This is a genomic window from Synechococcus sp. PCC 6717, from assembly GCF_022698185.1.
In the GTDB taxonomy this organism is placed as follows: domain Bacteria; phylum Cyanobacteriota; class Cyanobacteriia; order Thermosynechococcales; family Thermosynechococcaceae; genus Thermosynechococcus; species Thermosynechococcus lividus.
Map to the genome: position 1 here is coordinate 113962 of NZ_JAKLTV010000002.1, position 57671 is coordinate 171632.

Consider the following 57671-nt stretch of genomic DNA (forward strand, 5'->3'; position numbering starts at 1 on the left):
AAAGGTGACGTTATACTTCAGCAGGTTGCAGTACAACTCGTGGAGAATGGCGTGGCCAGTTTTGTCAGCGGCATAGCAGGTGCGTTGATGGCTGTGGCCGCCAAAGGGGCGCTGGGCGATGCGACCATCCGGCAGCCGTGAAAAGAGCACCCCCAAGTGTTCTAGGTCAATCACCACATCGGGGGCATCTTGGGCTAGGATGGCGACAGCATCTTGATCCGCTAAAAAATCGGATCCTTTGACGGTATCAAAGGCATGGCTCTCCCAAGAGTCTTGATGATCGACGTTTTTGAGGGTGGCGGCAATTCCGCCTTGGGCAGCAACGGAGTGGGAGCGGATGGGATGGGTTTTAGCCACAAGGGCAATGGGTGTATGTGGGGCAAGGCGGCAGATTTCCAGTGCAGCTCGACAGCCGGCTAGGCCACCACCGACAATAACTACCGCAAAGTCTTGCATCCCCAGTTCCTTCAAGGCAGCTTATCTCTATCTATACTAGGTTGGTTTTTGGCGGGATGGGGGTAAAACTGTAGCAAAACCAACTTGCGAGCCTTGCGGCGAATCGTTAAACTTTCAACATTGAGCGGGAGGCAGCGTTCCTTGAGTCCGTTTTTTCTCGAGTATGGCAATGGCTGCAGGGTGCGGCACTGGCAGTCGGACGATCGCCCCGCGGTGATTCAATTAATCCAAAGCGTCCTCACAGAATTTGGCCTCACTTGGCAGCCGGAGGGTGCGGACTGTGATGTCATACATGTTGAAGACTACTACCAGCGTCGTGGGGGGCAGTTTTGGGTTGTGGAGCAGGCTCAGGAGATTGTGGGCACCATTGCCTTTTACCCTATTGAGCGCGGGGAGGCGGCGGTGGAAATTCGCAAAATGTATCTCCATCCACGGGTACGGGGTCAGGGGTTAGGCACGTTTTTGCTGCACCATATCGAGCAGGCCATTCTAGGGGCGGGATATCGCACCATTTGGATTGAAACCGCCTCTGTGATGACCACAGCAGTGCACCTTTACGAGAAAGCAGGCTACCAACCCACCAGTGGTGTTGAAACCCAACGCTGCGATCGCGTCTATGTCAAGGATGTGCGCTCCCATACCGTGGTGTCCATTGCACCGGTATCTTGCTAGGGGGCTAATTGCCGCGATCGCCCTGGGGCTAGGGTCTCCCGCTCTGGCGAGGGCGATCTGTCCTGCCGAGTTAGGGACTGCCATTGAGCGCCATCTGCAGCAGCCCCAGTGGCAACCCGGGCAGTGGGGGATTGCGGTGCAAGTGTTGGGGACAGGGGCAGTGCTCTACAGCCACCAAGCGGACAAGCTGTTTTTAGTGGCCTCGAACGTCAAACTGACAACGACTGCGGCGGCTCTTGCCTATTGGGGCGCAAATTATCGCCTAGAAACAGTGATCAGTGCCACGGGGCGATCGCCCCAGCTTGAGCGGTTGCGGGTTCAAGGGGGCTTTGACCCCAGCCTCAGTGACCAAGACCTACAGCAAATTGCCCGTACCTTAGCGCAGCAGGGGGTGCAACGCATTCAAACTCTAGAAATTGCCGGAGCACAGAAGACATGGATTGAGCCAACGTGGGCGCTGGAAGACCTGAAGATGGGCGACGCAGCAGCGGTCACCCGCTTGAGTGTGAATCAAAACGCCCTAGAGGTGGATGCGTTGCCCCAGCAGTTGGGGCAACCCCTGACCTTAGTATGGCGGCAACCTACTGCCGCCCGCTCGTGGCAGCTTGTGAATCAAACCCGCACCGTCGCCACCAGTGAGCCAGAGTTTCTTGAGGCGGAGGTGGGCGATCGCCAGATCACGATTCGCGGTCAACTGCATGTGGGCAGTGCCGCGGGCGATATTCGCGTGCCCCTCCCCCAGCCAGCTCCCTACATCCAAGGGCAAATTGAACAGGCACTTCAGGCGGCGGGCATCACCGTTGAGGGCACCACTCTCATTGAGGCCACGGATCATCTGCCAGAGGTATTGCTGCGCCATGGCTCACCTCCTATCGGCGAACTCATTGTCCCCATCAACCAAGATAGCGATAACTTCTATGCCGAGATGCTTTACGCTGCCCTTGAGCAGGCGCGTTCTGGGTATCGCCAACAGTATCTGGACCAACAGGGGCTTGGCACTGTGGTTTTAGTGGATGGCTCCGGGCTCTCGCGCCAAAACTGGCTGACCCCGCACGCCTTAACGACCCTTTTGCAAGGGGTCTATCGCAGGCCAGATTATCCCCTCTGGCGGCGATCGCTCCCCCTAGCCGCAACGTCAGGCACCCTACGCAATCGCTTTCAGGGTACCGCTGCCCAAGGACGAGTCTGGGCAAAAACCGGCACCCTGCGGGGCGTGGTGGCCTTGGCAGGTTATGCCGACCCTCCCCATCATCCGCCCTTGGCCTTTAGCATTGTTCTCAATCAAGCCGGAACCCCAACCCCTCAGCTGCGCAATGGCCTTGATGCCATTGTGTTGGAACTGATCAAACTGGTTAATTGTGCACCCCAATAGCAAGAGGGGACTCAAACTTGGGGGATGTCACCTAGGGGCATGGGGGGGTAGAAGGCGTAGCCTTGACCACAGCAGCACCCCAGAGCCAGCAGTTGTTCGGCTTGGGCGGGGGTTTCCACCCCTTCGGCAACGACTCTTAGGTTGAGGCTTTTCCCTAGAGCCACGACTGCGCCAATGATGTCGGCAGCGGCGGGGGTCTGTCCAAGACTCACGACAAAGGAGCGGTCAATTTTCAGGGCGTAAATAGGCAACTGGTGCAGCCGACTCAGGGATGAGTAACCGGTGCCAAAGTCATCAATGTTGAGCGCTACCCCTAACTGTTGGAGTTGCTCTGCCACCGCTAGGGTTGCTTCTAAATTGCGAATCATCGTCGTTTCGGTAATTTCTAGGTGCAACTGTTGCGGCGCTAAGTTCGCCTTGCTCAAGGCATGGGTAACATCCTTAACAAAGTCAGGATCAACCAGTTGCTGCGGCGAAAGATTGACCCCTAGGGTGAGTGCATGGCGCCGCGGGTCTGCCTGCTGCCACTGGCTAAATTCACTGATGGCGCGCTCGAGAATCTGACGGCCAAGGCCAACAATTAACCCCGCTTGCTCCGCTAAGGTAATGAACTCTGCCGCTGGAATTTCGCCTTTTTCGGGATCAAACCACCGACTGAGGGCTTCCAGCCCAATAATGTTGCCGGTGTCTAGGTGCACAATGGGCTGGAAATAGACCTGCAGTTCACTGTTGGCGATCGCCTGTTGGAGTTGACTTTCAAGGGTAAAGCAGCTTTGGGCTTGCAGATGCATTTCCGGCGCAAAGACCCGGTATTGACCTAGCCCCTGTTTTTTGGCGTGGTACATAGCGATATCGGCATCCCGCAGCAGCATGGCCGCGGAGGCATCGGCGCGATCGCTAAACGCTACACCAATACTGGCGCTGAGGCTCAGGACATGGCCATCAATCACCAACGGTTCTTGGATCACCCGCTCCAGAGCCAGCACCTGCTCGTTCACTTGGGTGTGCATTTGTTTAGGGTCAAGGTCTTCGCAGAGCACCACAAACTCGTCGCCACTTAGGTGTGCTAGGGTATTCTCTTGCGGCACGACGGCTTGCATGCGCTGGGCAAGGGTGATAAGTACCTGATCACCCGCCGCATGCCCTAGGCTATCGTTCACCCGCTTGAAGCGATCCACGTCGATGAAAATGACTGCAAAGGGGCGATCGCGATGGCGTTGGTACTGGCGACAGCAGTGCAATAGGCGATCGTTGAGTAGGGCGCGGTTCGGGAGTCCCGTAAGGCGATCGTGGAGGGCATCATGAATCAACCGCTCCTCCATTAACTTACGGCGACTAATATCTCGACCCACGCACTGATACTCTAAGCATTGACCATGGCTATCAAAAAACGCCCGAGTTGTCCACTCAAACCATTCCACCCCACCATCCGTGTGGTTGACAGCACACTCAAGGGTACTGATGGGCTGATCGGGCGTGAGTGCCTCAAGGTGGTGTTCAAAGCGCTGCTGAGTCTCTGGAGCAAATGGGTGGCGGAGCACGTCCCCCAAATCACAGCTCAGATCAAATCGAGCCAAGTAGCGGAAAAACGCAGGATTGGCAAAGGTGAGCCGCCCCGCCGGCGTACAGCGGTAGAGGAGTTCGGTTTGTGCCTCGAGCACCCGGCGGTAGCGATCTTTTTCCTGGTGCAGGGCGCTCACCAGTTCAGCACGATGGATCCCCAGCCCCAACTGTTCCCCCAACTGCCGAACCAGTTCTATTTCATCAAGTGCCCAAGGGCGGGTCTCCGAGCAATGGTGGCACAGCAGCAGCCCCCAAAGGGTCTCTTCCTGAATAATGGGCACTACTAAATTGGCCTGTACTGAGAGACTTTTCAGGAATTCATGGTGACAGGGGGTGAGGGTGGCGGTGTCGATGTCGGCGATCGCCAGTACACGTCCCTCTAGATACGCCTGGGCGTGGCTCTTGTGAAAACAGGGATCGTGAAAGGCGCAGTTGTGCAAAGAAAACTCTGGCTTGGCTACCGATTCGGCCACCACGGTGCCACTGCCATCAGCGTGAAACTGAAAGATCAGCGTGCGGTCAATGCGCAGTAATTCGCGGATTTCGGCCAGAGCAGTCGTGAGTACAGTGTCTAAATCAAGGGATTGGCGGATTTTCAGGGTGAGGCGGTGCAATAGCTCGGCTTGGGTTTGTCGCCGTTGTAGCGAGAGGCTGGAGGTCACTTGGGTTGTAATATCTTGAAGAAAGACGGCCAGACCCCGACGGGTAGGAAAGGCGCGCACCATATGCCACTGGTTCAGACTGCTGTAGAAGGCCTCAAACTGCACGGGGGTTTGCTGGCGCACAGCAGTACGATAGTGCTCTTCAACAAGTGTATTCAGGCAATCGGGACACACCTGCCACAGAGACTGCCCCAGAATCTCTGACGCTGACTTGGCCAGCAGACGGCAAAAGCGACCATTGACGTAGATGATGCGGAAGTCGTGATCCACCTCAAAAAAGTAATCCGACATACTTTCGAGAATATCGGTGAGTTGGTTATAGGCCGCTTGCAGGCGATCGTTAAACTGGCGTTCCTCCGTCACATCCCGCGCCGCAGCATAGAGGCGATGTTGCCCCAATACCCCTTCCCATTCATACCAGCGATATTCCCCCTGCTCGGTACGCAGGCGAATAAGATGCTTAGAAACAGACTCTCCCTGCAACAGTTGTGCCACGACAGCACGGTGCCTTGGGCGATCCGCGGGGTGAATAAACTGCTCAAAACTAGCTCCCAGCAGTGTATTCAAGCCATAGCCCAGATGCGTGTACCAGTGGTGATTGACTCGCCGCAATCGTCCCTCGGTATCAGCAATCATAAATAGTTCCAGCGACGAACTAAAGAAGTATTCCAGTTCCGCCGTTTTTTGAGCTAGCTCCGCCTGCATCCGGACGCGATCGCTAATGTCCCGCTGCACCGCAAAATGACCCGTAATTTCCTGCCGTTCGTTGTACAGACAGACATAATTCCCCTCAATCCAAAAGGATGAGCCATCCTGACGAAACAGCTCCAGCTCCGCGTGGAAGTTGCCCAAGTCAAACAAAGCACGCCACAGGCGTTTTCCCAGTTCCAGATCGTGGCCAAAGCAGTCACGGGGGGTCAAGCCAATCAGTTGGTCTTCAGAGCAGCGGTATTGCTGAGCCAGAGCAGCATTCACCTTCGTAATGCGTTGATGGTCAAAGACGTACTCAAGGATGGCCTCTTTGTCCACCGTGTCATCCCAGCGCACGGGCTGATCCAGCATCATAAAAAAGCAGGCTTCGAGGGATTGCTCAAAAAAGGTTTCAAGAAGTTCCTGATTCCTTTGCAGTTGGAGTTCCAGTTGCTTGCGGCGGCTCACATCTCGGGAGGTTGTCACCAAAAATAGGGGTGTTCCCTGTTCATCGCAGATGGGATGAGTCAGGGTTTCAAGCCAGATGTAGGAGCCATTTTTTTTGCGCATCCGGTAGGTCTCAACTAGCTCTGTTGTCCCCTGCAGCGCCAAGGCATGGGCACCACTGCGAATGCGCTCCACGTCATCGGGATGGAAAAACCGGTAAGGACTTTGACCAACGAGTTCATCGGGACGATACCCCAAGAGCCGTTCACTGGAGGGCGTAACGTAGAGATAGCAGCCGTTGGGTTCGTGCAGACAAATCAGATCATCTGTGTAGTTGACCAGTAGCTCTGTAAAATGTTCAAATTCGCCGATGAGCATGGCTTAGAGTCCGCACCGCTGTGCGGTCGGAGTCGGGAGTATGTCACTGCAGTACTGGAATATTTTCAAGGCTAGGACGTTTGCTATTGCGAATGCCGGCGATCGCCGCCGCATAATCTGGAGCATTAAACACGGCTGAACCTGCCACAATGGCATTGGCTCCCGCCTCTAGCACCTGCCATGTATTATCAACCTTCAGACCGCCATCGACCTCAATCCATGGATCTAAGCCCCGGTCTTCACACATTTGCCGCAACCGTTGAATTTTCGGCAGAACCGCTGGAATAAACTTCTGGCCGCCAAACCCTGGGTTCACACTCATAATCAAGATGAGATCGCACACCTCAAGGACATACTCAATGAGGTCTAGCGGGCTAGAGGGATTGAGAACCACCCCAGCTTGCTTACCTAATTCACGAATTTGGCACAGGGTGCGGTGCAAGTGGGGCGAAGCGTTGTGCTCTGCGTGCACAGAGATAATGTCAGCACCGGCCTTGGCAAAGTCAGCCACGTATTTTTCCGGCTCAACAATCATCAAGTGCACATCGAGGGGCTTCTGGGTGAGGGGACGAATTGCTTCGACAATTAACGGCCCAATGGTAATATTCGGAACAAAGCGACCGTCCATCACATCCACATGAATCCAGTCGGCACCCGCGCGATCGACGGCTTCAATTTCTTCGCCCAAACGGCTAAAGTCAGCAGATAGAATTGAGGGCGCAATCACAACGGGCTTAGCACTCATGGTAGGTCGGCGTCCGTAGATTTAAGGTAACAGTTGCTACTAGTTTAGCCCCCGATCGCCCCTAGGGCAACTCCTTTTGCGGCTAGTTCCCTATGACGGGTTTCAGTATATGCTTGATGCGTACCACACACTTCTAGCAAAAAACCTTGCTTAAAGTTGGTTTGTGGAGCCTTGCCTAGAGGCTTACCCTGAGGTGCGACCATTCGGCAGCACAGTACCTCGCAGGGTGGCGGTTAATAGGGAGGTATGGGTTAGGGTTGCCCCTCTGAAACTGGCACGGCTGAGGTTGGCTTGCCGCAATTGGACATTTGTTAGCTCAGCATTAATCAATTTTGCTTCAATGAGTTTTGCATCACTCAGGTCAACATTAGTCAAACTAGCAGTAGATAAATCTGCTCCGCTCAGATCAATCCCTGAAAGGTTGACATCCTCGAGGGTCACCCCCCGTAGATCGTAGCGGCGAAAGTCACGACGACCAGTAGCATACTCCTTGATCAGTTCCGCCGCTTTCTTTTGGTTAATAATTGCGGGGGCATAGCGGTTCAGAAAACCATGGGCATCTAAGGAATTAACAGGCCGCTCGGCAGAACCGGTCATTCTAAATTTGGTATTATAGTTATTCTTTAATTATAGCGCGACCTTTAGGCTATAGTCGATTCAGTCTTGTTACCTACCCTTGCCCAACTCTATGGCTTGATTTTCTTCTGCATGGGGGTGGGCTACATCGGTGTGCGGTTTATGCCTGCCACAACAACAGGTTGGCTGGCTCAAGGGTTGTTTTGGGTGGGTGCTCCCCTCTGTGCCTTAAGTTTCATTCTCACAACCCCATTGACCGGAAGTAGTAGCTTGGCTCCCTTAATGGCATGGGCAGGGATGGGTCTAGGTGTTGGGCTGGCGTGGCTATGGTTACGGTGGCACCCCTGCCACACTCGCCAAGGGTCAGGCAGTTTTCTGTTGGCAACGATGGTCGGTAATACCGGTTTTATTGGTTATCCAATTACATGGCAACTACTGGGGAGCAGTCATTTTAGTTGGGCTTTATTTTACGATCTGATGGGTTCTTTGCTAATTTCTTACAGTGCCGGTATTGGCTTGGCCGCTAGCTTTGGTCAAACGCATGTGTCCGTGCCGAAGCTGCTTTGGCATATTGGCCGCAATCCAACGCTTTGGTGTGTGGGGTTGGGGTTGGCGCTACGGGAGTATCCCTTACTGGCGATCGCCCATCAAGGACTGCTGGCCGTGGCGTGGCTCATGGTTTTGGCGGGACTGGTCTATATGGGAATGTGCCTTGGGGAAACAAACCTACACATGGACTGGCGGCGTATTATTCCCTGTTTAAGTATCAAGATGTTTCTGGTGCCCCTACTGTTAGGGATAGGGCTGACCCTTGTAGGGGTTAATGGTTTACCTCGTTTGGGGATCGTCTTGCAAGCGGGTATGCCCCCTGCCTTTATGACCCTTGTGCTGGCAGATGTCTATCGTTTAGACCGCCCGTTTGCCGCGAGTCTGATCATGGTGAGTCTGCTGGTGTTAGTGCCACTATTACCCCTATGGCTACTGCTATTTGGTTCCTAGGCAACTGACTGTGGCAGGAGACGTCCCTTGGTCGCATGAACTATCACTCGTATGACCCTTGCAAGGAAGTGAACTACCCAACGCTCATCCTTCAGATAGAGCGTGGGCTTCCCTTTTCACAGGCAACCGCCTCTGCCGTAGTGGACGTTCGCCCATACCGCTTTGGTCTTACATTGCCTCCAAGGGCAGCAGCACTGGTTCCCAATGCCAACATCCGCAAGCCTTCATTTTCAGCACCGCGGACTGGAGGCATTGCGAGTAGCATTCCTTGAGCCACGGGTGCTCCAACTTCCAGAGCGGAATCTGCTTTTTCATGTCGTAAGCAGAAAGACCTTTCCCTGTCTCGTTGTAGGTCTGAGAGAGTGTTGCAAGGGACTGATTCCAAACCCATCGCGCGCAACCGAACGCTTGAGCTAGATGCGTCTGCTGTTCAATCGCGGAATAGAGTCTAACCTTGACGCTCTTAACATGAACCTTTATCGCAGTAATACGACCATGATAAGACGGTTAGATGGTTTTGCCATGTCATCAATCAAATTGTTCGCCTACGGCTCACGCGACTCTCATCCCGACGCTGACCCTAGCACGTACAGCGCGGGGCTTCCCGTCTAGAACAGCTAATCGTCGGGGGTTAGGCGCAGTAGCAGGTAGCCCGCCCCTAGGCCGACAAGAACAAGGGTGAAGGAAATGACTGCGGTGTTAAAAATTTCTTCTGCCATAGGATTGCAAGGCTCTAGTGAACAAGAACCCATTGTAGCTAATTTGGGGACATTCTCGGTGTTCTAGTGGAGTGTTGCTGAATGTGGCTCGCAAAAGACTAAGACAGTCGGCCTCGCTGTCCGTGTACCATCAGGATTTTGACATACTCCCCAGCCTAAAGGCTGAGGATTCTTGTTCTTGGTTCCACGAGCGCACTTACTTCATCAGGTTGCCCCTCTAAAGCAGAGGTACATCTCTCCCCAACCGTTCCTCCTTTCGGAGCGGTTCCCTTATGCCCTAAGGTACCGTAGCCCACGTCGTGGGCTTCGTTGCAAACAAACACAAACCTATTGAGGTTGTATTCAGTCGTTTGACTGTTGGGTTTTTAGAGCGGTTGACTACCCTCCCGCTATAATGGCGGTGTACCACGATCTCGCTTTGCGTGCAAGTCTTTCATCAAAGCAAAAGCGCCTTATATCCCCGCCCTAAAGGGCAGGTCTTTACGGCGCTGCTTGGTAAAAATCGATGCCAAGGGAAGCAATATTTTGTTGAACTCTTCTGCTGTCCAGCGGCTTGCTGGGGTGCGCATTGTTCTTGTCGAACCCAACGGTGATATCAATATCGGCAGCGTAGCTCGGGTAATGAAAAATATGGGGTTACAGCAGTTATGGATTGTGAGTCCCCGCTGCTGCCCCCACAGTGAGCTGGCCTATCGCTGGGCAGTGCATGGAAAAGAGGTGCTCACCCAAGCTACGATTACCGATCGCCTAGACACTGCCTTAAAAGGGTGCCAGCGGATTTTTGCTACCGTTGGCCGTGATGTTGCCGATTTAGCCCTTCCCTGCTGGCCACCGCGCGAGGGCGCACCGCAACTGTTAGGTACCGGTACCGCTGCGCTCATCTTTGGTCGCGAGGATCGCGGCTTAACGAATCAGGAACTCGCCTTAGCCCAAGGACTCATTCGCATTCCCACAGCAACCCTCTACCCATCTTTGAATCTGGCCCAGGCTGTGGCCGTATGTTGCTATGAATTGTGGTGCGCTGCCAGCAACCCAGCGGGAACTTCCGATCAGGAGTCTGCCGTCACATTTGAGCGGTTGCAAGGGTTCTACGACCACTTAGAGCAGCTATTGCTCAGGGTTGGTTTTTTGTACCCCCATACGGCAGCCCGTCGCATGGAAAAGGTGCGATCGCTCCTGGGCCGTGCTTACCCAACAGAGGCAGAAGTGGCTCTGCTGCGGGGGATGGTACGGCAATTGGAATGGGCGATTGGTCAGCCTTCCCCCACAAAATCAGACACATTCCCTTTACAGTAGTGGCATGGTTGCACGGTATCGATCGATGGTTCAACAGTCTAACCTTTCCTCACTCCCCCGTTATACTTCTGCACCGTCGTCGCCACCCCATCCTCGCCCTAACCTATTGCTGATCAGCTTTCGCTTTGGGGTGAGCGTCGTTGCCCTTGCGGCTATTGTTGGCACGCTGCTGTCCATCCTGCAACCGCGGGAACTCTCCTTAGACACGGTTGCTGCGCAGGCGATCGCCCCCGATGTGACCAACGCTGATCTACCGCCGGAGCGCCCCTTAGGGAATTTGCAGCAAAAGATTCAGCAGTTAGTGACCCGTCAACCCAAACTCAGTGCTGGGTTGTACTTTTTCAACCTTGACTCCGGTGCAGCACTGAACGTCGGTGGTGACGATGTCTTTCCTGCCGCCTCAACCATTAAGATTCCAATTCTGGTGGCCTTTTTCAAAGCAGTGGATGAGAACCGCATTAGCCTGAGTGAGCGCCTGACCATGCGACCCGATTTAATTGCGCCGGAGGCAGGAACCTTACAGTACCAAAAACCCAACTCCCAGTATCCAGCCCTAGAAGTGGCCGACTTGATGATTACCATCAGTGACAACACCGCCACCAATATGCTGATCGATCGCCTAGGGGGTGCCGCCGTGCTCAACCAACAGTTTCAGGAGTGGGGCTTAAAGAATACAGTGATCAATAATCTGCTGCCGGATATGGAGGGCACCAACACCACCAGCCCTCGGGATTTAGCTACCCTAATGCTGAAGATTGGCCAAGGGGAACTGGTCTCTCCCCGCAGTCGCGATCGCCTCCTCGATATTATGCGCCGCACGGTTACCAACACGCTGCTACCGGCTGGCATTGGCCCAGGTGCCACCATTGCCCATAAAACAGGTGACATTGGCACCGTCGTGGGGGATGCTGGCATGGTGGATATGCCCAACGGTCAACGCTATGTTGCCGCCATGATGGTCAAGCGCCCCTACAATGACCCCCAAGGTAGTGAGCTGATCCGTCAAGTGTCGCGCTTAGCCTACCAAGCCTTTGAAAAAACACCGCCGCAGCCATGAGTGGGGCAGCCGTCCTGACCCTTAGAGAGGTCAGCCGTACCTTTGGTGGCCTGAAGGCCGTGGATCGGGTATCGCTGACGGTTGAAGAGGGGGAAATTTTTGGCATTATTGGCCCCAATGGTGCGGGCAAAACCACCCTCTTTAATCTGCTCACGGGGCTGATTCCCCTCACTAGTGGCGACATCTACTTTCAGCAGCAGCGGTTGACCCATGCGCCCCCCCACCAGATTGCCGCCTTGGGGATTGCCCGTACGTTTCAGAATATTCGCCTGTTTAAGGAGATGACGGTGTGGCAGAATGTGCGGCTGGGGCAGCATCGCCACGGCTCAACGCAGTTTTGGGCCAATCTGCTGAACACTCCTGCGGTGCAACAACAGCAGCGCCGCTTGGCCGATCGCGCCACTGAGCTTTTATACTGGCTGGGTCTCTACGATCGCCGCGATGAATTGGCCGGCAATTTACCCTACGGAGAGCAGCGCCGCCTTGAAATTGCTCGTGCTCTGGCCTTGCAACCGAAGGTACTGTTGCTGGATGAACCAGCGGCGGGGRTGAATCCGGCTGAAAAGCAAGCACTGTGCGAATTGATTGACCGTCTGCACGAGGCATTTCAGTTAACGGTGATCGTAATTGAGCACCATGTTCCCTTAGTGATGAATCTCTGCGATCGCATCGCCGTGCTGGATTTTGGTCAACTGATTGCCCTAGGTGACCCCCTCCGGGTTAAAAATGATCCCAAGGTCATTGAGGCGTACTTGGGTGGTGATGTTTAAGGACACAACCGCTTACTTTCACGGACGAACCGCCATTCTAGCCACAAAGCATGGCAAGGAGCAGGTGATTGCCCCAGCGCTTGCGGCACTGGGAATCCAAGTCGAGGTGGCAGCCGCCATTGATACGGATCAGTTTGGCACCTTTAGCCGCGATCGCCCCCGCTGCGGTACTCAAGAGGAGGCTGCTGAAGCAAAAGCCAACTTGGTGCTATCTGAAACGGGGGCTGATTTGGCGATCGCCAGTGAGGGGAGTTTTGGCCCCCATCCCCAGTGTCCCTTAGTCCCGGGCGATCGCGAGCTGGTGCTGCTTGTGGATCGTCTCCACGATCTAAAGTTGTGGGGGGAGGTCATCTCCCTAGACACTAACTTTAGCCATGCCACCATCCGCAGCCTGTCTGATGCCTTAACCTTTGCCAAAACGGTGGGGTTTCCCAGCCATGGCTTAATTGCCATGGTCAGCTCTGACCCAATACCGAATACGCCGATTTTTAAGGGCATTAAAACTGTGGAGGAACTTGAAGCAGCGATCGCGGCGCTACACCCGCATAGCCCGGATGGCCGCCTCCACCTAGAAACCGATATGCGCGCCCACATGAACCCAACCCGCATGGGCGTGATTGCCAGCGCCACCGCTGAACTGGTCAAGGCCATGCAACAGGGTTGCCCCCAGTGTGGTCTGCCCGGCTTTGTCGCAACAGAAACTATCCCCGGTCGCCCCTGCGCCCTGTGTGGTGCACCAACTAGCCAGACCAAAGCAGTCCGCTACCGCTGCCAACGCTGCGCTCACGTCCTCAGCGTCCCGACTCAAGAACCTCTGGCCGACCCAAGTCAGTGCTACTTTTGTAATCCCTAGGCCAAGAACTTGCTATAATTGCAGCATTTCTTCAGTGCCATCCTCAACAGCCCTTGGATGCGTTCTGGCACCTGAATGCTCTGCCCGTCGTCACCCGCTTACATGGATCGTGAGGAGTACTATACATGAAGCGTCACCTTTTTACCAGTTGCGCCCTTGCGTTGCTCAGCTTGAGTGTGTGTGGTGTTGTTATGGCTCAGATCCGGCCCACCAACAACCCCATGGACGGTTGGCAGCAAAATGACTCGGGGAGTGGAGACCTCAACTCTATCCTCAACCCCAGTCAAAACTCCAATTTTTCGGTGCCGGGCTTAATGAATCGGCTGCGGCTGCTCGATGGCCGCGATCCCAACGAAATTGCTGCAGATCAAATGGAAAATCTTAGCTCTGAAGCCGAAGCGTTTCGGCAGCGGCAGCGGGAGCAATTCCAAAACTCAACGGTGACTCCCTAAGGGACGACAACTGTTTTCATGCACCCCCATTCCTCTGTACTCATTCTTGGTTTAGGTAGTTGGGGACAAACACTCTCCTATCTGTTTAGACAACAGGGATGTGCTGTGCGCTTGTGGGGGCGATCGCAAGGAGCGCTAGGGAAAGACCTCCTAGACAATATAGACCTCCTTGTATCGGCGTTGCCCATCAAGGCAGTGCGCGACGTTGCCCAGCGGGTGGCGGCTCTACAGCCGAGTCCGGATGTTATTCTTGTCAGTGCCACCAAAGGACTGGAGGCAGAAACCGTTTCCACCGCAGCAGACATCTGGCAAACCTACTGCCCCAATCAAGCGCTGGTGGTGCTATCTGGGCCGAACTTAGCGGCAGAAATTCAACAGGGGTTACCGGCAGCAGCGGTGGTTGGCGGTCAAGCCACCGCTACCAAGCAGGTACAGGACTTGCTCGGCAGTGCCACGTTTCGGCTCTACAGCAATGAGGATCGGCGCGGGGTTGAAATGGGTGGCATTTTCAAAAATGTCATCGCGATCGCCTGCGGGGTCAACGATGGCTTAGGCTTAGGGGTTAATGCCCGCTCCGCCCTAATTACCCGTGGCCTAGTGGAAATGGTACGGGTTGGCTGTCACTGGGGAGGGGAAGCGGCAACATTTTATGGCCTATCTGGACTCGGGGATCTCTTGGCCACCTGTACCAGCTCCCTCAGCCGCAATTATCAGGTGGGGTGGCACCTCGGCCAAGGAAAATCCCTGCCCCAAGCCTTAGAGCTAACCCATGGCACCGCAGAAGGGGTCAATACCGCGCTTGTGTTGTATCGGTACGCTCAGCACCACGGCCTAGAGATACCCATTACCGCAATGGTGGCAGCAGTGCTCCAAGAGCAACTCACCCCCCAAGCGGCTCTCACCCATCTCCTAGAGCGACCCTTCAAGCCTGAAACTACCCCCTGCTAGATCAGCGCTTCCCAAGAAGTTGCGCCACCGTTTCGAGCATGGCTTGGGGCTGGAAGGGTTTTGTAATATAACCATTGGCACCCAATTGCAGTGCTTTCTGGCGATGGCGATCGCCCCCCCGCGAGGTTAACATCGTTACGGGCAGGTGTTGCAGCGGTGCTGCGGTGCGAATTGCCTCGAGTAAGCCATAACCATCTAAGCGCGGCATTTCTACATCGGTAATGACCAAGTCAACCTCTTGCCCTTGCCCCAGCAACGTCTCTAGGGCTTCTTTGCCATCGCGACATTGCACGACTTCGTAGCCAGCTTGACGCAACMCCCGATCCAATAGCCGCCGCACCGCAATAGAGTCATCCACAATCATCACTTGGGGAGTGGTGCGTCGTGCCGGAGGCTCACTGGGAACTGCAGGGGGAGCAGGAGTTGCCAGCAGCGCCGTAAAATTATCGGGCGCAAGAACAGGCACCACCTCACCGCTGCCTAGCACCGTACACCCCATAATGTAGGGGGGGACGGGCACCGTCTGATCAAAGGGCTTGACCACCAGTTCCCGCTCAGCAATGAGGTAGTTCACCCCTAAGGCAACGGGTTGCCCTGCAACATCCACCACAACCCCCACCCCCAACGGTTGTAGCGGGGCAGTCGTGGGGCGTTGGTAGGGCAAGAAGCTGTGCAGCGGATAGAGGGGGACACTTTGCCCTTGCCAGCGAATGGTGGCACTCGGTTGATGAATATCGGTGTACTCTTTGAGGGCAATGACTTCGCGAATACTCAAATCAGGAATGGCCAAGGTTAAATCGCCAACCTGACACAGCACCATCGGCAAAATGCTCAGGGTCAACGGCAGAGTCAGGGTAAAGGTCGTGCCCTGCTGCGGCTCAGTGGTAACCTTAATGCTGCCGCGCGATCGCTGCACTTGCTCGCGAACCACGTCCAGCCCCACGCCCCGTCCCGAGAGGTCGCTCACCTGTTTAGCGGTTGAGAAACCCGGCAAAAAGAGGAACTCAAGGATTTGCTCACGGCTAAGCTCTGGCATTTTTTCAATGGGGCAGAGATTGAGCGCCACTGCTTTTTGCCGTACCCGCTGCAGATCAATGCCACGGCCATCATCGGCCACTTGAATCTCCACTGCATTACCCCGCAGCTTTGCCCGCAGATAGATGGTACCCATGCTGGGCTTGCCCCTCGCTTGGCGCTCATTGGGAGGTTCTAGACCATGGTCAAAGGCATTGCGGACTAAGTGGGTGAGCGGAGCTTTCAATTGCTGCAAAATCACTTGATCGACTAAGGTGTCCCCCCCTTCAATCACCAGTTGCACAGGTTTCTGGTGGCGATCGCCAAGGGTTTGCACAGCCGTGATAAATTTCTCGGCTAACTGGCGAAAGGGAACAAGGCGTGAGTCTGTCAGTTCACTGTAGAGATTATTCAGGTGTTGCCGCCCCAGATCGAGGGCTTCTTGGAGGTCGCGGTTGAGCAGGTCAATGTCTGCCCCGATCTCTTGAATCCGCGCCAGTAATTCCTGAAAGTCTTGGAGGGTGGTGTGCAGTTCCGTATAACGGTCAAATTGCAACGCATCAAAATCATGCGTTTCATGGCCATGGCTAACCATTCCCCGCGCCGCAAGGGGCGTGGCCAAGCGATCGTAAACGGTCTGCACCTGATCCCGAATCGGACGGAATTGTTCAATACGGCGCTTCAGTTGGCGGTTTGTCTGGGAAAATTGCTGCTGGTAGAGGGTTAACCGCTCTTGACCAATGAGCAGCTCACTGACGGTGTTGCCCAGCCGATCTAACTTGCTTACCGGAATGCGCACATAAAACTCGTCTGGCTGCGGCACCGTTGGCGGGGGAGGAGGAGCGGCGGCAGCTAATTTGGTTAGCTCTGCCTCTCGCAGTTGGCGAAATTCCGCAATGACCGCGGGCACTAATTCTGCCAAGGGCATTTCCGCCACTAGATTGGGGAGTTCTGCGGCCAATTGGCTGAGCCAAGGTACCTGATGGCGATCGCCGAGGGTTTGGGCTGTCCTCACTAGAGCCATAAACGCTTCCTCGCGCTCGGCATCGGTGGTGCTGACTTCTAAACCCTGTAAGCAGGCGTCTAGGTCGTTCGTTAGGGCACTCTGGAGATCTCCCCCAGAGAGGGGCGCAGTCGTCGCAGGCGGGGGGACGGTTTGCAACAGTTCCGCCAAGCCAGCGAGTAGTGCCTGCCGTTGCGGGGTGGGTGTCACTGGCCGCTGCTGTTTTGCTGCCTCCAGTAGCTCATGGGTTTGCTCAATGCCTTGCAGCAATAATTGGTGGGCACGGGGGCGATCGCCCATCTGATTGTCTTTGAGGGCTTCAAGCACATCCTCAAGACGATGGGTTAGCTCCTGTAGCTCTGCCAACTGGGCAATGCCTGCCCCCCCCTTGAGGGAGTGTGCCGCTCGCATCAGCGTGTTGTAGTCGTCGGGGCTATAGCGGCGCTGCGGGTCTGCCGCAACCTGCTCTGCCCACTGCTCTAAAAGCAGTAGGTACTCTGGGGCATCCTCGTAGAGAAAGCAATTACGGGCTTCTTGGGTAATGGCATCCAATTCTGCAGCATTTAGGGTCATAGCCCACCCTCCCACGCATTGCCAATGGCCTTAGGTTTCAACACGGAACCGTGACACCGACGACTGGAGTTCTGCCGCCACCGTGACCAAGCTCTCCATCGCTGCGACCACCGCTGCCGAGGCCGAAGAGGTCGTCTGAGCCATCTCAGCCACAGCCTGCATAATCTGAGTCACTTCCGCGGCAGTGGCTGTCTGGGAGACGGTACGCTCAGAAATCGCTTGTAAGCGCGAGTCAATTTGCTGGTTCAGCCGCGCTAGCCCCTGTAGGGTTGTTTTGGTTTGACTCACCAGCTGGGTGCCTTTGACCACCTGAGCCGTGCTGCCCTCCATCTGCTGCAATACGTCAGCAGTTTCCTGCTGAATGCCAGTCACTAATTGCTCAATATCACGGGCTGAATCAGTCACTCGCTCAGCCAAGCGCCGAACCTCGTCGGCCACAACCCGAAACCCTTGACCATGCTCCCCGGCTCGCGCCGCCTCAATGGAAGCGTTAAAGGCCAAAAGGTTCGTTTTCTCAGAAATACCTGAAATAATATTAATAATTTTGGAGATTTCCTGGGACGATTCCGCCAAGCGTTTCATTTTTTTGGCGGTATCGGCTACACTGAGGCGGATATTTTCCATGCTGTCCACCGTGGTATCCATTGTGGCATCCCCCAGTTCCGCTGCGGCTAAGCCTTCCGCAGCAATGGTTGCAGCGTCTTGGGCAGATTTGGCCACATCTTGCACAGAGGCTGCCATGGCTTCCACCGCTTGTAGGGTGCGCTGAATATCCTCGGCTTGCTGGGTTGCCCCTTCGACAAGGCCAGCGATCGCCTGCTGACTGCTTTGAGCCGCAGCTTGCACTTGATTTGCAGCGGCCTGCACCTGCACAACAATTTGCCGCAGACTGCGCACCGTAGCATTAAAGGCATCGGCAATCGACCCCATCTCACCTTCATCAACCTTGGCGCGAACCGTGAGATCCCCCCGCTGTGCCCCCTCAATATCCAACAGCAGATTAATCACAGCCTCCTGCATTTTCATGCGCTCTTGGCGCTGTAGTTGACTATCCGATTGCCGCTGCGCCTCTAGATCCATGATTTGCTGCTGCTGCTGTTGCAATTGCTCGACCAAGGCGGCAATTCCTTGGGCAATTCCTCGCAACTGGGGATCACCCACCTCTGGTAAGGGGGTCTGCCACTGCTGTTGATTCAGTTGCACTAGCGCGCTTTCTAGGGCATGTAGTTCCTGTCGCAGTTGTTTGATTTGGCCACGACCAAAGCTCATCGCTGTGGGGCGAACTGGCGCGGCGGGGCGTGTTGGTATCGCAGGGGTTGCAGGGGGAGAGTTATCCCGCAAGAGGGCAAGGGCATTACGGGCGCTTTGGCCAAAAATCCCCTGATCCCCTTGGGCGATCGCACCGTACAGTTCCGTGGCAGCGGCGATCTCCCCCTGATGCTCTAGGGCAGTGGCCAAGGTTAATTGAACCAAGTAATCCGTTGGGTCTTCGCTTAAAATATCCCGTAGGGTCGGAATATCCTGAGTGAGGATGGCGTTAAAGTAGCGATCGCTCAGGGGGCGAGTCGGGCGACGAGCATTATCGGCAAGGGATGTCATAGGCTGAGGGCAGAGGAGGACAACGGTGAACGAGCCACGGCCTGGAAAATTGCTTCAATATTTAACAGTAAAATGGGTAACCGCTCCATTTGCACAAATCCCGCTAAGTATTGGCGAACCTCTCGTTGCAGCCGCTTGGGAACAGGTTGAAGTTGATCCGGCAGGACACTCATAATGCCCCGTAAACGGCTCACAATACAGGCAAACTGGCGGGGCTGCTGCGGCGTTGCCTCCCTGACCACTAAGGCCGTCAAGCGTTCATTGGTGGTCTGGCCACTGGGGTGATTCAACCCTAGGAGTTGTAGTAAATCTAACATCCACAGGAGGCGACCGCGCTGATTACTAATGCCCAGCAGTGCTGGCGATACCCCCGGGATTAGGCAAATATCCCGCGCTTGCAGACTCAGTACCTCCGCGGTTTGATCAAGGGGAATGGCCACGTTCACCCCTCGAGGCAACTCAACATGAAAGTACTCGGTAGCACTCAGGGAACCAGTTGCCATAGCTTACTCAGCAGGATTTAAGTACTCATGAATCGTCTGAATGAGGTCTTCCGGTTCAAAGGGCTTTGTGAGGTAGGCATTTCCACCTTGTCGGAGTGCCCAAAAGCGATCAAAGTCTTGATCCTTAGAGGAGCAAAAGACAATGGGGACATGTTTTAAGTCAGGGTTAGCCCGCACTTCGCGGCACAGCTCGAGGCCATTGACACCGGGCATGACAATATCTAGGATAATCAAATCCGGTGGCTGATGGTTGGCCAACCACTCCAGTGCTTTTTCAGCGCTTTCGGCAAGATGAGCTTTGTGACCTAGCTTTTCAAGGATAGAAACAATCATTGTTTGATCCGCTCGCGAATCTTCAACCACTAGCACCCGCTTCATCAGTTCGTCTCCAAAACTGCGGAATGAGCAAATCGCTCCGCTAATGATAGTAACTCTTGCGGGGTAAAGGGTTTTGTTAAATAATCGGTGGCACCCACCATGCGGGCGCGAATCCGATCCACGAGGCCATCACGCCCCGTAAGCATCACCACGGGGACATCCTTGAGGGTGTCGGTTTGCCGCAACTGACGGCAGAGTTCATAGCCATCCATCTCTGGCATCGAAATATCCATCAGCACTAGGTCGGGCTTGGTATCGGTAAGGGTACTGAGGGCATGGGTGGGCTGCATCACCTCTAGTACTCGATAGCCAGAGGTCTCTAAAATTAACCGCACATTGCGCTGAATGGTGCGACTATCGTCAATACAGGCAACGACGGGGCGATCGTCGCGTTCGGGAGGGGTGTGGGGATACTGCACAATCGCGCCATTCATCAGGGCAGGGCGCAGCAGTTGAGCCGTGGCGATCGCCTCTAAGCGTAACTGGGTTGCAATTTCGTAGAGCACAGGGGTCTGAGCCAACAGTTGGGGCAAAGCCGCCGCCACATGACGACCATAGTCCTCTTGCCAAAGGCTGGGATGAAGCCTGTCTGCATGCGCCACACCCAAACGTTGCAGGGGTGAGTTCAGGTAGGCGCGGGTTTGTACCGCTTGACTAATACCATCGCGCAACTGGCTGAGGGTTTGCTTGATAGAAACACACAGGACAAGGTGATCTAAGCCCAAGACCCGCTCAACTGAGAGGGAGGCTTGGGGCATGGCAAAGATATGAATCAGCGCTTCTTGGGTAAACAAAAATAGGAGCTTCCGCAATTGGGGGAGGGTTAATTGCCCAGACTGCCAAAGGCGACAGAGATACTGGTACTCAGTGTCGCCCTCTGGCAACGTCCCAGCTAATTGTGGGCAGTACCGCTGGCACAGGTAGTCAAACCGCTGCTGATAGCCAGTGTTGCTGGTGGCATAGTGAAGTTGGCCACTCCCTACATAAAGATTCCACGCAATAGACACATCATTGGGGTCTGTAAATGTCAACCGCCCCGAGAGGCGATCGCCCATTACCCGCTGTATAACCCGTGCTGGAAAAACAAGCGCCTTATTGGCTTGGGGTGCCTGCTCTGGGGTCAGTGCTGGTGATTGCGTAGAGGTCATAGTCATAGCGCTGTTAAGTTCCCTAGACAAAATTGTGGTGGTCATTTCATAAAATACATTCAGTACATTCAGTATTGAGCCGACTGTAGAGGTTTTGCGGCACGGAGACCTAAGACCGTCTCAAGTAAAACTGCAGGTCAGATGTCATGCCAGCTTCCACCAGCGAGAACACACAGTACAAGCCACTGGTTCAACAACAGATCCCCCATCAACTGAATTTTGAGGAAAAAAGGGCGACTAAGGCACTACATGGAGCCATTATCGTCTTTACTCTGTTTATTCTAAAATTTACCCTTGCCAGTAAAATGTATTCTAAGTAACGATTTGTTGGTCTTAATGTTACCCAGAGGACACTAAACTATTTCTAGAAATCATCAAGGGCAATAGTTGCCCAAATAGGTTCCCCTAATTAAATCTGTTGCAGCGGCCCTTGGAGCTAGGCGACCTAGGCGAGAGATTGTACGATTAATCGTTTAGTTTATACTCAACTGGACTACTCTCTCACCTAACCTAATAGACCACCACTGCACCGTAATCATAAAAATAAAAAACCCACCCTAGGGGCAGGTTTGGACTATGAGATCAGTTCACTCAGCAAGAAGGCTTAGCCAACGGCCTCAAAATACACTTTTGACTTCACTGGATCCGGATTCATCGTTTTGTCACCGGGTTGCCAGCCTGCGGGGCAGACTTCATCGGGATGGGACTGCACGTACTGAATGGCCTGTAAAACCCGCAAGGTTTCATCAACACTGCGACCAAAGGCTAAGTTGTTAATTGTCGCGTGTTGAATCACCCCTTCTTTGTCGATAATGAATAGTCCTCGCAGCGCAACGCCTTCCTCAGTCAACACATTATAGGCTGTGCTAATTTCTTTTTTGAGATCCGAAACTAAGGGGTATTTTAGATCTCCGACACCACCAGATTTGCGGTCAGTTTGTGTCCAAGCCAAGTGGGAAAATTGGCTATCAACGGATACCCCTAACACTTCAGTATTGAGTTGGGCAAATTCAGCATAGCGATCGCTGAAGGCCACAATTTCGGTGGGACACACAAACGTGAAGTCCAAGGGGTAGAAAAAGAGGACGACATATTTGCCGCGATAATCGGACAGCTTGATGGTTTTGAACTCCTGATCATACACCGCAACCGCTTCAAAGTCGGGGGCTGCTTGGCCAACACGCAAACATTCAGACATAAAACCTTGTGCTCCTAACTACAACAGCTCTGCATGGAACAGATCGATAGCGGACTGTTAACATTTTTTAACAGCCATGCCTACTATATCATACTCATAACGATTTTGACTACGAAATGCCACTGTGACTAAAGCGGCGTTCACAATAGCGCAAGAGGCGCGATAGGGGATAGCAGAGGGCAAAATAGAACAGAGCACCCAAAATATAGATAAAGAGCTTACGCTGGGGATCGGTGATGGGATTGGCAAAGGTACTGGTCATGTTCTGGAGTTCTGGCACTCCAATCACGGTCAGGAGGGCGCAATCTTGGATCAAGGTAATAAAGTTATTGGTGAAGGGAGGAAGCATAATTAAGATGGCTTGAGGGAGAATAATCCGCCCCATGGTTTGCCGAGGGGAGAGTCCTAAACTGAGGCTGGCTTCTGTTTGTCCTTGGGGAATTCCTTCAATGCCGCTGCGAAAGACCTCACTCAGGTACGCACCATAATTAAAACCGAGACCAAGGATACCGTAAAAAATAAAGTTAAAGAGGGGCGACACCAAGCGGTTGCTGTGCAGGACAGTCATGATGTCAAAGGCAATCTGTCGTGGGTCAACCCCCAAGTGTCCCAGCAGGCCACCAATGCCAAACCCCCACACCAAGAGTTGCACCAAGGTGGGGGTGCCGCGCACAAACTCAATGTAGAGGGTGCTAGCCAGTCGCAGTAATTTAGCTGAATGCAGCCGTGCCCAAGTGGCGATCGCCCCCAAAATAACTGCTAAAACAAGGCTAACTAGGGCAATTAAAAACGTAGTGACAGTAGCTTGAAACAGAAAAGGCGCGTAAAGAACAATCGTAGAGCGGTAGTAAAAGAGATAGCGAGCAAAAGCCACCCCCCCCACAGCAACTGCAATTAAGAAGGCACTATTGAGAACCACTGCCCACGCAGGAGTAAAAGGGGGCGCGATCAGCCGCTGTAGTCTCAAGATCAGCACGACCCTCATTCCTGTTGAGTGCTATGGCTTTGTCTTGACCGATACCGGACCGTTAACCAAGGTTTGACACGCCAAGCGGTAGTTGTCCGGCTTGCGGCGGAGCTTGCGCTCTTCCACCGCGGTACGGGGCGATAAATGCTCCATGCCTTCGAGAATTTCAACAATGCAGGTGCCACACTGGCCATAGCCGCCACAGTTAAAGAGCTTACCCTTTAAGGTGTACAGATCAACCCCCGCTTCCATTGCTTTTAAGCGCAAATTTGCCCCTTGAGCCGCAACAATTTCTTGGCCTTCGTTAACAAACTTAATATTTGTACCCACAAACTCAGCTTTGCTTGCCATAGCGACCCACGCTAGTTACCATTCTTAATACATTCTCATTCTGGCAGAAAAACTGACCAACCAGAGCTGAAGTTACGGGTAACTTGGCCGTTAAACTCTTAGTAGGGAAGCGGTTGTCACCGTGATCCGGCTGCTTAATAAAATTTGTTCATGCAAACGCTAAACTTTTGTATAGGAGGAGCGTAGTCAATGGGACTACCCTGGTACCGAGTCCACACCGTCTTGATCAATGATCCGGGGCGGTTGATTGCGGCCCACCTGATGCACACGGCACTGGTCGCCGGTTGGGCAGGGTCGATGGCTCTTTACGAGCTAGCTATTTTTGATCCCAGTGATCCAGTTTTGAACCCGATGTGGCGGCAGGGGATGTTTGTCCTGCCCTTCATGACCCGTTTGGGGGTGACTGGTTCCTGGAGTGGCTGGAGCGTCACCGGTGAAACTGGCGTTGATCCCGGATTTTGGAGTTTTGAAGGGGTTGCCCTCGCCCACATCGTCCTTTCCGGCCTCTTGTTCCTTGCGGCCTGCTGGCACTGGGTGTATTGGGACTTAGAATTATTCCGCGATCCCCGCACGGGTGAGCCTGCCCTCGACTTACCCAAAATGTTTGGGATTCACCTGTTTCTATCGGGACTGCTCTGCTTTAGTTTTGGCGCATTTCACCTCACGGGCCTATTTGGGCCGGGGATGTGGGTCTCTGATCCCTACGGTCTCACCGGAAGTGTGCAACCTGTGGCACCGGAGTGGGGGCCTGATGGGTTTAACCCCTTCAATCCGGGCGGAATCGTAGCTCACCATATTGCTGCGGGAATTGTAGGTATTATTGCGGGGCTGTTCCACCTGTTGGTGCGACCCCCACAACGCCTCTACAAAGCCCTGCGCATGGGGAATATTGAAACAGTCTTGTCCAGCAGTATTGCCGCTGTTTTCTTTGCTGCCTTTGTTGTTGCTGGCACCATGTGGTATGGCAGTGCGACGACCCCTATCGAACTATTTGGGCCAACCCGCTATCAGTGGGATAGCAGTTACTTCCAGCAAGAAATTAATCGTCGCGTCCAAGCCTCTTTGGCGAGCGGCGCAACGCCAGAAGAAGCATGGTCGGCAATTCCAGAAAAACTGGCCTTTTACGACTACATTGGCAATAATCCCGCCAAGGGTGGCCTGTTCCGCACTGGGCCAATGAATAAAGGGGATGGTATTGCCCAAGGCTGGAAAGGTCATGCGGTGTTCCGGGACAAAACGGGCGAAGAGCTATTTGTGCGCCGTATGCCTAACTTCTTTGAAACGTTCCCCGTCATCCTCACCGATAAGAATGGGGTTGTGAAGGCGGATATTCCTTTCCGGCGGGCTGAGTCGAAGTATAGTTTTGAGCAGCAGGGTGTAACCGTCACCTTTTATGGTGGTGAGCTGAATGGCCAAACCTTCACGGATGCACCAACAGTGAAGAGCTATGCCCGTAAGGCCATATTTGGGGAGATTTTCGAGTTTGACAAGGAAACCCTCAACTCCGATGGTATTTTCCGCACCAGTCCCCGGGGGTGGTTTACCTTTGGTCATGCCGTATTTGCCCTGCTCTTTTTCTTTGGTCACATTTGGCATGGTGCCCGTACCCTCTTCCGCGATGTCTTCTCGGGGATTGATCCTGAGCTGTCGCCGGAACAGGTGGAATGGGGTGTCTACCAGAAAGTGGGTGATCTGAGCACCCGTCGTAAAGAAGCTGTTTAGCTAGTACTCCTAGGGACTTACCATGGAAACTATCACCTACGTTTTCATTTTTGCCTGTTTAATCGCCCTCTTTTTCTTTGCGATCTTCTTCCGTGAGCCGCCGCGGATCACGAAAAAGTAAGATTGAGGTTGGCTGATCTCGGCTTGGGGGTTGGCCAACTGTCATCATTAGGCATCTAAAAATAAAAAATGTCTTAGCTCAACGAGCGATCGCCCCCAGCGGTGGCTCGTTTTTGTTACGGTGTAAGCTGGTGCACTACAGCCGTCATGGACGATCAATTACTCGAGCAATTTTTACAATTAATTCGCCGCCAAACCGGGATTAGTATTCGGCCACAGGACAGACCGCAACTAACCAAGAAGCTCCTGATGCGCTGTCGTGCCCTAGACTGTCAGCATCCCAGCCAATATCTCGCCCTACTGGTGAATTCAGAGTCCGTGGCAGGCCAAAAGGAATGGCAGCATCTTGCGGATCTGATTACCACGGGTGAGAGCTACTTTTTCCGCGACCACGGCCAAATTAAAGTTCTGCGCGAGAGTCTTTTGCCGGATCTGATTGCCCGCCATGAGGGCGATCGCACCTTGCGAATTCTGAGTGCAGGCTGCGCCAGCGGCGAGGAACTCTATTCCATTGCCATCTTACTCAAGGAACTGATTCCCAACCCAGAACGCTGGCAACTGAGTCTTGTTGGCTACGATCTTAGCCAAAATGCTGTTGCTCAAGCTCGGGCAGGGGTGTATAGCCGCTGGTCATTTCGCGGCATGAATCCGACCTTACAGGCGCGCTACTTTCAGGAAACAGCCCAAGGCTGGGTCATTGATGCAGCCCTGCGGCAATGGGTGCGCTTTCGTTGCGTCAATTTATTGTGTCCAGAAGACTACGATCTGTTGCCCGCAAGCCTTGACCTCATCATCTGTCGCAATGTATTCATTTACTTTGACAGCACCGCCATCAGCCAAATTTTAGGCACCTTTGTGTCTCTACTGCGTCCCCAGGGTTATCTGTTAACGGGTCATACCGAGCTACAAGGACAAGAGATCAGCCCGCTAGAGATCCTCAGCTATCCTGAATCAGTGGTGTATCAACTTGGGATTGATCCGCCCGTACGGCCACAGCCGACCCCGCCGCCAATCTCTGCTCTAGAGGAAGCCCGCGCAGACTTTGCACAACGGAACTATACCCGTGCATTGGCCTTGGCTCAGCAATGGCAAGCAGGCCACCCCAAGGATGAGGACTGCCTGCTACTTATGGCACAAATGTATGCCAATCAGGGTCGCTACACGGAGGCGATCGCCACCAGTCAACAGATATTAAGCGTGAACCCAGAAAATGTGAATGCACTTTTCTTACTGGCTCACATTGCTGAAGAACAGGACGATAAAGCCACAGCAAAGGAGTACCTGCGACGAATTATTTTCTTAAGCCCCAACACTGTGGCTGCCTACATTGAACTGATAGAGCTGCACCTGAGTGAGCAAGAGACTGATGCCATTCCTTCCTTGCTGGCAACTGCACAAATGCTATTACTACAGCATCATGATAGGAATGAAATTATTCCTTTCCGTCAGGGAGTGACAGTAGCAATGTTGCAGCATTATCTGACTCACATTGCAGCCACGACATTCAGTAAAAACACCTCAAATTGGCCACACTTAAATGGCATGACTACCCAGATTTAAGTTCTGGTTTGAACTTTACGGGCTTGGAGGGACTCGAACCCCCGACCTGCTGATCCGTAGTCAGCCGCTCTAATCCACTAAGCTACAAGCCCCAGTCAGGATTCTTATCCTATCATGAATGCACAACAATGCCAACGCCTAATCTCACTAGATCTCAGGGATTGACTTAGGACGCAAGGGAGGCCGGTGAGTTATTGAGCAACGCATCCATGGACGCTAGCATATCGGTATTGGCCAGAGCTGTCAAGCAACCGGACATCCCCATTAAGGAGGCGGCAAACAGCTGGCGATAAAGTGCTCCCATTTGCAGGGCGATCGCCTGCCAGTCAAACTGAGCGGCCACGCGCTCACGACCATTCGCACCCAAGGTCTGTGCCCATTGGGGGGCATCAATCAGCCGTTGAATTGCTGCGGCTAAGGCGGTTGCGTCTTCAGGGGGCACTAGCAGGCCAGTTTCTTCGGGTACCACCGTAAACTGAAGGCCGCCAACGGCAGAGGCAATGACCGGAGTGCCGCAGGCCATCGCTTCGATCGCCACCAAGCCAAAGGGTTCGTAGTAGCTAGGCACCACACAGACATCGGCAGCGCTATAGTAAGCGCCTAGGTCTTCGTGCGCCACTTGCCCCACAAAGGTGACGCGATCGTCTAAGCCGTACGCCTGAACTAGCCCCTCAATTCGGCATCGCTCTGCCCCATCACTGCGCTGGGGGTCACTCCCCCCAACAATCAACAGTTGTCCACGGGGTACCTGCGCTACGGCTGCCACAAGGGTTTCTAACCCCTTACGCCGATCAAAGCGTCCCACATAGAGAATCAATGGCTCTTGGTGGGGAATCTGCAACCGGCGGCGGGCATCCGGCTGAGGATAAAATAAGCTTAAATCGGTGCCACAGGGAATCAGGCGAATGTGCCCTAGGCGCGAGACCAGCGATCGCAAGTAGGCTTCTTCCTGTGGGCTAGTGGCAATAACGCAATCTGCCTGCTCCAAAATATCCGCTTCCACCCTGAGGCGAGTGTCATCGCGGTTAGCTTGCTCAGAGGCCACCTGATACTTCACCACCCCAAGGGAATGATAGGTGTGTAGCCACTGGAAATGTAACTCCTGACGCAACTGGCACCCCACCCAGCCCGATAACCAGTAGTTCGTGTGGACAAGGGGGTAACCCACCTTGGTGTGATAGCGCTTAAACGCCTCAACAAAATCTGGCAGAGTCTCAAAAAGACGCTCGCGGGGGATATAGGTTACAGGTCCAGCTTCAAGGCGAATAGTGCGACAGTGGGAACCATGCTCAACCACATCAGCATCTTCAGGATTTACTTTGCGAGTAAACATATCAACGTGCCAGCCTGCTGCTGCCAGAGCTTCCCCTAATTGCCGCACATAGATATTTTGGCCACCTGCGGACTCGTGCCCTACTGCAGCCGCTGGATCGCCATGTACCGAGATCAGGGCAATGGGCTGGCGGGCAGGAATTTGAGGTTGTGGCGCTGCAAAAGCTCTCGGTAGTGTATTTTTTGCCTTTCGAGTCGAAGCTGGGAATGATTGCATAAATACACCTTATTGAATAACTACTAAAGAAAAATTAAAAATGCCGGAGCAACTCTAGTTTGCCAACAATTCTAGAGCATAGGTTTGGTGATTATTATGCAGGACGGCATGGTCAAGAACAGTATCACAGATTGCCTCCTCGTCATTTACTAGAATTGAACAACTCGGCAATGGTAAAGACGCATCGCGTAATATGCCGCTGCCCCAACTATAGTTACCCCCCCGTCCCTCGCCAAGGGGGACAACCCCTACCATCGTCTTCGGCAAGCCGTACGGCAGTGGGACTGGTTCGCATCCCCTACTCAATCAACAAACCTGTGTTTAAGCACAAAAGCGGTATAATCCTGAAATTTAGCGTCTGCAGCATTACTAATGGCAAAGTAGGTTAACCAACACAATGAAGAGGGAGGTGCCTATCTCGCTATCCGTTGTGCTGACCCTACCCAGCGTTATTATTTCTGCAGACATCGCTTTCATGACGCAACAGGAGTGTGATTTTGCGGTACTTATTTAGTTCGGAATCGGTGACAGAGGGGCATCCTGACAAGATCTGCGATCAAATTGCTGACGCGATTCTAGATGCCCTCCTAACCCAAGACCCCCATAGTCGGGTTGCCGCCGAGGTGGTTGTCAATACCGGCTTAGTGCTGATTACGGGTGAAATTACCACCAAAGCACAGGTGGATTATGTCCACATTGCCCGCCAAAAGATTCAGGAAATTGGTTATACCGATGCTGAAAACGGCTTTGCAGCCAACAGTTGTGCCGTGCTGGTGGCCTTAGATGAGCAGTCGCCAGATATTGCCCGCGGTGTAGATACTGCCCAAGAAGCGCGCGAGCAACTCAGTGATGCAGAACTGGATCGCATTGGTGCTGGCGATCAGGGGATTATGTTTGGCTATGCCTGCAATGAAACCCCTGAGTATATGCCGCTGCCCATTAGCTTGGCGCATCGTATGGCACGGCGCTTGGCAGCCGTTCGCAAAACGGGGCAGCTTCCTTACCTGCGACCGGACGGCAAAACCCAAGTCACCGTCATTTATGAAAATGGCCAGCCCGTTGGCATTGATACAATTTTGATCTCCACCCAGCACGCCCCAACGGTGGCCGGTCTGACGGATGAAGCAGCTATCCAAGCCAAGATCAAAGCCGATCTATGGGACGCTGTGGTTCTACCAGTCTTTGCCGATTTGATGATTCAGCCGGATGAGGCAACGAAGTTTTGGGTGAACCCTACCGGCAAATTTGTCATTGGTGGCCCCCAAGGAGACTCAGGGCTGACCGGTCGCAAACTGGTGGTGGACACCTATGGTGGCTATGCTCGCCATGGCGGTGGTGCCTTTTCTGGTAAAGACCCGACAAAAGTAGATCGCAGCGCGGCCTATATGGCGCGGTACATTGCTAAGAATATTGTGGCGGCAGGGTTGGCACAAAAGTGTGAGCTACAAATTAGCTATGCCATCGGGGTGGCGCGGCCAATGAGTATTTTTGTCGATACCTTTGGCACCGGCACCATTGCCCCTGAGCAACTGCTGGAGCTAATTACTGCCCACTTTGACCTGCGCCCTGCAGCCATTATTCAAACCTTTGGGTTACGCCACCTACCGGGCGATCGCAACGGTTGTTTTTATCAACATGTTGCTGCCTACGGTCACTTTGGCCGCAACGATCTGGATCTGCCATGGGAAAGACTTGACAAAGTTCCCGCCCTGAAGGCAGCGGCAGCAGAGTTGCTCAGTACGGTTTAGCGTTTTCGGCAGTGTAGTTGGCGTGACACTCCCCGCTGTGGAACGGCGAGGCTTCTCTGAGTTAGGCTAGAGCAAAACCAATCTGCCCTAACTTGACCTTAGAAGGAGCTGCCACAGCCCCTCTACACACTCCACTCAAATCGATATTGAGCTTTGTGCTTACCTTTCTCATGATATTGCAGGCTCCATTACAGTCTGCATTGATGAGCCATCCTTGCGCAGTTCGGTACAGCCCTCTAAGAATTCGTTTTCCTGATGCCTTCCACCCTTCAGGTTTTTCGCCGAACGTAGGCAAGAAGTCATTATCAAAAAACGAGGCTTGAGACGTATACGATTCTTCGGTTTCGACTAATCGAATCCCGAAAATTAAACAAAGCTGCTCAATTCGTCCAAACAGCTTGTAGTGCGGAATTTGCACGAACTCCTGATTCGTTTTTGCACCAAAATTGATTTCATCTTTCTGCCCGTTGTTTCGACCGTAGATGATCGTATCGATGTCGTTTTCCAAGCAGAAGTTGACGACCCACCGTGCTGCTTTGTTGATGTAGTCTCGCACGTAGCAATTTCGCTTATGGGTATTAAGTTGGATTCGCTTCGAGGTCGCGCCCTTCATAGATGACTTGCCATGAGTCAGAATCGATTTGAATTTGGCAACCTGCTTATTGAACCATTGGTTTCGAGATTTCAACCCTCTACCATCTAGCACAAAGGCAAGTCCAGTATTTGTCACGCCGGTTAAGAGGTTATTCAGGCCTGGGTCAAGCGCTAAAACGTTCTCAGGACACAATTTGCAGCATTGAGCAGTCTTCAACGCCGACGTGGCCTCATCCAAAATCAAAATGCGCGCATTCAACAACACCGCCCGCGCGATCGCTCTACTTCCTGTCTAGCAAATTAACCAGAGCTGAGCCGTTCAAGGGGGGTAATCGTGGGGTCAACCACCTTTTGACCCCGTCCTGGAAAGCGAATTGCAAGAGACACCCTGCGACCCATGTTAAAAATATGACTGACTTCCCCGGTACCGTAAAGCGGATGAATAAGGCGATCGCCCACTCGCCATTGCTGGGAACGCTGGGAGGTGATTTTACCTAGGCGACGACGTAAGGCCGCCCCGGTAAGGAGTTCCGGCGGTAGTTCACTCAGGAACTGAGAGGGAATGGCATCCTCACTTCTGCCGTAGAGGCGACGGGTTTGGGCAAAAGTAAGGAAAAGTTGCTCTTGGGCGCGGGTAATCCCCACATAGCAGAGGCGACGCTCTTCTTCGAGGGTGAGGGGATCGTTGAGGCTACGGTAGTTAGGGAACAGCCCTTGCTCTAGTCCCACTAAAAACACAACCGGAAACTCTAACCCTTTGGCAGCATGCAACGTCATTAAGGAAACCACCCCAGAACCTTCGTCAACAGTATCGAGATCTGAGGCTAAGGCTGCACTGTTGAGAAACTCGCTCAGGGTTGCGCCATCGTTTTCTTCGCTGAACTGCTGTGCCGCGTTCACTAGCTCAGCTAAATTTTGCAAACGCTCAAGGCTTTCATCGGTGCCGTCATTCTCAAGTTCGCGGCGGTAGCCCGTCTCCTCGATGACGGCCTGAACCAAGTCCGGTAGGCTAATGTCATCCACAAGGGATTGTAATTTTTGCACTAAGTTAACGAACTGTTGCAGGGCACGACTGGCTCGCCCCGCCAAGGGGATCATTGACTCTGGATCGCAAATGAGTTGCCACAGGGGTAACCGTAGGGTTTGGGCTGCATTTCCTAGGCGATCAAGGGTTGTTTTGCCAATGCCGCGCTTGGGCACATTAATAATTCGCCGCAGGCTCACGCTATCGTGGGGGTTTTGCAGCAAGCGCAGGTAGGCCAAAAGATCCTTAATTTCTTTGCGATCGTAAAACTTTAAGCCGCCGACTACGGTGTAGGGAATATTAGCGCGGACAAGGGCATCCTCAAAGGGGCGGGATTGGGCATTAGTGCGGTACAAAATGGCAAAGCGCCCCCACGCTGGCTCGAGGCGATCGCCACTGAGGGCTTTAATTTTTTCGGCGACAAAATATGCTTCCTCGGTTTCCGTCGCAGTGCATTCACAGTGAATGGGGGTGCCCGCAGGTTTGGTGGGGCGTAGCACTTTATCAATCCGTTCGCTATTGTGCTCAATCAGGTAGTTGGCCGCCTCTAGGATATTGGCCACCGAGCGATAATTTTCCTCCAACTTAATCATGGTGCGGCTGTCATCGTCCGCCAAACCATCACCAAAATCCCGCTGGAAGTTCATCAAAATTGTGAAATCAGCACATCGGAACGAGTAAATGGACTGATCCACATCCCCCACCACAAAGATGGAGCGCTCCTGCCAGCCTTGGAACTGCTGGGGAGGGGTACCATTGGTGGCTAAAAGGCGAATGAGATCATACTGGGTTCGATTGGTATCTTGGTACTCATCCACTAAAATGTGCTGAAATTGCTGATGCCAGTGCTCTAAGACACGGGGTTGCTGCTGAAATAGATGCACCGTCAGCAAAATTAAATCGTCAAAATCTAAGGCATTGTTACGGGCAAGCGCCGCCTCGTAACGGCGATAGACTTCAGCTGCGGTGCGAGTTGCTGGCGATCGCGTCTCGTTCTCTAGTTGATCCGGCGTTAAGCCGCGGTTTTTGGCATTGCTAATTTTGTAGCGAATCCCCCGTGGATCGTTTTTGCGCTCGTCTAAATTTAACTCACTGATCACAATTTCCTTGATCAAACTTTGGACATCGGATTCATCGAAAATTGTGAAGTTGCGAGTCCAGCGGTAGCCTTGGGGATGCGTGTAGGTTTCCACGTCATGTCGCAGGAGGCGGGCACAAAGGCTATGGAAGGTGCCAATCCAAAGCGGTTTAGTATAGGTGTGATAGACCTGCGATCGCACCCGTTTTTGCTCTAGGGGCGACAGGTCAAGCCAATCTCGCTGGCACAACTGATAGGCCATCTGTTGGGCAAAAAGCTGCTCAAGCCGTTCCTTCATTTCCCGAGCAGCTTTATTTGTAAAGGTCACCGCAAGAATATTGGCAGGATCAACTTGATGCTGTTGAATTAAATGGGCAATGCGGTAGGTCAGCGTCCGGGTTTTGCCAGATCCTGCCCCCGCCACTACCAGCATTGGGCCGCAGTAGTGTTGTACCGCTCGTTTTTGGCAGGGGTTCAGACCGGCTAGGAAATCGCTCATGGGCTGCTGGGTTGTTGCTCAAGTCTCTATCATAGTTCCTTTGTCCTCGCCGTAGCCGAGGCGGTAGTGTAAATAAACCTCATCCCCGACGGGCACTGCACTCACCAAGGTCATGGTGGGAGATGTGCACTCCTTTAGCGGCATTAAGCTGGGGGCACTGGATCCAATCATTAGGGGGCAGACCGTCAGCCACAGTTCATCAATGGCTTGCACTTGCAGCAGAGACGCAAAGAGATGCCCTCCCCCGAGTACGGCTAGGCGCTGGATCCCCACCGTTGCAATTTGCCCTAAAACCCAAGACCAATCCCAGTGGGGGCGATCGGCACACCAACAGTAGTCAAAGGCACTAGACCCCTGCCAACGCGCTCGACCTGTTTCTGTTGTTACTAATGCCCGTGGAATCGGCTGCTGAAAGAAGGGGAGTGCTAAGTCGAGGTCACCACTGGCAGAGCAAACGATTTGCAGCGGTTGCGGCGGCTTACCCGCCCTGAGGCGTTGCTGAATTAAGCTGGGGGACTGTAAGCGCATGGCAGTTCCCCCCAAGCGCAGGGTGGTTGCCCCAAACAAGACCGCATCTGCTTGGGCAACGTGTTCTTCTAAGTGCTGAAAATCGTATGCTGACGCGATGCGATCGCCTTGGGCACTGGCTTTTGCCAACTTGCCATCCAAACTTACAGCAAGGATAGCTGTTGTCTGCGGTCGTTGTGGAGACGTAGTTTCGCGGCTCAATGGCTCATGACTTCTTGCGGTGATTCTTCATTGAGCAATTCTAGCCGTTGTTGCGTGACAGGATCACTCGGAAAAAAATTATCGTCTCCTTCCTGTACCAGCAACTCTGTACAGGGAATGGTATCTGAGAGAATCGCACTCGCCATCATGCCACAATGAACTTCAAGCTGTGCTGGACGGGGGCACTCAAATACAAGTCGTTGTCCCGGAAAAACAACCCGCTCAAAATACCAATTGGCAATATTTGTAATGCGCACCACCTGTATTTTGCTGGTGACGTTGGCATAACAGCAGAGGATGCGATCGCAATTATCGTGAGGGACGGGATCAAAGATTTGCGGCATACGACAATGATATTTTTTATAAAAGACTCTTTACCCTGATTAGCCTAACACTGGATTTTTGATACGGTTGTAAACTCAACTACAAGATTGCTAATTGATCCCCTGCCAATTTTTGGCTGATCCCCACAGCATCCCCCCTAGAATGTGCTACAACGTGAACAGATGTAACAGTCTTTTAAGAATTTATCGCACTCATAGATCTGTGCCCCATGACGCCCCGTGTCCTGTACGTTCGCCTGCCCTGCAACCCCATCTTCCCCATTGGGGTGGTTTATTTGGCCGACTATATCCATAAGCAACTGCCCCACCTTGAGCAGCGCATTTTTGACTTGGGCACAGTCCCCCCCTTAGACTTCCGGGCTGCCCTCAGCCGTTGTATTGATGAGTTTCGCCCCACCCATCTGGTATTTTCGTGGCGAGATATTCAAATCTACGCCCCTGTGGGGGGGCGCGGCGGTAATCCGCTGCAACATGCCTTTGAGGTCTATTACGCTCGCAATCCGTTTGTCAAACTGCGGGGGGCGATCGGTGGGCTACGGGTGATGAGTGCCTACTACGGCGAACTGTGGCGGAATCTAAGTTTAATTCGTTTGGGGTTGCACCATGCCAAGCGCTACCATCCTCAGATCACCACCATCGTGGGTGGTGGTGCAGTTAGCGTCTTTTACGAGCAACTGGGTTCCCAACTGCCCCGGGGCACCATTATTTCGGTGGGCGAAGGGGAAAGCCTACTGCATAAGGTGCTCACAGACCAATCGATTCAAGGGGAGCGCTGCTATATTGCTGGGGTGGAGACCCCCCGCGATCGCCTCATTCACGAATGGCCGACCCCCATTRAAAAAACCGCCTGTAACTACAGCTATATTGAGCAGATTTGGCCAGAATTTGAATACTACCTAGAGGGGGGCGACTTCTATATCGGTGTGCAGACCAAACGGGGCTGCCCCCACAACTGCTGTTACTGCGTCTATACCGTTGTTGAAGGTAAGCAGGTGCGCATTAACCCGGCGCAAGAGGTGGTTGCGGAGATGCGCCAGCTTTATGAGCGCGGGGTTCGCAACTTTTGGTTTACCGATGCCCAGTTTATTCCGGCGCGTAAGTTTATCCCTGACGCTATTGCCCTGCTGCGGGACATCTTGGCAGCGGGGATGACGGATATTCACTGGGCGGCCTATATCCGGGCGGACAACCTTACCCCCGAACTGTGTGACCTCATGGTCAAAACGGGGATGAACTATTTTGAAATTGGTATTACCAGCGGTTCCCAAGAATTAGTGCGGAAAATGCGCATGGGGTATAACCTGCGCACGGTGTTGCAGAACTGCCGTGATCTAAAAGCCGCAGGCTTTGCGGATCTGGTGTCGGTCAACTATTCCTTTAATGTCATTGATGAGCGCCCCGAGACCATTGCCCAAACCATTGCCTACCATCGTGAGCTGGAGCAGATTTTTGGTGCCGATAAGGTGGAACCCGCCATTTTCTTTATTGGCCTGCAACCCCACACGCACCTTGAAGAGTATGCCCTCAAGGCAGGCATTCTGCGCCCGGGCTATAACCCCATGAGCCTGATGCCGTGGACCGCTAAAAAGTTACTTTGGAACCCTGAACCCATGGGCAGCCTCTTTGGCGAAGTCTGTTTGGCGGCGTGGCGAGAGAACCCCAACGACTTTGGCCGCACAGTCATGGACTTACTGGAGCAACGGTTTGGCCGTGCTCCCCTTGCTGCGGCGCTGTCTGCCCCCCTTGAGGCAGAGGCTCCCCCGTTGGCGATCGCCCATCCGTAAAAAAAACGAAATAAAACGCCCATTCCCCCTTAGAATGTTTCCTAGATCATTTCTGGCAACAATGAGTTAGTAAATAGAGGAAGGGATCAGGTGGTTAGAGTCGCTATCAATGGTTTTGGGCGCATCGGTCGGAACTTCATGCGTTGCTGGTTACAGCGGAAAGCCAATAGCAAGCTAGATATTGTTGGCATCAACGATACCTCCGATCCCCGCACCAATGCCCATTTATTAAAGTATGACTCGATGCTAGGCATTTTCCACGATGCCGAAATCAGCGCGGACGACGACTGCATCTATGCCGACGGTCAAGCGGTGAAGTGCGTTTCTGACCGCAATCCTGAAAATTTGCCTTGGAGCGCGTGGGATATTGACCTCGTCATTGAAGCAACGGGAGTCTTCACCAGCCGTGATGGTGCCAGCAAGCACATTAGTGCTGGGGCAAAAAAAGTCTTAATCACTGCGCCGGGTAAGGGCAACGTGCCCACCTACGTGGTTGGGGTCAATCATCACACCTACGATCCCAGTGAAACCGTGGTGAGTAATGCCAGTTGTACAACCAACTGTTTAGCTCCCATTGTCAAAGTGCTGCATGAGCATTTTGGTATTCAGCAGGGGATGATGACCACTACCCACAGCTACACCGGTGACCAGCGGCTGCTCGATGCCAGCCACCGGGATCTGCGGCGGGCACGAGCGGCGGCAATGAATATTGTGCCGACCTCCACTGGTGCTGCCAAAGCGGTTGGATTAGTTATTCCAGAACTGCAAGGGAAGCTCAACGGTATTGCCTTGCGGGTGCCAACACCGAACGTGTCTGTGGTGGACTTTGTGGCACAAGTCGAAAAACCGACCATTGCTGAGCAAGTCAACCAAGTCCTCAAAGAAGCCTCGGAAACCACCATGAAGGGGATTATCCACTACAGTGACTTAGAGTTGGTCTCTTCTGACTATCGGGGGCACTCGGCCTCTTCAATTTTGGATGCATCCCTTACCATGGTGCTGGGGGGTAACCTCATCAAGGTAGTGGCTTGGTACGACAATGAGTGGGGCTATAGCCAGCGGGTCTTAGACCTTGCGGAGCACATGGCTGCCCACTGGCGCTAACAATGTAATCCTGTTCACTGGTTCGCAACTCAACATGCAAGATAAAGCAATGTTAATGATTCCGGGGCCGACTCCTGTGCCGGAATCGGTTCTTTTGTCCCTTGGTAAGCACCCCATCGGTCATCGCAGCGGTGAGTTTAGCCAAATCATGGCGGCGGTGACGGCTGGGTTAAAGTGGCTGCACCAAACTCAAAATGAGGTGCTTATTCTAGCGGCTAGCGGCACTGGGGCAATGGAGGCGGGAATCATTAATTTCCTCAGTGCTGGCGATCGCGTTGTTGTCGGATGCAACGGTAAGTTTGGCGATCGCTGGGGGGAGGTGTGTGATGCCTACGGCTTAACCACTGAGCGCATTAGTGCCCCGTGGGGGCAGCCCCTGAACCCCGATGACTTCAAGGCTGTGCTTGAGGCGGACACCGCCAAAACCATCAAAGCGGTGATTGTCACCCACAGTGAGACCTCTACTGGGGTAATCAACGATCTTGAGGCTATTAACCGCCATGTAAAAGCCCATGGCCAAGCGCTGATCATTGTTGACGCCGTAACCAGCTTGGGAGCCGTGAGCGTCCCCATTGATGAATGGGGGTTAGATGTCGTTGGCTCTGGGTCGCAGAAGGGCTACATGATTCCGCCGGGGCTGGCGTTTGTGAGTGTCAGCCCGAAGGCGTGGGAGGCATACAAAACAGCAACCTTGCCAAAGTTTTACCTAGATTTGGGCAAGTATCGCAAAGATGCAGCAAAGCACACGACTCCCTTCACGCCTCCTGTCAACCTCTTTTTTGCCCTAAAGACAGCTCTAGAAATGATGCAAGCGGAAGGGTTAGAAGCCATCTTTCAACGTCATCAGCGGTTAATGCAGGCTACTCGAGCGGCAATGAAGGCCTTAAACTTGCCCCTTTACGCTGCCGATAGCTGTGCTAGCCCTGCTATTACGGCGGTTGCCCCCCAAGGCGTTGAGGCCGAAAACATTCGCAGCCTTATGAAAAAACGCTTTGATATTGCCCTCGCAGGCGGACAGGATCACCTCAAGGGGCAAATTTTCCGGATTGGCCACTTGGGGTTTGTGGGCGATCGCGACATTCTGGCAGCGGTGAGTGCCCTCGAAGCAGTGCTCGCAGAGTTAGGCTACACTAACTTTACCCCTGGGGCTGGGGTGGCTGCCGCTAGCCGTGTGTTGAGCACCGCCTAAGTCAATGGAACCGTGGTTCGAGGCGGCGGCTGTACGGCATGCACGGCGCTTGTGCGCTAGCTTTCAGCATTGGACGGGGCGATCGCTCCTGCCTCAGACCCCCCAAAATGATCTTGACCTCGCCTATGAGTTGTTCCACTGGTCATATCCCGTGCTCTCCCACGGGAATCAAGCGGATCCTATCCTCAACTACGGTAACCAAGCGGCCTTAACCCTGTGGGAACTGTCATGGTCAGAGTTAGTGCAAATGCCCTCGCGACTCACGGCAGAACCCATGGCGCAAGCGGCGCGGGCGGCTCTACTCGCTCAAGCCGCAGCCCAAGGCTACGCCAACAACTACAGCGGTATCCGTATCTCCCGCTCCGGTCGGCGCTTTCAGATCAAGAATGCGTGGATTTGGAACATTATTGACGAAACAGGTCAGCCGATTGGGCAGGCAGCAACCTTCAACCAGTGGCACATCCTGTAACATTGATCTATTTCACTGCTAAGGTGGGGAGACTGGTGGCCATGAAAGAGCGATTGACCCATTGGTTTCATCAGGTACAAGCCTTCCGCTACACCCGTCGTACCGATGAAAGCCTCAATTTCTTAGTACAGCAGTTGTATGGCGAATCCCATATCAATGTTCCCTATTTGGTGCTAATTGTTAGCTCCTGCACGATCGCCACCTTTGGTCTGCTCTCTAATAGTGCGGCGGTGATTATTKGAGCCATGGTCATTGCACCACTCATGCTGCCCATTCGCGGCGTAGCCCTAGCGGCTCTCATGGGCGACATTAAAATGTTTCGCGAAGCCACCCTCGCACTGGCCGTTGGCACTTTTATCGCTATTGGTATGTCATGGCTCATCGGTCTGGCTGTAGGGCTAGAAATCTATGGCAGTGAAATTATGGCGCGATCGCAGCCCAATTTGCTGGACTTGGGAATTGCCGTTTCTGCCGGAGCCGTCAGTGCCTATGCCATTGCCGAACCGCAAGTCTCAAATACCTTGGCCGGAACCGCGATCGCCGTTGCCCTCATGCCCCCCGTCTGTACCATTGGCCTAGGCTTAGCCCAACTCAACACCAGTCTGAGCATTGGCGCAACCCTGTTGTACCTCACCAACCTCCTAGGCATCACCCTAGCCTGTATGGTGGTTTTTGTCATTGTTGGCTATATTCCTCTCCATCAAGGTCGGCGTGCACTGGCCATCGCCTTTGCCCTTACAGGATTGTTAGTCATTCCCTTGGCTGTGAGCTTTAGTCGGTTATTGCAACAGGTGCGCCTACAACAGCAGGTACGACAAGTGTTAGTCGGGGGAACCATTACCTTTCGCACCCTCGACCTTCTCAGTATGGACACAAGTTGGGTGAGCGATCCTCCCGTTATTCGCGTAAATGTACGTGCCCGTGAGCCAGTTACCCCCACCCAAGTTGCCTTGATGGAGGACTTTATCGAGCGGCGCATGAATCAACGATTTCGCTTAATTCTTCAAGTCTCCAATGTTGAAGAAATTCAAGCAGAGCCTTCCCAGCCCTAAAGACGTCAAGGAACGTCGCACCGCGAATCAACTTGACCTTTAGGATCATCAAGACGTTCCTCAATTAAGGAGTTCAGTGGCGATCGTTAGTAAGCCAAGTTTGAAAGCATTAGAGAATGAATACTCCTCCACCTGCTACGCGAGGTGGCGGTGTCTTAATTAGAAGGATTTATTCAATCAGCAATGCTGACAAGTTGACTGGATGAAAGAGGCATCCTCCGCCTTTAGGCAGGGGGAGGATGTCAGAACCACAAAAAAGGGAACCCGATGATGAGTTCCCTGCATGCATTACGATTGAGCGAAGGATTGACACTCCCACCACCTAAAGGTGGGGGATTCTTACGTAGTCCACAAACGAACTCGTAAAGGCGTGAGCAAACCGCCCCTACACAGTTCCTTGAGGCAAAGCCCCAAAGTTCTGCTTACTTGTAACAACTGTCGCCGATTGGGTTTTTCACCAAGGATGGCGATTAAGTATAGATTAGCACAGAGCAACTAAAGTTGCTAGGTAGCTTTTCCTCCCCGTACTTTAGTACGGGGCTACCAAGCTATCCCTCTGTGTTTAGAAGAGGCAGCTTAAGGCAGAACGCAGTTTGAAGCGCAAGGCGATCGCCGTCAGGTTATCGTGGCCGTTGACTTCGTTGCCCATCTCAATGAGTTTATGGAGGGTTTGGCTGAGGGGCACGCTAAAGTCTAGCATGGGCAGGATATGGCTAATGATATGGGTTTCGAGGCAGCGATTATCCGAGAGACCATCGGAGCACAATAAAACTAAGGTATCTTCATCAATGGTAATATCCATAACCTCAGGGGCAACGGATTGATTATTGCGTGGGCCAAGGGCTTGGGTCAGCTGGTAGGCATCGGGGCGAGCGTAGGCAATCTCTGGCTCTACGCCCTGCTGAATGAGGCGCTGACCCACTTCATGATCAACGGTGAGCTGCTCTAAGCCTTGGCGTTTGGTAAAGCGATAGATACGGCTATCGCCCACATACCCTAAGCGCAGATGATAGTTATCCACCAGCGCCATAACCAGTGTGGTTCCCATGCGGCCACTGCCGGTTTTTGCCTTTTGCTCGTTGGTTTCAAAAATGGCTTCATTTGCACGATAAATAGCCTTTCGCACCTCGTCGGCGCTGGGTAGGTCTCCCTGCCATGGCCACGTTTCTTCAAAATAGTCATACACCGTTTTAGCTGCAAGGGAGCTAGCAACTTCCCCTTCGGCGTGCCCCCCCATACCATCACACAGGATAAATACGCCTTGCATATTTAATTGCTGGCCGTTGGGGGTGACCCGCAACTGCTGGCGGTGATTCATTAAATACACGTCTTCATTATGGTGGCGATCACGTCCGGTATCGGTTTGGGCCGCAACCTCTACTTGAACCAGTTGGCGGGGTAGCAGTGCCGTGGGCGCATCATCAATGGCGGTATGGTCGTTATCATCTGGCAAGGGCAGTTTAGGGAGCGCAGCAATCAAATCATCCGTGCTCTCACCCGCCTCATCCGCTTCATTAAGCACTAACAGGGGTTCGGTGCGCAGCGTTTCTGCTAATGAGTCTAGGAGCATTTGTATCTCCCTGATGGTTTCAATGGGAGCGGTACTCAGGGATACCAACAACGGCATGAAGACCGACTGCCGGCGCACTGAGGTGTTTTCAAACAGTTGCTGCCAGATAGTGACAAGGGTTGGCCGTTGAGCAAGAGGGCGAAAGCTCTCGACAAGGGGAGGCGTGAAGTCAAGCTGGTGTAACCGTAGGCTTTGATCAGGGTTGACGGCCAAGTTTTTAATTGTTAAAAGCGAAAAATGACTATGCCATGGCTCTAGCAGTTGCCAGAGGCTAAGCATGTCTTCAAGATAGGCAAAAATACGCTCGTCGGGGATGCTGTCGTCTTCCCATACATCTTTGAGGGGGCGGGCGGCGTGGTTGTAGTCCAGAATAACACCGTGGCATTGATGCGCCGGGAAATTAGCTGTTGCAACGGTATCTAGCCAAGCATCATGAATGGCTGGCACTGACTCAGGGCAGGCAAGATTGAGCACTAAGTAGGCGATCGCCACCCCACTGAGACCGGGGTAGGCGGCCTGTAGCTGGGCAATAACACGCTCCGGCTGCGCTAGATCGAGTCCATCGGCCCACAGATGGGGCGAGGCGTGTAACTCAGCCAGCAGGGTGCTCTCATGGGGTTGCAAATCCTGCACGAGTTGCGGCAAATCGTAGGCATAACGACTGTTCCACCGCTGGTAGCGATGCTGGGGGTCAAAATAAGCCGCAGCGTTCGGTGGGTTGGTATCCTGCTCAAAGACTGTGCCCTCCACCTCCGGAGTGGCAACTGCCAAAATTGGATGGTCATTGTAAGCCGGATAGAGAACACCCCACCAGAGCTTGAGGTCTTTATCGGTTTCAGTGGTGTGCATTACAGACTGTAGAGCAGGAGGGACAGTGTGGGTACTCCTGAGGGCAGATGATTGAGCAATAGCGCTCAGGAGTAAGCCTATTGTATAGCGATCGCCCTCGAAGCATCACAGTTTAGCCAGTACGCTCTAGGAGAGCTGCCACTGCCCTAGTCCTCAGAGACTCTAATTAACCGACTCCCGTCCCTCAACCTTGGTGAGGAAACACAACTCGGTTAGAGTGCAGGGCTGATCTACCCCCAAATCCCCTCAGCTAAGGGAAAATGAGGTTGCCAAAAAACTTGACGGCACAGGGGTTGGTGTGGTGGGTTGATGCAGGCGGATGAGCTGCGCTAAGGTCTCTTTTAGCTCGGTGCGGGGCACAATCGCATCCACAAAGCCACACTTTTGCACGAATTCTGCCGTTTGGAAGTCATCGGGTAATTTCTCCCGCAGAGTTTGTTCAATGACGCGCCGTCCAGCAAAGGCAATGGTGGCTTTTGGCTCAGCTAGGATAATATCCCCCAGCATGGCAAAGCTAGCGGTGACCCCCCCAGCGGTTGGATGGGTTAACACTGGAATGTAAAGTAAGCCAGCGGCGCGATGGCGCTCGAGAGCAGCGGCGGTTTTGGCCATTTGCACAAGGCTGAGCATGCCTTCCTGCATCCGCGCTCCCCCGGATGCACAGATGAGCACGAGAGGAATGTGCTCCCACGTGGCTCGCTCAATCAGGCGGGTGATTTTTTCCCCCACTACGCTACCCATGCTGCCACCCATAAAGGCAAAATCCATGACCCCAAGAGCCACAGGTAGGCCGTTGAGCTGCCCTAACCCGGTTTGCACCGCATCCTTCAGACCGGTTTTTTCTTGGTATTCTCGCAGGCGATCGCTATAGGGCTTGCGATCTTTGAACTGGAGGGGATCACAACTCACCAACTGCTCATCGAGGGGTCGCCACGTTTGAGCATCAATCAGTTGTTGGATGCGCTCGTGGCTGCTAACCCGGTGATGATGACCACACTCAGGACAAACTAACTGATGGCTATGGAGGTCTTTGCTATAGATCATCACCCCGCAGGCTTCGCACTTTGTCCACAGGCCATCGGCAATTTCTCGTTCTTGGTGCATGGGGGTAAGGGCAGTTTCTTTACGGCGATTTGCAAACCAGTCAAATAACGACATTGTTGAAAATTCCCTCTAAGCTTAACGTCAGATTGTTTAATCGATGCCTCTTCCAGCACGAAACCAAGGCTCGAGAAGGCGTAACCCTAGCACTCTTAGTTGATTTCTGCACTGAAACAGGCCATAAGGCGTGTGTATTAAGTGTCCTCAAGGGGCAACAGCTAAGAATAATTACTTATCATCCCACTTTGTTGCATTTTTGCAATATATCGTACAAACTGAGAAAATTATGCATAGCAGGGGTAAATACCCACGGCACACGGGGGGCACAAGTGCCACAATGGGAAAGAAGCGTACCTGTCAAAGCGTAGCATTGGGTTCAGTCCATGTCGATGGTTGCAGTAGCGGTGGCGATCGCCATCCTCGGAATCTTAATTTTCGTTCATGAGTTGGGGCATTTTCTAGCAGCCCGCAGCCAAGGAATTTACGTCAATCGCTTTTCCATTGGCTTTGGCCCCATCCTCTGGAAGTACCAAGGGGCGCAAACAGAGTACGCCCTGCGACTCATTCCTTTGGGGGGGTATGTGGGGTTTCCTGACGACGATCCCAACAGTGCCGTTCCCGCCAGCGACCCTAACCTTCTCAGTAACCGACCCATTCTGGATCGAGCCATTGTCATCAGCGCGGGGGTGATTGCTAACCTTCTGTTTGCCTATCTGCTATTCCTCGTTCAGATGGGGGTGCTTGGGGTCAGCCATGCCACCTACTACGATGGAGTGTTAGTTCCTGCCCTTGTGCCTGAAAGTAGTTTGGTGGCCACCAAGGCAGGCATTCAGCCCGGCGATCTGATCATTTCGGTGGAGGGAAAACCCTTAACCGCCAGTGCCAGTAGCCTGCCCACTCTGATGAAAGCTATTCAGCAGCACCCGAACCAACCCCTCACCCTTGAGATTCAGCGCCAAGGAACGGTTCAGCAAGTCACTCTAATTCCTGAAGTTAACAGCGACGGCCAAGCCCGTATTGGGGTACAACTTGCTCCCCATGTTGAGGTGCGTCGAGAGCGAACATGGAACCCTATCACTTTGGCCACCGCCGCCGCCGCAGAATTCCAAAACGTTATTCTCCTCACCTTCGATGGGTTTCGTGAACTGTTTCAGAACTTTGATCAAGCAGCGCAGCAGGTGTCTGGGCCAGTGGCGATCGTGGCGATGGGGGCTGACATTGCCCGCTCCAATGCCGAGCAGTTGTTTACCTTTACCGCGCTGATCAGCATTAACCTTGCCATTATTAACATCTTGCCCCTACCGGCTCTGGATGGTGGCCAACTGTTATTTTTACTCATCGAAGCCCTGCGCGGTCGGCCGTTGCCCAATCGCATTCAGGAAGGGGTGATGCAAACTGGCCTGGTCTTACTGCTGGGGCTAGGGATGGTACTGATTGTCCGTGATACGGTGAACCTGACCGGACTAGCTTGGGTACAGCAACTCTTTTAGTGATTATTAGTTGATTAGTGATGAATCGTTGTCCTGATGGCTATTACCCGCCGCCTTTGTGCTAAACAACAACGAGCTTTGGAAATTCTCACCCGCCTCAAGCGTCTTTATCCAGATGCCACCTGTAGTCTCAAGTTCGAGACTCCTGTGCAGTTACTGGTAGCCACTATCCTCTCAGCCCAGTGTACCGATGAGCGGGTGAACCAAGTCACACCGGCCTTATTTGAGCGCTTTCCGGATGCAGTGGCTTTTGCTAATGCCGATGTGGCAGAGCTAGAGCACTATATCAAATCCACCGGCTTCTATCGCAATAAAGCGCGGCATATTCAAGGGGCGTGTCGGCGGATTGTGGAGGTGTATGGCGGACAGGTGCCTAAGGTGATGGAGGATCTACTCTCACTACCGGGAGTGGCTCGCAAAACTGCTAATGTGGTACTGGCTCACGGCTTTKGTATTTTAGGTGGGGTAACGGTGGACACCCATGTCAAACGCCTCAGTCAGCGGTTTGGGCTAACCACAGAAACAGACCCGGTGAAAATTGAGCGCGATCTCATGCGCTTAGTGCCCCAGCCTGATTGGGAGAATTGGTCTATTCGCCTGATCTATCATGGTCGTGCAGTGTGCCAAGCGCGCCAGCCCCATTGTGAGGGCTGTGAGCTAGTGGATCTGTGTGCGACGGGCAAACAACTCTTGGGGGTGCGCTGAGGAGCGTCTCCCCGCAGGCTAAGATGCCTCTAACAAACTACAGTGTTCAATAGTGTTCAAAAGCAACTTTAGCGGCGATCGCCATGGCGGATGCAATCACTGCGACCAGCCCCTTGATCCTCTGGACTAGCCTTGGTTTGGTACTGGGACGGTGGCTACCGGCAGTCATCCCCCAGTGGTTGGGTCGTGGCCTTTACTGGGTGGGGGTACCGCTACAAATCTTTGCCCTTGTGCACCACACTGACTTTACGGGTCTCATTTGGCTGTCGCCCGTCTTTGCCTTTTTGACGTTGGTGGTGGGCTATGTTGTAGCCCAGGTCTGTTACCCTTGGCAAGAACGCTATTTTCTGCCCCAATGGCTCCAGTACACACCGCCAACTTTAACTACAGCCTTGCCTGTGGCTGAAGCCCGGCGCTTTCAGGGCAGCTACCTCATTTCTTGCATCCTTGGGAATACGGGCTTTGTGGGGTTAGGCGTGGCCATTCCCCTACTGGCAGCGGCGGATCTGCGCTGGGCCACCTTTTATGCTATTACCCAAAATGCCATTGGTACCTATGGTCTGGGGTCGTTTCTGGGACAGTACTACGGTAAAACGCACTCCCAATCTTGGTGGCACGCCTTGGCTGTCCTCCCCACAGTACCCACCCTCTGGGCAGCGATGGCTGGATTTGCCACCCATGGGATGCTGTTTCCCCCAGGGGTTGAGTTCATACTGCAACTGGATATTCGCGGCGTGATTCCCCTAGCCTTTGTCCTGACGGGGATCCGTTTAAGTCGGCTGCCGGGGTGGCACAGTTTTAGGATGGCGATCATCCCAGCCTTGGTTAAAACGTTGATCTTGCCCCTGCCGATGTTAGCGATTGTCTATGGTCTGGGGCTGCGGGGCGATCCCCTGCTGGCGATCGCCATCATGACGAGTACCCCCACCGCCTTTGCCGCATTGATCCTTGCAGAAGAGTATGAGCTAAATGCAGAGCTACCACCGGCAGCCATTGCCCTGAGTACCCTAAGCTTTATTGCGGTGCTGCCCCTGTGGATTTTCCTGTGTCGCCATCTGCTGGTATTTGGCTGAGTTCAATGAGGTTGCCATCGGGATCCTGCACAAAAATGGCCGCGCGACCTGAAGCGCTGGCTTGCACAGGAATACCCGCCTCCGTGAGGGTTGCCTTCAGAGCATCTAAATTGGTAACCCCCAAAGCAAGGTGAGGGTTCCGTCCCCAGCGATCGCCATCTTGGAGCCGATTGGTCACATGGGGTGCTTGGATGAGGTGAATTTGCACCGCACCCACTTGGTACCACAACCCCGGAAATGTCAGGGGGCGATCGACTCGGTGTAACCCGAGCAGCCCCTCATAAAAGGCAGCGGCACGATCAAGGTCAGTCACATTGATTGCTGTGTGCAAAAACAGCATCATGACTGGGCGGGTTGGGTCACCCCCAAACGAATTTCAGAACAAAAGGAGGCCATACTAAAGCCGCCAAAGCGCTTCAAAATACTGGTGCGCAGTCGCAGATTGGGGCTGGCAAACCACAACCGCTCTTCCGAGTACATGGTTTCGTACTCTGTAATCAGCGTGAGCGCACCATCACTGCCCATACTAAAGCGACCCGCCACTGGTGCTTTCTCGGCATAGCCCATCTCCCGCAGCAACTTGCCTTCGTGGGTTGATCCGTCCCCCATAATCGGTACAAGCACCGTTGATCCCTCGTGCTTTTCAGCATCCCATTCCATCGTGCCATCCCAACTAACCCGCGCCCCACAAATGGCCCATTGCGGATCCATTTCGTACTGCTGGCACAGGGCAATCACCGCCGGATCATCGACACTCAGTAAATCAATCGTTAGTTGAGACTTGCCCGACTCAGTTTGCTTAAAGGCAAGATGATGACTTGTGCGCTGGGAAAACCAACGACCAGCACTCTGAGCAAAAAAATCGCGGATATCCATGCCAACCCCATGCAACTATAGCTAGATAGACGAGTCGATTTGCAGCATTGCCACCCTAGGCCGAAGAATCAACAACATAAGCGTTGACTCCTTGATCTAGGGTACTACAGCCAATTTCCCTCAGTGTTGGCAATGACCAGCTTGGCGCCATGGCGACAAATTCCCTGAACAAATTGTAACAATATGTAAACGAGATTAAGATTTAAGATAGAAGTAAGGTTGTCCCCATTGCCCTATGTTGCACTCCAATTTACCTGAACCCCAACTCCTCAAGGTGTTACTGGAACCGTTGCTTGACGATTTCCAAGACTGGTTTAGCCGTGCTCAATCCCTGTTGCGGACGGAGGTCATGCCGTTTTTAGAGGTTGCTGACCAGCAAGCCCTGTTGAGTCGAGTGGATGCCGCCCTAAATGATGTGGTTGCGACCCAAAGTCTATTTCGAGCAACAGAAGGGCAGGTTGGCGTGGATACGCATGTATTAATGCAATGGCATACGCTGTTGATGGAGTGCTGGCAGGTTGCCCACCACTATCGCCTATCCAAATCCAACGGTTGTCACACTTAAACGTCTTTTATTGTCTTAAACTCTTGGCTCGGAGGTGCTCTTTTCATGTTGCAGTTGCTTTACATTGTTGCCTTTACGGTACTGGCACTATTGGCAATGGCCAACCTTATTCGGAGTTTGTTGACCTTAGGGATTGAATCGCAGCGACAGTCTGCCGCCCCGCGGGGGCGAACCGTTAGCCATCCCGAACTGCTCGATAGCCATGGCCATGTCATTGATGAGCCATTACTGGTGATGCGCTCCCTGAGTGTGGAGGATGCCCGGGCACAACTGGATGCGATCTATCGCGAGTCTCCCAGCTACGGTGATGATCAGCGTGGTGAAAGCCAACGTTAAGCCACTCCCCCAGTATCTGCGATCGCTAACCCGCTGGTTTCAGGTGGATGCCACGGCCTTGGCAGAGGTGTTGGCGACAGCGCGGCAACAGCTTCCTGTGACCGAAGTTCTACTGATTGGCAAGCCCCAATCGGGTAAAAGTTCAATTGTGCGAGGGATGACGGGAGCCTCCCCAAGTATTGTGGGTTCGGGCTTTCGCCCCCATACACGTCAGACGCAACGCTATCACTACCCGACAGCGGATTTACCCCTGATCACCTTTACCGATACGGTGGGGTTAGGGGAAACCCCAGCCCAGACAGAGCAGGTGGTGGCGGAACTGGATCACCTCCTGCGGGAGAGTCAGCGGGCACGGGTGATTATTCTAACCCTGAAAGTCACAGACTTTGCCAGCGATCGCCTCTATCAGGTGGCCAAGGAACTCAAACGCCATCATCCCGACATTCCCTTTTTAGTGGCAGTTACCTGCTTGCACGAGTTATATCCACCCAGCCAAGAGAATCATCCGCCCTACCCGCCGGACTTCCCTGATCTCACCTTGGCGATCGCAGGGTTAACAGAGCGCTTTGCTGACATTAGCGATCGCGTGGTTCCGATTGACTTTACCTTGGAGGAAGATGGCTACACACCGCTGTTCTACGGGTTTGAATCCTTAGCAGCAACCCTAGAAACTGTGCTGCCCAAGGCAGAGGCTCATATGCTGCGGCAGCTGGTGGTGCACTCAGACCTTGGCGATCGCCTTGCCCCACTCTATCGCCAAGTGGGACGGCGTTACATTGCGCCCTTTGCGGTGATGGCGGGCACCCTCTCAGCGGTACCCTTTCCCTTTGCCACGATGCCGGTCTTGGTAGCAGTGCAGGTGGTGATGGTGATTCTGCTCGGGCAGCTGTACGGTCAAACGCTGTCACCATCGCAAGCTGGGGGAATTTTAACCACGATTGGCGGTGGGTTTGTCGCCCGCTTGATCGGTCAGCAGTTGATTAAGTTCGTTCCTGGGGTGGGGTCGGTGCTCGCTGCCTCCTGGGCTGCGGCCTATACTTGGGCATTGGGAGAGGCAGCCTGCGTTTATTTTGGTGATCTCATGGGAGGGAAAACCCCGGATCTGGAACGGATTCAGCAGGTGTTACAGGACACCCTCACCTCGGCAAAACTCAACCTAACCAGGTCTTAGAAAATTCCATCATTGCTGGCATCGAGATTGGCCGTTAGCGCGGTTTTGGGGGTCCAGCGGATCTCGCCATCCCTGCCGACAATAAAATAGGGAATATTTTTTTGCTGTAGGGCTGTACTGATCTGTGGTGCCAGCCGTGCCTGACTAAAAATAATCGCTTTAGGCTGAATGTGCTCTAACAGTTGCAGGTCAAACCGACGCCCCCACCACCAGAGAACATCCGGGGTAGCGACAGGGGCACCCCTCAACCAGTGGTGCTGGTCAGCGGCAGGATCGCTAATAAATAACCAATCACTGCGACCAAGGTTGAACCGAAGAATCGCAGGATCGGCTCGTTGTACTGTAATCTCAACGTTCCCCAAGCGGCTCGGTTGCTGGGGCAGCAAAGTGTGGTGTTCAACGGGTAGGGCTGCCAGCATTTGCTGATAGGCAGGGTCGCTGTTGGCCGTGGCCACGGTAGTGAGGCGACGCAGGGGGGTGGTGGCATGAACGTCAAGCCAGTTCTGGGATCGGCGATCGCTGGCAATCGCCCAATCAATTCGGTTAATGCCCTCTTGGGCTAAAAATGCGGTCAAAACATGGGGGTCCCCAGCATTGAGGGCGATCGTCCCCGCCGGTTGCTGAATGACCAACATCGGCACACGGGTTGTAGCTAAGACAGTGGCTTGAAACAGCATCTGCTGGCGGATGAGGAAGGGCAGTACCACGAGGGCTAACCCAACGGTAAAGACGGCAAGCCAGCGGTGTTGCCACCATGGGTGCCACCACACCAGCACGATCAGGGCATACAGCACCACCACTTGTCCCCAGCCGAGGGTGCCCAACGCAATGGTTGCGCCCGGCCATTGGCCAATGTGCTGCACGAACCAGACCAATAGCTCCGTTGGCCAGTAGAGCACGGTGGCAATGCCAGCTCCAATCGTTGGCAGGAGTAACGCGCCAAGGGCACTGATGAAACCGCCGACGGTCAGCATGACGAGGAGAAAGGTCGTGAGGACATTGGCAAGGAGACCATATACGGGAAAGACACCAAAAATTGCTAGGGATAGGGGAAAAACCCAAATCGTCGCCGCCAAAGGAACAGCTAGCGGATTCCGGAGGACTCCGGGGCACCAGTCAAGGCGATCGCTAATGGGTTGGCTACTAACAATCAGCCCAAGGGTGGCTAAAAAACTCAGTTGAAAGCCAATGTCCTCAATCCAAAGGGGATTATAAAGCAGCATGCCACAGGCGATCGCTAGCAAGGCGCCTAGGGGCTGCACCTTTTGGTTGCCTGCTAAGGCCGCTAAACTGGCTAACCCCATCAGCCCCGCCCGAATGGCCGACGGTGCAAAGCCACTGAGGCACACAAAGAGGATCAGAACGCCACCGCCACAACTGTACCGCCAACGCTCAGGGAACGGGCGCACTAGGGTTAACGCTACCGTTAAGAGGATAGCCGTATGGAACCCTGATGCAGCCAAGGCATGGGAAAGCCCCACCCGCCGAAAGGCATCCCGCAGCTCAAAGGGCACCGCTACCGCTCGTGACCCCAGCACCATGGCCGACACTAATGAGCCATGGCGATCGCCTAAACCTGCCCGATGCGCTGCGGTAATGCGCTGCCGAATCGCCCACAACCCCCAACCGGAGCCGTGATCAAGCCCCCTAAGCTCTTCGCCCGTTAACCCAGCAAAGGTGTTCTGGAGTTGCAACTGGCGCTGAAAATTAAAGGTGCGGATAAAACGACTGCCACTGGGGCGGGGACGGTAGAGGGTTCCTTGGACTTCAATGCGTTGACCTGGATGGAGATCGGCGGCGATCGTCCCGGGCAGCGTCACGTAAAGACGGCCACTGGCACGACCCCGCAATAGTGCATCCTGACTGGCCTGTTGGCTGACATTGCGATACTGCTCCACCGCCATAAAAAAGCGCAGCCGTCCAGCACGGTTGGGCAATGGGGTGGTTTGGACAACACCCGTCACCGCAACGGTGGGGGGCAAGTTGAGGTCTGCCAACCGCCTAACCACCCCGCTAATATCCGTGACTGTGGGCTGAGGCGTGCGCAGCCACAGGTAGCTCATGGCCAGCAGGGCAACGACGGTGGCGATTGCCACACTGCGAGAGGTAGGAAGCCGCAGCCAGAGGGAGCGTCCCCAACGCTGTCGCCGTAGCCACCAGCACAAGCCTCCAGTGCCTAGGACAATCAGCCAGCCCCCTTGAACAAGGGTAAGGATGCAACCTGCGATGAAGGCGATCGCCCACAACACAAGATCGTTCCTAGGAACGGTGCTGACCATCAGAGCAATCTATCCCCTCGTGGCCAGATAACCTCTAACGACTCCGCCGCCGTCTGAGGTCACCCTGCTGTTTAAGGCACGGCAGAACTAAGGGGCATCAGAGGCTTTTTTGCCATTTCCTCATCAATTGTCAGATCCTGAGGCCGACACCGCAATACTTCGACATCAAAGCCTTCAGCACCTTCTGCTTTCAAATCTTCAAGGTAACCGTCCTTTTCCTTATCGGCTTCGGCTGGAGTGAGAAACGGCCCAAAGTAGTAGATGCAGTGGGGCTGCTGTGTTTCAACCTTGACCCACCACGCTAAACCAATTTCATTGACAACATTGGCCAGCCAGCCAGTAAAGGTTGTGTTATTATCGCCAACCATTTAGTATATTCCTCCGGTAATTGCCTAACGACCCCAACCAATCTGGTTCGCTCTCTATTTGTGTATAACTGATCCCCTCACAAATGTGTATGCGGAAAATTCCAAACCATAAATTGTCATATTTATTTACGTCTAGGATCAGAATTGATGCAGATCAACCCAATCTATCGCCTTGAGCAATGGTGACAATTTTAGAATGTTGGGAATACTTCAAGTCCTCTAGGGTAGAAGCGTGAGACCACTGAATTGCCGACATTATCGAAGCTTTGGTAAATTATGGAGTGCTCCCTACCAAATATAGCGTAAGCGTTTATGAACCGACGGCGATCGCCCGCCTCGCTCTGGCTAGACACCCTTCTTGCTGCTCTACTCCTTGGGCCGTTGTTGGCTCCATTCTTAGCGGCCAGTCAGTTTCTGTTTTTACCCCGGATTGCCCACATTATCTACACCATGGGGAACCACGTCTGTCCCCAACCAGAGATGGGCGTGGTGTTGGCACCCCCTTGGACGATGGCTGTGTGTATGCGCTGTTATGGGACGTTGATGGCCGTCTTGCTGACCCGCGTGTGGATTGGGCGATCGCCCGCCGCTCAGGAATGGTACTGGCTGCATCAGTACGGGGGCCGTGGCTGGGCAGTTGCCATCCTGTTAATGTTGTTTTACCCCCTAGAGTGGGCATTACAACACTACGGTGTCTGGAACTACTCTAACTGGGTGGTCTTTCCCTTTGGCGCGATCGCTGGCTTAGGGCTTGGCCTGTTAATCATGCCGCGCCTATACCCCAAAGCTTCCTTGGCGGCGTCCCATTGAGGAACCACCGTTCGTAAGGAATCATGCTGCAACGAGAATCAAGGCTTTTTGGTAGCCTGCGATACAAAAAACGGTGAAGTCAACTTTCTACCATAGATTGTCGCTGCGGTGCGCCCAAACATAGAAGGAGTAACCTTACATGGCAACGCCCCAAGAAATCCTTGATTTGATCAACAGCAAGTACGAGTTAATCGACTTGAAATTTATTGACATGCCCGGAACATGGCAACACTTGACCGTTCACAAGAGCCAATTAAATGAAAGCTCGTTTAGCGATGGTGTTGCCTTTGACGGCTCCAGCATTCGCGGTTGGAAAGCCATCAACGAATCCGACATGATGATGGTGCCCGATCCTGAGACAGCGTGGGAAGATCCCTTCATGAAAGAACCCACCCTCAGCATGATCTGCACTATTAAAGACCCTCGCACTGGTGAACTCTACGATCGCTGTCCCCGCTCCATTGCCACCCGTGCCATTGAATACCTAAAAGCCACTGGCATTGGCGATACGGCATTCTTTGGGCCAGAAGCTGAGTTTTTCGTCTTTGATGATGTTCGCTACGACCAAAATCAAAAATCGGGCTACTACTATATTGATAGCGCTGAAGGTCTTTGGAACACTGGCCGTGAAGAAGACGGTGGCAACCTTGGCTACAAAATCCGCGGCAAAGAAGGGTATTTCCCCGTTGCGCCAACGGATACCCTCCAAGACTTGCGTACGGAAATGCTCTTAACGATGGCCAAATGTGGGGTACCCATTGAAAAACACCACCACGAAGTGGCAACGGGGGGTCAGTGCGAGTTGGGTCTGCGCTTTGGCACCCTTATTCAAGCAGCAGACTGGCTGATGACCTATAAGTATTGTGTCAAGAACGTGGCGCGCAAGCACGGTAAAGTGGCTACCTTCATGCCCAAGCCAGTGTTCAATGACAATGGCTCCGGCATGCACACCCACCAATCGATTTGGAAAGATGGTCAGCCGCTCTTTTGGGGCGATGGCTATGCCAACCTCAGCCAAACCGCTCTTTGGTACATTGGTGGTATTCTTAAGCATGCCCCAGCGCTGTTGGCCTTCACCAACCCGACGACTAACTCCTACAAGCGTCTAGTGCCGGGGTTTGAAGCACCGGTGAACTTAGCCTACTCCCAAGGCAACCGCTCCGCGTCTGTGCGGATTCCGCTGACCGGCACAAACCCGAAAGCAAAGCGCTTAGAGTTTCGCTGCCCCGATGCCACCAGTAACCCCTACTTAGCCTTTGCCGCCATGCTGTGTGCAGGGATTGACGGTATTAAAAATCAAATTGATCCTGGTAGCCCGCTGGATGTGGATATCTACGACCTCAGCCCTGAAGAGCTGGCCAAAATTCCCTCTACCCCTGGTTCTTTGATGGCAGCGCTAGAAAATCTGCAAAAGGATCATAGCTTCTTGACCGCTGGTGGGGTCTTTAGCGAAGACTTTATCCTCAACTGGATTCAGTACAAACTCGACACCGAAGTGATTCCGATGTCACTGCGTCCCCATCCCTACGAGTTTGCCCTTTACTTCGATGCCTAGGCGCATTGAAGACTAAAAGTAGCTCAGAGGTGGTTCCAAAAGAGCCGCCTCTTTTTTAGTGAGGTTTAGCAATGTGAATAAAACAATGTGAATAAAAACCAAAAATCTACAGAATCCTTGCGAGAAAAGCTGCAGGAACCTTACCAAGTTGGGTCACTAAAAACAGAGGCAGTCACGGTGAGGCGATCGCCCGCAAGGGTGGAAATACAGGCGCGAATTTCCTCGCCATCTTCTAGCTCCAGCGTGCACGCACCACAACTCCCCATACAGCAGCCCGTGGGAATCTCAACCCCGGCGCGATCGGCCACGGTCAACCACGATTCCCCAGCCTCAGCACTCACCGATACGTTCTCGGGCAAAAAGGTTACCGTAATCATCCACCTGCGTCCGGCGTACTCCCCATCAAATATAACAAGGCCATCCGCACCGCCACACCACTGGTCACCTGTTGGTTCACGAGGCTGACGTGCCCATCATCAAGTAAGGCGGAACTCAGTTCTACCCCACGGTTCACAGGCCCCGGATGCAGAACCCGCACGTGGGGCTGGCACAGCCGTAGCCGTTCGTGGGTAATGCCAAACTGTTGGTGATACTCGCGCAAACTGGGAATCAAATGCTGATCCATGCGCTCCCGCTGCAACCGCAGGGTCATCACGATGTCGGCCTTGGCGAGGGCTGGCTCTAGCTGCCAGTGGAGGGTGACCCCATACTTGGCAAACTCAGGCGGCAAGAGGGTCGGCGGCCCTGCCAGATGCACATCGGCACCAGCAGTCGTCAGGCTATAGAGGTTGGAGCGTGCCACCCGGGAATGGCGAATATCTCCGACAATGGCAATTTTTTTCCCCCGGAGAAGTTCACAGCGGGGCTGACGAGGACTGTAAAGCTGACAGAGGGTAAATAAATCTAAAAGGGCTTGGGAGGGGTGCTCGTGCAGGCCATCCCCGGCATTGAGAACCGCCACCTGAGTGCCAAGGCGATCCATTTCAGCCGCAATGGTGTGGGGCACCCCCGACTGTTGGTGGCGAATAACCATGAATTCCGCCCCCATCGCCCAGAGGGTCTTGGCGGTATCCAGAATGGTTTCCCCCTTACTGAGGGCAGAGGTTCCCGGCGCAAAGTTAAGAATATCGGCAGAGAGACGCTTGGCTGCTAGTTCAAAACTATTGCGAGTGCGGGTGGAGCTTTCAAAAAAGAGATTGGCAACCACCCTAGCTTGGAGCGTTGGCACTTTTTTGGTGCGGCGATTCAGTACCTCCTGAAAGCTGGCGGCGGTTTGCAGGACAATATCTAGCTCTGGAACGCTAAAGTCCTGGAGCGACAGGATATGACGGCGGTGCCATTGCAGAGGTGTGTGGAGGGATGAGGTCATGGACAGGGGCTAAAGGTTGCGGCTAAATCGGTCACACTCAACTGTTCGTAGCGCTCAAAGGGCTGATGAATCCACGGATTGTCCGGTAGGTAGTGCACATAATAGTCGGGCGTGATACAGGAGGCGGCCTTGTACCACAGTACTGCAGTACGAATCTCTTCAATTGCAAAGCCGTACTTTACGTCGAGCCAGCGTAGCGTCTTTTTCAGTGACACGCCGGAATCAACCAAGTCATCGACTAGGAGCACATGGCTGCCAAGGTTGGCGGTGGTCATGGTTAGGTCATGGCCAAAGGTGATGCGCCCCCGTTCTTGGTTATGCACTCCTCTGTAGGAGGATACCGCCAGAATGGCTAGGGGCTGCCGAAATAGGCGGCTGAGAATATCCCCGACCCGTAGCCCCCCCTTAGCTAGGCAAAGCACTTGATTAAACTGCCAGCCAGAGTCGTGGATGGCGATCGCCAACTGCTCAATGGTGCGATGGTAGTCGTCCCAGTTGATATAGAGGTCTGCCATAGCCCCTAGAACGTGGCCTTCAGCCAAGAGAGGGGAATAAAAAAGGTTTTGCGCAGATCCGAGACAAAGGCGCGGCGATTAAACACATCGTAGCCATTGCGCTCAATGACATCCAAAATTTCGCGATAGAGCATCAGGGCAGACCACACCGGCCAGCGGGCATCGCGCTCAAGGTAGGCCACGCCCACCTCTGCTTCACGGTAAAATTCCCGCGCCCGCTGAATCTGGAATTGCATGAGGGCACGCCAGCGATCGTCGATCACGCCTCGCTGCAGATCGGCTTCGCTGTAATTAAAGGCGTGCAGGTCTTCAAGGGGCAGATAGATACGCCCCCGCCGCATGTCCTCGCCAACATCCCGCAAAATATTCGTGAGTTGGTTGGCAATGCCTAGGGCAATGGCCTGATCCTTGAGGGTGCCCTTAGCATGGTAGGGATCGACCCATGGCGCGCAGAGGCGATCGCTAAAGGGGTTCCCCCCCATCACCTCAAGGGACATTAAGCCAACGGTGCCAGCCACGCGATAGCAGTACAGTTCTAGCTCGGCAAAGGTTTCGTAGCGGCTGCGGTGCAAGTCCATCCGCTGACCGGCAATCATATCCCGAAAGGGCTGGATATCGAGGGGAAACTGTTCCAAGGTGGCGGTTAAGGCCAAATCCATCGCATCGTGGGGTCGCCCGGCAAAAATATCCTCGAGGCGGGCTTCCCAGTCATCTAAGGTGGCCATGGTGGTGGTGGCTGCCTGCGGACCATCCACCAGTTCATCCGTGCGCCGACACCAAACGTAAATCGCCCAAATGGCACGCCGCTTTGCCAAGGGCATCAGGAGCGTGCCGAGGTAAAACGTTTTGGCGTAGGTGGCTGTGACTTGGCGGCACAGCTCGTAGGCTTCGTCAAGGGGAATCAAGGGGGGGGCGTACTCGGCTCTAGGCAGTTGCAGCATTGGCGACAGTCTGAGTAGAGGGCATAGGGGGCTGCTGGGCGATCGCCTGCGCTGCCAGCTTACCAGAAAGTACCGCCCCTTCCATACTCCCCAAGTAGGGCTGCATTGTATAGCTGCCGGATAGAAAGAAGTTGGGAATGGGGG

The 57671-nt window shown here is 53.6% G+C and carries 55 protein-coding genes, 1 tRNA gene and 1 pseudogene (2 of these 57 only partly in view); 26 read left to right on the plus strand and 31 right to left on the minus strand.

Features of this window, described 5'->3' with window-relative positions:
* Window positions 1-456 carry the start of a succinate dehydrogenase/fumarate reductase flavoprotein subunit gene (locus tag L5470_RS03115; RefSeq protein ID WP_499498093.1) on the minus strand. Its footprint begins 1272 nt before the window's first position, so 456 of the gene's 1728 nt are visible here — the first part of the coding sequence; it begins with the start codon at window positions 454-456; its stop codon lies beyond the left edge, outside the window.
* A 141-nt stretch (window positions 457-597) separates the two neighbouring features.
* Between L5470_RS03115 and L5470_RS03120 the strand changes: the two genes are divergently transcribed.
* Window positions 598-1128: a GNAT family N-acetyltransferase gene (locus L5470_RS03120; RefSeq protein ID WP_499498095.1), complete on the plus strand. Its 531-nt coding sequence runs from the start codon at window positions 598-600 to the stop codon at window positions 1126-1128.
* Window positions 1109-2500, plus strand: coding sequence for a D-alanyl-D-alanine carboxypeptidase/D-alanyl-D-alanine endopeptidase (gene dacB, locus L5470_RS03125; RefSeq protein WP_499498097.1), 1392 nt, complete (start codon window positions 1109-1111; stop codon window positions 2498-2500). The genes L5470_RS03120 and dacB overlap by 20 nt, the downstream gene beginning before the upstream one ends.
* Window positions 2501-2511: 11 nt before the next feature.
* Here the strand turns inward: dacB and secC are convergent, their stop codons facing one another.
* The 3 genes from secC to L5470_RS03140 all read right to left on the minus strand — a co-directional run bounded on the left by secC (window position 2512) and on the right by L5470_RS03140 (window position 7582).
* Entirely contained in the window at window positions 2512-6240 is a 3729-nt protein-coding gene (gene secC / locus L5470_RS03130) for a diguanylate cyclase/phosphodiesterase SesC (RefSeq protein ID WP_499498099.1), read from the minus strand.
* A gap of 43 nt (window positions 6241-6283) precedes the next feature.
* Window positions 6284-6985, minus strand: a complete 702-nt coding sequence (gene rpe, locus L5470_RS03135) for a ribulose-phosphate 3-epimerase (RefSeq protein ID WP_099799524.1) — start codon at window positions 6983-6985, stop codon at window positions 6284-6286.
* Between the two features lie 183 nt (window positions 6986-7168).
* Window positions 7169-7582 (minus strand): pentapeptide repeat-containing protein, encoded by a 414-nt coding sequence (locus L5470_RS03140; RefSeq protein WP_448514441.1) that lies wholly within the window; start codon window positions 7580-7582, stop codon window positions 7169-7171.
* A 66-nt stretch (window positions 7583-7648) separates the two neighbouring features.
* On the opposite strand from L5470_RS03140, the gene L5470_RS03145 reads away from it, so the two are divergent.
* Entirely contained in the window at window positions 7649-8560 is a 912-nt protein-coding gene (locus L5470_RS03145) for an AEC family transporter (protein WP_499498102.1), read from the plus strand.
* 168 nt (window positions 8561-8728) lie between these two features.
* Here the strand turns inward: L5470_RS03145 and L5470_RS03150 are convergent, their stop codons facing one another.
* Window positions 8729-9049 carry a helix-turn-helix domain-containing protein gene (locus L5470_RS03150; RefSeq protein ID WP_499498330.1) on the minus strand — a complete coding sequence of 107 codons (321 nt, stop codon included), beginning with the start codon at window positions 9047-9049 and terminating at the stop codon, window positions 8729-8731.
* Between the two features lie 128 nt (window positions 9050-9177).
* Complete coding sequence (gene petM, locus L5470_RS03155) at window positions 9178-9279, minus strand: cytochrome b6-f complex subunit PetM (RefSeq protein ID WP_099799527.1); 102 nt, start codon at window positions 9277-9279, stop codon at window positions 9178-9180.
* Window positions 9280-9804: 525 nt separating this feature from the next.
* Here petM and L5470_RS03160 point away from each other — a divergent pair.
* The 6 genes from L5470_RS03160 to L5470_RS03185 all read left to right on the plus strand — a co-directional run bounded on the left by L5470_RS03160 (window position 9805) and on the right by L5470_RS03185 (window position 14655).
* On the plus strand, window positions 9805-10575 hold the full coding sequence (locus L5470_RS03160; protein WP_499498104.1) for an RNA methyltransferase: 771 nt from the start codon (window positions 9805-9807) through the stop codon (window positions 10573-10575).
* A gap of 4 nt (window positions 10576-10579) precedes the next feature.
* Window positions 10580-11632, plus strand: coding sequence for a serine hydrolase (locus L5470_RS03165; RefSeq protein WP_499498106.1), 1053 nt, complete (start codon window positions 10580-10582; stop codon window positions 11630-11632).
* Window positions 11629-12402 carry an ABC transporter ATP-binding protein gene (locus L5470_RS03170; protein WP_499498108.1) on the plus strand — a complete coding sequence of 258 codons (774 nt, stop codon included), beginning with the start codon at window positions 11629-11631 and terminating at the stop codon, window positions 12400-12402. The genes L5470_RS03165 and L5470_RS03170 overlap by 4 nt, the downstream gene beginning before the upstream one ends.
* Window positions 12395-13255, plus strand: a complete 861-nt coding sequence (locus L5470_RS03175) for a DUF6671 family protein (protein WP_099799529.1) — start codon at window positions 12395-12397, stop codon at window positions 13253-13255. Before L5470_RS03170 ends, L5470_RS03175 begins: the two co-directional genes overlap by 8 nt.
* 125 nt (window positions 13256-13380) lie before the next feature.
* Window positions 13381-13707, plus strand: a complete 327-nt coding sequence (locus L5470_RS03180) for a hypothetical protein (RefSeq protein WP_499498110.1) — start codon at window positions 13381-13383, stop codon at window positions 13705-13707.
* Window positions 13708-13725: 18 nt separating this feature from the next.
* Window positions 13726-14655, plus strand: coding sequence for an NAD(P)H-dependent glycerol-3-phosphate dehydrogenase (locus tag L5470_RS03185; RefSeq protein ID WP_099799531.1), 930 nt, complete (start codon window positions 13726-13728; stop codon window positions 14653-14655).
* Between the two features lies 1 nt (window position 14656).
* Here the strand turns inward: L5470_RS03185 and L5470_RS03190 are convergent, their stop codons facing one another.
* From L5470_RS03190 to L5470_RS03225, 8 genes are all read right to left on the minus strand, one after another.
* Window positions 14657-17245, minus strand: coding sequence for a hybrid sensor histidine kinase/response regulator (locus L5470_RS03190; RefSeq protein WP_499498113.1), 2589 nt, complete (start codon window positions 17243-17245; stop codon window positions 14657-14659).
* Between the two features lie 30 nt (window positions 17246-17275).
* The gene (locus L5470_RS03195) at window positions 17276-18844 is read right to left on the minus strand and encodes a methyl-accepting chemotaxis protein (protein WP_099799532.1); all 1569 of its coding nucleotides are present in this window, start codon (window positions 18842-18844) and stop codon (window positions 17276-17278) included.
* The gene (locus tag L5470_RS03200) at window positions 18841-19347 is read right to left on the minus strand and encodes a chemotaxis protein CheW (protein WP_499498115.1); all 507 of its coding nucleotides are present in this window, start codon (window positions 19345-19347) and stop codon (window positions 18841-18843) included. Before L5470_RS03200 ends, L5470_RS03195 begins: the two co-directional genes overlap by 4 nt.
* Window positions 19348-19350: 3 nt before the next feature.
* Complete coding sequence (locus L5470_RS03205) at window positions 19351-19725, minus strand: response regulator (RefSeq protein WP_499498117.1); 375 nt, start codon at window positions 19723-19725, stop codon at window positions 19351-19353.
* Complete coding sequence (locus L5470_RS03210; RefSeq protein ID WP_499498119.1) at window positions 19725-20879, minus strand: response regulator; 1155 nt, start codon at window positions 20877-20879, stop codon at window positions 19725-19727. Before L5470_RS03210 ends, L5470_RS03205 begins: the two co-directional genes overlap by 1 nt.
* Before the next feature lie 598 nt (window positions 20880-21477).
* Window positions 21478-22071 carry a peroxiredoxin gene (locus tag L5470_RS03215; RefSeq protein ID WP_099799536.1) on the minus strand — a complete coding sequence of 198 codons (594 nt, stop codon included), beginning with the start codon at window positions 22069-22071 and terminating at the stop codon, window positions 21478-21480.
* A 109-nt stretch (window positions 22072-22180) separates the two neighbouring features.
* The gene (locus tag L5470_RS03220; RefSeq protein WP_099799537.1) at window positions 22181-23056 is read right to left on the minus strand and encodes an amino acid ABC transporter permease; all 876 of its coding nucleotides are present in this window, start codon (window positions 23054-23056) and stop codon (window positions 22181-22183) included.
* 12 nt (window positions 23057-23068) lie between these two features.
* Window positions 23069-23389, minus strand: a complete 321-nt coding sequence (locus tag L5470_RS03225; protein WP_099799538.1) for a 2Fe-2S iron-sulfur cluster-binding protein — start codon at window positions 23387-23389, stop codon at window positions 23069-23071.
* Between the two features lie 189 nt (window positions 23390-23578).
* On the opposite strand from L5470_RS03225, the gene psbB reads away from it, so the two are divergent.
* The 3 genes from psbB (at window position 23579) to L5470_RS03240 (ending at window position 26791) form a co-directional block, all read left to right on the plus strand.
* A complete protein-coding gene (gene psbB, locus L5470_RS03230) occupies window positions 23579-25111 on the plus strand; it encodes a photosystem II chlorophyll-binding protein CP47 (RefSeq protein WP_099799539.1) in 1533 nt (510 codons plus the stop codon).
* A 22-nt stretch (window positions 25112-25133) separates the two neighbouring features.
* The gene (locus L5470_RS03235) at window positions 25134-25232 is read left to right on the plus strand and encodes a photosystem II reaction center protein T (RefSeq protein WP_099799540.1); all 99 of its coding nucleotides are present in this window, start codon (window positions 25134-25136) and stop codon (window positions 25230-25232) included.
* A gap of 146 nt (window positions 25233-25378) precedes the next feature.
* Window positions 25379-26791 carry a CheR family methyltransferase gene (locus tag L5470_RS03240; RefSeq protein ID WP_499498122.1) on the plus strand — a complete coding sequence of 471 codons (1413 nt, stop codon included), beginning with the start codon at window positions 25379-25381 and terminating at the stop codon, window positions 26789-26791.
* An 18-nt stretch (window positions 26792-26809) separates the two neighbouring features.
* On the opposite strand, the gene L5470_RS03245 is transcribed toward L5470_RS03240, so the two are convergent.
* Both L5470_RS03245 and L5470_RS03250 read right to left on the minus strand, forming a co-directional pair.
* Window positions 26810-26883, minus strand: a tRNA-Arg gene (locus L5470_RS03245).
* Window positions 26884-26957: 74 nt separating this feature from the next.
* Window positions 26958-28340, minus strand: a complete 1383-nt coding sequence (locus L5470_RS03250; protein WP_499498124.1) for a glycosyltransferase family 4 protein — start codon at window positions 28338-28340, stop codon at window positions 26958-26960.
* Window positions 28341-28834: 494 nt separating this feature from the next.
* Between L5470_RS03250 and metK the strand changes: the two genes are divergently transcribed.
* Complete coding sequence (gene metK / locus L5470_RS03255) at window positions 28835-30088, plus strand: methionine adenosyltransferase (protein WP_338064284.1); 1254 nt, start codon at window positions 28835-28837, stop codon at window positions 30086-30088.
* A 61-nt stretch (window positions 30089-30149) separates the two neighbouring features.
* Here metK and L5470_RS03260 read toward each other — a convergent pair whose 3' ends face one another.
* The 4 genes and pseudogenes from L5470_RS03260 to L5470_RS03275 form a co-directional block, all read right to left on the minus strand.
* Window positions 30150-30941, minus strand: a complete 792-nt coding sequence (locus L5470_RS03260; protein ID WP_499498126.1) for a transposase — start codon at window positions 30939-30941, stop codon at window positions 30150-30152.
* Window positions 30942-30982: 41 nt separating this feature from the next.
* Window positions 30983-33283: a UvrD-helicase domain-containing protein gene (locus L5470_RS03265; RefSeq protein ID WP_499498128.1), complete on the minus strand. Its 2301-nt coding sequence runs from the start codon at window positions 33281-33283 to the stop codon at window positions 30983-30985.
* 18 nt (window positions 33284-33301) lie between these two features.
* Entirely contained in the window at window positions 33302-33940 is a 639-nt protein-coding gene (locus L5470_RS03270; protein WP_499498130.1) for a RibD family protein, read from the minus strand.
* Window positions 33941-34107: 167 nt separating this feature from the next.
* Window positions 34108-34356, minus strand: a pseudogene (locus L5470_RS03275) (DUF1830 domain-containing protein); the annotation flags it as partial.
* A 209-nt stretch (window positions 34357-34565) separates the two neighbouring features.
* Between L5470_RS03275 and L5470_RS03280 the strand changes: the two are divergent.
* The 5 genes from L5470_RS03280 to L5470_RS03300 all read left to right on the plus strand — a co-directional run bounded on the left by L5470_RS03280 (window position 34566) and on the right by L5470_RS03300 (window position 39954).
* Window positions 34566-36140, plus strand: coding sequence for a photosystem II high light acclimation radical SAM protein (locus tag L5470_RS03280; protein ID WP_499498132.1), 1575 nt, complete (start codon window positions 34566-34568; stop codon window positions 36138-36140).
* A gap of 90 nt (window positions 36141-36230) precedes the next feature.
* A complete protein-coding gene (locus L5470_RS03285) occupies window positions 36231-37244 on the plus strand; it encodes a type I glyceraldehyde-3-phosphate dehydrogenase (protein WP_499498134.1) in 1014 nt (337 codons plus the stop codon).
* 34 nt (window positions 37245-37278) lie between these two features.
* On the plus strand, window positions 37279-38433 hold the full coding sequence (locus L5470_RS03290) for a pyridoxal-phosphate-dependent aminotransferase family protein (RefSeq protein ID WP_099799051.1): 1155 nt from the start codon (window positions 37279-37281) through the stop codon (window positions 38431-38433).
* Window positions 38434-38437: 4 nt separating this feature from the next.
* A complete protein-coding gene (locus tag L5470_RS03295; protein ID WP_499498137.1) occupies window positions 38438-38902 on the plus strand; it encodes an MEKHLA domain-containing protein in 465 nt (154 codons plus the stop codon).
* Window positions 38903-38943: 41 nt separating this feature from the next.
* Window positions 38944-39954, plus strand: a complete 1011-nt coding sequence (locus L5470_RS03300; protein WP_499498139.1) for a DUF389 domain-containing protein — start codon at window positions 38944-38946, stop codon at window positions 39952-39954.
* Between the two features lie 562 nt (window positions 39955-40516).
* Here L5470_RS03300 and L5470_RS03305 read toward each other — a convergent pair.
* On the minus strand, window positions 40517-42373 hold the full coding sequence (locus L5470_RS03305; protein ID WP_499498141.1) for a serine/threonine phosphatase: 1857 nt from the start codon (window positions 42371-42373) through the stop codon (window positions 40517-40519).
* A gap of 246 nt (window positions 42374-42619) precedes the next feature.
* Window positions 42620-43531, minus strand: a complete 912-nt coding sequence (gene accD, locus L5470_RS03310; RefSeq protein ID WP_099798221.1) for an acetyl-CoA carboxylase, carboxyltransferase subunit beta — start codon at window positions 43529-43531, stop codon at window positions 42620-42622.
* Window positions 43532-43857: 326 nt separating this feature from the next.
* Here accD and rseP point away from each other — a divergent pair, with 326 nt between their 5' ends.
* The 3 genes from rseP to L5470_RS03325 all read left to right on the plus strand — a co-directional run bounded on the left by rseP (window position 43858) and on the right by L5470_RS03325 (window position 46742).
* Window positions 43858-44964, plus strand: a complete 1107-nt coding sequence (rseP, locus tag L5470_RS03315) for an RIP metalloprotease RseP (protein WP_499498143.1) — start codon at window positions 43858-43860, stop codon at window positions 44962-44964.
* Window positions 44965-44997: 33 nt separating this feature from the next.
* Window positions 44998-45669 carry an endonuclease III gene (gene nth, locus L5470_RS03320; protein WP_499498333.1) on the plus strand — a complete coding sequence of 224 codons (672 nt, stop codon included), beginning with the start codon at window positions 44998-45000 and terminating at the stop codon, window positions 45667-45669.
* A gap of 83 nt (window positions 45670-45752) precedes the next feature.
* The gene (locus L5470_RS03325) at window positions 45753-46742 is read left to right on the plus strand and encodes an AEC family transporter (protein WP_499498145.1); all 990 of its coding nucleotides are present in this window, start codon (window positions 45753-45755) and stop codon (window positions 46740-46742) included.
* Here L5470_RS03325 and L5470_RS03330 read toward each other — a convergent pair.
* Together L5470_RS03330 and L5470_RS03335 are read right to left on the minus strand one after the other, a co-directional pair.
* On the minus strand, window positions 46684-47085 hold the full coding sequence (locus tag L5470_RS03330; RefSeq protein WP_499498146.1) for a VOC family protein: 402 nt from the start codon (window positions 47083-47085) through the stop codon (window positions 46684-46686). The two genes, L5470_RS03325 and L5470_RS03330, sit on opposite strands and share 59 nt — an antisense overlap.
* A complete protein-coding gene (locus L5470_RS03335; protein WP_448513711.1) occupies window positions 47082-47618 on the minus strand; it encodes a phycobiliprotein lyase in 537 nt (178 codons plus the stop codon). The genes L5470_RS03330 and L5470_RS03335 overlap by 4 nt, the downstream gene beginning before the upstream one ends.
* Before the next feature lie 235 nt (window positions 47619-47853).
* Between L5470_RS03335 and L5470_RS03340 the strand changes: the two genes are divergently transcribed.
* From L5470_RS03340 to L5470_RS03350, 3 genes are read left to right on the plus strand one after another with little or no spacing between them, the layout of a single operon-like run.
* Entirely contained in the window at window positions 47854-48183 is a 330-nt protein-coding gene (locus L5470_RS03340) for a DUF2605 domain-containing protein (protein WP_099798225.1), read from the plus strand.
* Window positions 48184-48228: 45 nt separating this feature from the next.
* Entirely contained in the window at window positions 48229-48519 is a 291-nt protein-coding gene (locus tag L5470_RS03345) for a DUF2973 domain-containing protein (protein ID WP_099798226.1), read from the plus strand.
* On the plus strand, window positions 48503-49690 hold the full coding sequence (locus tag L5470_RS03350; protein ID WP_499498148.1) for a GTPase family protein: 1188 nt from the start codon (window positions 48503-48505) through the stop codon (window positions 49688-49690). Before L5470_RS03345 ends, L5470_RS03350 begins: the two co-directional genes overlap by 17 nt.
* Here L5470_RS03350 and L5470_RS03355 read toward each other — a convergent pair.
* Together L5470_RS03355 and L5470_RS03360 are read right to left on the minus strand one after the other, a co-directional pair.
* Window positions 49687-51969, minus strand: a complete 2283-nt coding sequence (locus L5470_RS03355; RefSeq protein ID WP_499498150.1) for a ComEC/Rec2 family competence protein — start codon at window positions 51967-51969, stop codon at window positions 49687-49689. The genes L5470_RS03350 and L5470_RS03355 overlap by 4 nt on opposite strands.
* Before the next feature lie 71 nt (window positions 51970-52040).
* Entirely contained in the window at window positions 52041-52337 is a 297-nt protein-coding gene (locus L5470_RS03360; protein ID WP_099798229.1) for a DUF1816 domain-containing protein, read from the minus strand.
* Window positions 52338-52649: 312 nt separating this feature from the next.
* Between L5470_RS03360 and L5470_RS03365 the strand changes: the two genes are divergently transcribed.
* Both L5470_RS03365 and glnA read left to right on the plus strand, forming a co-directional pair.
* Complete coding sequence (locus L5470_RS03365; RefSeq protein ID WP_499498152.1) at window positions 52650-53147, plus strand: DUF2085 domain-containing protein; 498 nt, start codon at window positions 52650-52652, stop codon at window positions 53145-53147.
* A 139-nt stretch (window positions 53148-53286) separates the two neighbouring features.
* Window positions 53287-54702 (plus strand): type I glutamate--ammonia ligase, encoded by a 1416-nt coding sequence (gene glnA, locus L5470_RS03370; protein ID WP_099798231.1) that lies wholly within the window; start codon window positions 53287-53289, stop codon window positions 54700-54702.
* A gap of 140 nt (window positions 54703-54842) precedes the next feature.
* On the opposite strand, the gene L5470_RS03375 is transcribed toward glnA, so the two are convergent.
* The 5 genes in view from L5470_RS03375 to pds are tightly spaced (at most 20 nt apart) and all read right to left on the minus strand, a layout consistent with a single transcriptional unit that may run on beyond the window.
* Window positions 54843-55079, minus strand: a complete 237-nt coding sequence (locus tag L5470_RS03375; protein ID WP_099798232.1) for a 2Fe-2S iron-sulfur cluster-binding protein — start codon at window positions 55077-55079, stop codon at window positions 54843-54845.
* Window positions 55076-56047 (minus strand): aspartate carbamoyltransferase catalytic subunit, encoded by a 972-nt coding sequence (locus L5470_RS03380; RefSeq protein WP_499498335.1) that lies wholly within the window; start codon window positions 56045-56047, stop codon window positions 55076-55078. Before L5470_RS03380 ends, L5470_RS03375 begins: the two co-directional genes overlap by 4 nt.
* A gap of 20 nt (window positions 56048-56067) precedes the next feature.
* Window positions 56068-56586, minus strand: coding sequence for a phosphoribosyltransferase (locus tag L5470_RS03385; protein WP_448527071.1), 519 nt, complete (start codon window positions 56584-56586; stop codon window positions 56068-56070).
* Between the two features lie 5 nt (window positions 56587-56591).
* On the minus strand, window positions 56592-57527 hold the full coding sequence (locus tag L5470_RS03390; RefSeq protein ID WP_448527070.1) for a phytoene synthase: 936 nt from the start codon (window positions 57525-57527) through the stop codon (window positions 56592-56594).
* Window positions 57511-57671, minus strand: partial view of a 15-cis-phytoene desaturase gene (pds, locus tag L5470_RS03395; protein WP_499498156.1) — the final stretch only. The gene runs 1249 nt beyond the window's last position; the window shows 161 of its 1410 coding nt (coding positions 1250-1410); its start codon lies beyond the right edge, outside the window — the gene reads right to left on this strand; the stop codon is at window positions 57511-57513. The genes L5470_RS03390 and pds overlap by 17 nt, the downstream gene beginning before the upstream one ends.

What these genes read in the sequence shown, in the direction of transcription:
- secC (WP_499498099.1), bottom strand. Translation starts at nt 6,240, where the DNA reads ATGCTCATCGGCGAATTTGAACATTTTACAGAGCTACTGGTCAACTAC.
- rpe (WP_099799524.1), bottom strand. Translation starts at nt 6,985, where the DNA reads ATGAGTGCTAAGCCCGTTGTGATTGCGCCCTCAATTCTATCTGCTGAC.
- L5470_RS03140 (WP_448514441.1), bottom strand. Translation starts at nt 7,582, where the DNA reads ATGACCGGTTCTGCCGAGCGGCCTGTTAATTCCTTAGATGCCCATGGT.
- petM (WP_099799527.1), bottom strand. Translation starts at nt 9,279, where the DNA reads ATGGCAGAAGAAATTTTTAACACCGCAGTCATTTCCTTCACCCTTGTT.
- L5470_RS03165 (WP_499498106.1), top strand. Translation starts at nt 10,580, where the DNA reads ATGGTTGCACGGTATCGATCGATGGTTCAACAGTCTAACCTTTCCTCA.
- L5470_RS03175 (WP_099799529.1), top strand. Translation starts at nt 12,395, where the DNA reads ATGTTTAAGGACACAACCGCTTACTTTCACGGACGAACCGCCATTCTA.
- L5470_RS03180 (WP_499498110.1), top strand. Translation starts at nt 13,381, where the DNA reads ATGAAGCGTCACCTTTTTACCAGTTGCGCCCTTGCGTTGCTCAGCTTG.
- L5470_RS03185 (WP_099799531.1), top strand. Translation starts at nt 13,726, where the DNA reads ATGCACCCCCATTCCTCTGTACTCATTCTTGGTTTAGGTAGTTGGGGA.
- L5470_RS03195 (WP_099799532.1), bottom strand. Translation starts at nt 18,844, where the DNA reads ATGACATCCCTTGCCGATAATGCTCGTCGCCCGACTCGCCCCCTGAGC.
- L5470_RS03200 (WP_499498115.1), bottom strand. Translation starts at nt 19,347, where the DNA reads ATGGCAACTGGTTCCCTGAGTGCTACCGAGTACTTTCATGTTGAGTTG.
- L5470_RS03205 (WP_499498117.1), bottom strand. Translation starts at nt 19,725, where the DNA reads ATGAAGCGGGTGCTAGTGGTTGAAGATTCGCGAGCGGATCAAACAATG.
- L5470_RS03210 (WP_499498119.1), bottom strand. Translation starts at nt 20,879, where the DNA reads ATGACTATGACCTCTACGCAATCACCAGCACTGACCCCAGAGCAGGCA.
- L5470_RS03215 (WP_099799536.1), bottom strand. Translation starts at nt 22,071, where the DNA reads ATGTCTGAATGTTTGCGTGTTGGCCAAGCAGCCCCCGACTTTGAAGCG.
- L5470_RS03220 (WP_099799537.1), bottom strand. Translation starts at nt 23,056, where the DNA reads ATGAGGGTCGTGCTGATCTTGAGACTACAGCGGCTGATCGCGCCCCCT.
- L5470_RS03225 (WP_099799538.1), bottom strand. Translation starts at nt 23,389, where the DNA reads ATGGCAAGCAAAGCTGAGTTTGTGGGTACAAATATTAAGTTTGTTAAC.
- psbB (WP_099799539.1), top strand. Translation starts at nt 23,579, where the DNA reads ATGGGACTACCCTGGTACCGAGTCCACACCGTCTTGATCAATGATCCG.
- L5470_RS03235 (WP_099799540.1), top strand. Translation starts at nt 25,134, where the DNA reads ATGGAAACTATCACCTACGTTTTCATTTTTGCCTGTTTAATCGCCCTC.
- L5470_RS03240 (WP_499498122.1), top strand. Translation starts at nt 25,379, where the DNA reads ATGGACGATCAATTACTCGAGCAATTTTTACAATTAATTCGCCGCCAA.
- L5470_RS03250 (WP_499498124.1), bottom strand. Translation starts at nt 28,340, where the DNA reads ATGCAATCATTCCCAGCTTCGACTCGAAAGGCAAAAAATACACTACCG.
- L5470_RS03265 (WP_499498128.1), bottom strand. Translation starts at nt 33,283, where the DNA reads ATGAGCGATTTCCTAGCCGGTCTGAACCCCTGCCAAAAACGAGCGGTA.
- L5470_RS03290 (WP_099799051.1), top strand. Translation starts at nt 37,279, where the DNA reads ATGCAAGATAAAGCAATGTTAATGATTCCGGGGCCGACTCCTGTGCCG.
- L5470_RS03295 (WP_499498137.1), top strand. Translation starts at nt 38,438, where the DNA reads ATGGAACCGTGGTTCGAGGCGGCGGCTGTACGGCATGCACGGCGCTTG.
- L5470_RS03305 (WP_499498141.1), bottom strand. Translation starts at nt 42,373, where the DNA reads ATGCACACCACTGAAACCGATAAAGACCTCAAGCTCTGGTGGGGTGTT.
- accD (WP_099798221.1), bottom strand. Translation starts at nt 43,531, where the DNA reads ATGTCGTTATTTGACTGGTTTGCAAATCGCCGTAAAGAAACTGCCCTT.
- rseP (WP_499498143.1), top strand. Translation starts at nt 43,858, where the DNA reads ATGTCGATGGTTGCAGTAGCGGTGGCGATCGCCATCCTCGGAATCTTA.
- L5470_RS03325 (WP_499498145.1), top strand. Translation starts at nt 45,753, where the DNA reads ATGGCGGATGCAATCACTGCGACCAGCCCCTTGATCCTCTGGACTAGC.
- L5470_RS03330 (WP_499498146.1), bottom strand. Translation starts at nt 47,085, where the DNA reads ATGATGCTGTTTTTGCACACAGCAATCAATGTGACTGACCTTGATCGT.
- L5470_RS03335 (WP_448513711.1), bottom strand. Translation starts at nt 47,618, where the DNA reads ATGGATATCCGCGATTTTTTTGCTCAGAGTGCTGGTCGTTGGTTTTCC.
- L5470_RS03340 (WP_099798225.1), top strand. Translation starts at nt 47,854, where the DNA reads ATGTTGCACTCCAATTTACCTGAACCCCAACTCCTCAAGGTGTTACTG.
- L5470_RS03345 (WP_099798226.1), top strand. Translation starts at nt 48,229, where the DNA reads ATGTTGCAGTTGCTTTACATTGTTGCCTTTACGGTACTGGCACTATTG.
- L5470_RS03355 (WP_499498150.1), bottom strand. Translation starts at nt 51,969, where the DNA reads ATGGTCAGCACCGTTCCTAGGAACGATCTTGTGTTGTGGGCGATCGCC.
- L5470_RS03360 (WP_099798229.1), bottom strand. Translation starts at nt 52,337, where the DNA reads ATGGTTGGCGATAATAACACAACCTTTACTGGCTGGCTGGCCAATGTT.
- L5470_RS03365 (WP_499498152.1), top strand. Translation starts at nt 52,650, where the DNA reads ATGAACCGACGGCGATCGCCCGCCTCGCTCTGGCTAGACACCCTTCTT.
- glnA (WP_099798231.1), top strand. Translation starts at nt 53,287, where the DNA reads ATGGCAACGCCCCAAGAAATCCTTGATTTGATCAACAGCAAGTACGAG.
- L5470_RS03375 (WP_099798232.1), bottom strand. Translation starts at nt 55,079, where the DNA reads ATGATTACGGTAACCTTTTTGCCCGAGAACGTATCGGTGAGTGCTGAG.
- L5470_RS03385 (WP_448527071.1), bottom strand. Translation starts at nt 56,586, where the DNA reads ATGGCAGACCTCTATATCAACTGGGACGACTACCATCGCACCATTGAG.
- L5470_RS03390 (WP_448527070.1), bottom strand. Translation starts at nt 57,527, where the DNA reads ATGCTGCAACTGCCTAGAGCCGAGTACGCCCCCCCCTTGATTCCCCTT.